The sequence below is a fragment of the Streptomyces sp. L500 genome (genome assembly GCF_054551825.1).
This window is the reverse complement of sequence record NZ_JBTOLC010000003.1, coordinates 111450-169120: the sequence shown is the minus strand read 5'-3', so window position 1 is coordinate 169120 and position 57671 is coordinate 111450. Positions and strand designations below refer to the sequence as shown.

Below are 57671 nucleotides of genomic sequence, written 5' to 3'. Positions count from 1 at the left end.
TGGCGCGCTTGAGGTTCTTCTCCGGCGTCGCCGCCGGGCCCTGGCCTCCGTACGGGTCGTAGAGGTTCGGGCCGTTCAGCGTGGCGGAGAGGAACGCGCTCTCGCTGGGCGTCAGGTCCGCGCAGTCCTTGTCGAAGTACGCCCGCGCCGCGGCCTGGATGCCGTAGGCGCCACGCCCGTAGTAGGCCGTGTTGAGGTAGCCGGCCAGGATGTCCTTCTTGTCCTGGGTGGCTCCGACCTTGACCGAGATGAGCAGCTCGGTGATCTTGCGCTTGAGCGTCTGCTCCTGGCTCAGATAGGTGTTCTTCACGAACTGCTGCGTGATGGTCGAGCCACTCTGCGTCTCACCGCCCTGCGCCATCTTCACGACGGCTCGGGCGATACCCATGGGGTCGACGCCCATGTCCTGCTCGAAGCTGGCGTTCTCCGCGGAGATCACCGCGTTCTGCATGGCGAGGGGGATCTGGGAGATCGGCACGATCTGGCGGTTGAGACTGCCGCCGCCCGCGACGACCATCTGTTTGCCGTCGGCCCAGTAATAAACGTTCTTCTGGACCACGGCGGCCTTCTGCGCGCTCGGCACCTGCACCACCGCGAGCGCGATCCCGACGCTGCCGAGGATCAGGCCCACGAACGAGACGATCAGGCCCGCGGTGAGCTTCCAGGAAGGCAGCCAGCGCCGGAACCCGGTCTTGCCCGCACGGGGATAGTCGATGAGCCGCTTGGCGCCGGACCGGCCGCCGTCCCGGCGTCCGCGCCCCGCGGGCCCCTGCTCGGGGGAGCGTCTGCGCCCGCCCGGCCCGCCGGCGCCGCCGGGCGGGGCACCGCGACGGGCCCCCGGCCGACTGCCGTACGGAGGCTCACCGCGGCCGGAGCCGGGCGGGGCCGAGTGGGTGGATGGTGCTGCGCGACGGCCTGGCGTCGGCTGCTGGGCCGCGCGACGGGCCGCGGTTCGTCCGCCGCCCTGAGGCTGCGGCGGCTTGCGGCGGTGCTCGCTCATCGAACGAATACTCCTCGGGCAGGCGCTATCGCCTGACAGCGGCAGGGTGGCTTGCGTTCCCCCCGACGTGCGACCTCCATGCCCCCCTGACCGGTGGGCCGCACTGCGTACAGGTCCAGGACGTCTGTGGGCGTCACCCGGTTCCCTGTGGTCTGCATGGCGCACAGACTACGCACGGCCAAATCCAGCCCACTGCGGATGTTCACTCCAAATCAGGCCGCTTGTGTCCCACGAATCAGTGATGTGACCTCGTTCACCGTGCCCCCTCTTGTCGTTGGTGATCGCCCGTTCTATCGTCTGGATGTATCGAGTCGATACATCAGCTCGCCATAAGGGACCAATAAGGATTTAGGGATCACAAGGAACTAGGCTGTGGGCGACAAGGAGGCGACATATGAGCAGACGCTCCGGCATCCTCGAGTTCGCCGTCCTCGGCCTGCTCCGCGAAGCCCCGATGCACGGCTACGAGCTGCGCAAGAGGCTCAACACCTCGCTCGGGGTGTTCCGCGCGTTCAGCTACGGCTCCCTGTATCCCTGCCTGAAGTCCCTCGTGGCGAACGGCTGGCTGATCGAGGAACCCGGAAGCTCCCCGGAGGACGCCCGCGCGGCGTCACTGGCCGGACGACGGGCGAAGATCGTCTACCGCCTCACGGCGGAGGGCAAGGAGCACTTCGAGGAGCTCCTCGCCCATACCGGCCCGGACGCGTGGGAGGACGAGCACTTCGCCGCCCGCTTCGCGTTCTTCGGGCAGACCTCGCGGGATGTACGGATGCGGGTGCTGGAAGGCCGCCGCAGCCGGCTGGAGGAGCGTCTCGAGAAGATGCGCGCCTCCCTGGCCCGTACGCGGGAACGGCTGGACGACTACACCCTCGAGCTGCAGCGCCACGGCATGGAGTCCGTGGAGCGCGAGGTTCGCTGGCTGAACGAGCTGATCGAGAGCGAGCGGGCCGGGCGTGACAAACGCCCCGGCCCGGATCAGTGAGCTCTGCACCCGCAGAGCTACGTCGAGTACAAACAGGGAGCAACCGGAATGGGTTCGGTTCGCGTAGCGATCGTCGGTGTGGGCAACTGCGCCGCCTCGCTGGTGCAGGGCGTCGAGTACTACAAGGACGCCGACCCGAACGGCCGCGTGCCGGGTCTGATGCACGTGCAGTTCGGCGACTACCACGTGCGTGACGTCGAGTTCGTGGCCGCTTTCGATGTCGACGCGAAGAAGGTCGGGCTGGACCTCGCCGACGCCATCGGCGCCAGCGAGAACAACACCATCAAGATCTGCGACGTGCCGCCCACCGGCGTCACCGTCCAGCGCGGCCACACCCTCGACGGCCTGGGCAAGTACTACCGCCAGACCATCGAGGAGTCCGCCGAGGCCCCCGTCGACGTCGTCCAGGTCCTCAAGGACAAGCAGGTCGACGTCCTGGTCTGCTACCTGCCGGTCGGCTCCGAGGACGCCGCCAAGTTCTACGCCCAGTGCGCCATCGACGCCAAGGTCGGCTTCGTCAACGCCCTCCCGGTCTTCATCGCCGGCACCAAGGAGTGGGCGGACAAGTTCACCGAGGCGGGCGTCCCGATCGTCGGCGACGACATCAAGTCCCAGGTCGGCGCCACCATCACCCACCGCGTGATGGCCAAGCTGTTCGAGGACCGCGGCGTCATCCTCGACCGCACGATGCAGCTGAACGTCGGCGGCAACATGGACTTCAAGAACATGCTCGAGCGCGAGCGCCTGGAGTCCAAGAAGATCTCCAAGACGCAGGCCGTCACCTCCCAGATCCCCGACCGCGACCTGGGCGAGAAGAACGTCCACATCGGCCCCTCGGACTACGTGGCCTGGCTGGACGACCGCAAGTGGGCCTATGTGCGCCTCGAGGGCCGCGCCTTCGGTGACGTCCCGCTGAACCTGGAGTACAAGCTCGAGGTCTGGGACTCCCCGAACTCCGCCGGTGTCATCATCGACGCCCTGCGCGCCGCGAAGATCGCCATGGACCGGGGCATCGGCGGCCCGATCCTCTCCGCCTCCTCGTACTTCATGAAGTCGCCGCCGGTGCAGTACTTCGACGACGAGGCCCGCGAGAACGTCGAGAAGTTCATCAAGGGCGAGGTCGAGCGCTAAAGGCGCCGACCGGGCACCGCACACGGGCCCGCTCCGCTCGACCACAGGTCCCCGGGTAATCCGCCCGGGGACCTGTGCGTTGTGTGAGGCTGTTGACCATGCCCGTTGTGCGTGATCTTCGCGTCCTGCTCCAGTTGGGCGATTTCCGCCGGCTGTTGGCAGTACGGCTGCTCTCCCAGGCGGCCGACGGCGTCTACCAGGTCGCGCTCGCCGCGTACGTCGTCTTCTCCCCCGAGAAGCAGACCTCCCCCGCCGCCATCGCCTCGGCCATGGCCGTGCTCCTCCTGCCCTATTCGCTGCTGGGCCCCTTCGCCGGCGTCCTGCTCGACCGCTGGAGCCGCCGGCAGGTACTGCTCCACGGCAATCTCCTCCGCGCCGCGCTGGCCACGGTGACCGCCCTGCTCATCGTCGGCGGGGTGCCCGACCGGCTCTTCTACGCCTCCGCGCTCTCGGTCACCGCCGTCAACCGCTTCGTTCTCGCCGGCCTCTCGGCGTCCCTGCCACGCGTCGTCGACTCCCCCGAGCGCCTGGTGATGGCCAACGCCCTCGCCCCGACCGCCGGTACGCTCGCGGCGACCGCGGGCGGCGGCCTCGCCTTCGCCGTCCGGCTCGCCCCTCCGGAGGGCACCGCCGACGACGCGTCGGTCGTCCTCCTCGGCGCCGTTCTCTATCTCTGCGCCGCGCTCTGCTCGCTGCGCATGCCCATCGGCCTGCTGGGGCCGGACGCCTCGGCGCCCCGGGTCCGGCTGCGCACGGCACTGGCCGTCTCCGCCCGGGGCCTGGTCGACGGGCTCCGCCATCTGAACGAGCGACGCGTGGCAGCCCGGGCCCTGGCGGCGATGACGCTGCTGCGCTTCTGCTACGGCGCGCTGACGGTGATGCTGCTGATGCTCTGCCGGTACGCCTGGTCCGGGGGCGGTCCCGGCGGTCTGGTCCTGCTCGGCTACGCCGTGGTCGCCTCGGGGGCCGGCTTCTTCGCCGCGGCCGCCATCACCCCATGGGCGGTCGGCCGGGTGGGGCGGCTGGGCTGGCTGGTGAGCTGCTCCGCGGCCGCGGCGGTCCTGGAACCCGCGCTCGGCCTGCCCTTCGAGCTCGTTCCCATGCTGATCGCCGCCTTCGTCCTGGGGCTCACCACCCAGAGCGCCAAGATCGTCACGGACACGGTGGTCCAGGCGTCGGTCGACGACGCCTTCCGGGGGAGGGTCTTCTCCCTCTACGACGTCCTCTTCAACGTCGCCTTCGTGGGCGCGGCGGCGGTGGCCTCGCTGGTGCTCCCACCGGACGGGCGGTCGCCCGCACTGGTGATCGGAGTGGCCCTCATCTATGCGGCGATTGCTTCTGCTATGGCTGGATTTCGTCGCAGCTAACTATTACATCAAGGCCACAGCATGCCGCTGAACTGCGGGAATGTCATGGACACGGGATAACTTACGGGCGGCGTCCGCCGACCGAAAACCACCGTCCCCGAAGGGGTCTCCGTGACCACTCCGCCGCCCCACCAGAACCCGTACGGCCCGCAGGGCGGTGCCCCCTACGGCCAGCAGCCGCCCGCGCCCTATGGCCAGCCGGGCCCGTACGGCCAGCAGCCCGGCCAGCCGGCTCCCCCGCCGTACGGTCAGCAGCCGGGCGGCTGGGGCGGCGCGCCGACGCCTCCGCCGGCCCCCTCCACGGGCAAGAAGATCGGCAAGAAGATCGGGAGCATCGTTCTCAGCGTCCTGGTCCTCACGGGCATCTACATCGCCAAGGACATGATCACGAGCGACGACACCACCGTGCTGGAGGTCGGCGACTGCCTCCAGAACAAGGGCACGAACTCCAAGCCGGACATCAAGAAGGTCGACTGCACCGACAGCAAGGCGAGCCACAAGGTGCTCAAGAAGGTCGACGGCTCCACGCTGTACACCCTCGCCTGCAACAACGTCGAGGGCACCACGGCGGCGCTCACCTGGGAAGAGCGCGCCAACAAGTTCACGCTCTGCCTGGGCGACAACAAGAAGTAACCGGCGGCCGAACCCGGAAAGGGCCAGGGGCGGTGTTTCACGTGAAACACCGCCCCTGGCCCTCTTCACTTGTCCGTACCGCGGTGGCGTTTCACGTGAAACATCACCGCGCGCGGCATCAGCCCTGCTGCTCGGCCCACCACTCCTTGAGCGCGGCCACGGCGGCCTCCCGCTCCATGGGGCCGTGCTCCAGGCGCAGCTCCAGCAGGTGCTTGTAGGCCTGGCCGATCTGCGGGCCGGGACCGATGGACAGGATCTCCATGATCTCGTTGCCATCGAGGTCCGGCCGGATCGCGTCCAGTTCCTCCTGCTCCTGGAGCCGGGCGATGCGCTCCTCGAGCCCGTCGTAGGCGCGCGAGAGGGCGTTGGCCTTTCGCTTGTTGCGGGTGGTGCAGTCGGACCGCGTCAGCTTGTGGAGGCGGTCCAGCAGCGGCCCGGCGTCACGGACATAGCGGCGGACGGCCGAGTCGGTCCATTCCCCGGTGCCGTAGCCGTGGAAGCGCAGGTGGAGCTCGACCAGCTTCGAGACGTCCTTGACCAGGTCGTTGGAGTACTTGAGCTTGGTCATCCGGGCCTTGGTCATCTTCGCGCCCACCATCTCGTGGTGGTGGAAGGAGACCCGGCCGTCCTTCTCGAAGCGACGCGTCTTCGGCTTGCCGATGTCGTGGAGCAGCGCCGCCAGGCGCAGGACCAGGTCGGGGCCGCCCCCCGGCTGGTCACGAGGCGCCTCCAGGGCCATGGCCTGCTCCAGGACGATGAGCGTGTGCTCGTAGACGTCCTTGTGGCGGTGGTGCTCGTCGCGTTCCAGGCGCAGCGCCGGGAGCTCGGGGAGGACCAGGGCGGCGAGCCCGGTCTCCGTGAGCAGGGTGAGGCCCTTGCGGGGGTGGCTGGAAAGGATCAGCTTGTTCAGCTCGTCCCGGATCCGCTCGGCCGAGACGATCTCCAGGCGGTCCGCCATCCCGGTCATGGCTGCCACCACCTCGGGCGCGACCTCGAAGTCCAGCTGGGCGGCGAAGCGAGCGGCCCGCATCATGCGCAGCGGGTCGTCGGAGAAGGACTCCTCGGGGGTCCCGGGGGTGCGCAGAACGCGCGCGGCCAGGTCCTCCAGGCCGTTGTGCGGGTCGATGAACTCCTTCTCCGGCAGCGCCACGGCCATGGCGTTGACGGTGAAGTCGCGGCGGACCAGGTCCTCCTCGATGGAGTCGCCGTAGGAGACCTCGGGCTTCCGGGAGGTCCGGTCGTACGCTTCCGACCGGTATGTGGTGACCTCAATGTCGAAGTCCGACTTGCGGCAGCCCACGGTGCCGAAGGCGATGCCGACCTCCCAGACCGCGTCGGCCCACGGCCGGACGATCTTCAGCACGTCCTGGGGACGGGCGTCGGTGGTGAAGTCCAGGTCGTTGCCGAGACGGCCGAGCAACGCGTCCCGTACCGATCCGCCGACCAGGGCGAGCGTGAAGCCTGCCTCCTTGAAGCGGCGGGCGAGATCGTCGGCTACGGGGGAGACCCGCAGGAGCTCGCTCACGGCACGGCGCTGCGCCTGGCTGAGCTCGGTCGTCGACGGCGGGGTGTGGCTGTCATTGTTGGCGTTCGGCACAACAGAAGAGGGTACGTGTCCGGGCGCGCCGAAGCCTCCCGGTTGTCGGACGCACTATGACACCTCTCACAAAGCAGGCGGAGCCTGGACAACGGGCCCCGTGGCGATCTTGTAGTACGGTCCGCAGCACTTCGTCACAGCGGGCCTCGTTACCATTCGTGGACGCACCATCCGACGACCACCGACGATGACGAGGGACGGGCGAGCGCGTGGCCGAGGCGGCAGAGGTCCAAGGGGCCTTCGAGGGGACATCGCCCGCTCCTGCCTGCCGGTGGTTCCGGCGCACCGCTCTGCTGCTGGCCGGCGTGTTGCTGGTCGTGGGGCTGGGGCAGCTGCCGCAGGCTCCGGCGGCGCGGGCCGAATCGGCGAGCTCGGCGAGCGCCCGGTCCGTCGACGTCTCTCTCGACACCGTGACGCCCGTCGCGCCCAAGCAGGACGACACGCTCACCGTCTCGGGCCGGGTCACCAACAACACGAAGTCGACGATCACCGGTGCCCATGTGGCGCTGCGGGTGGGCCCGCAGATCACCACGCGCAGCGACATCGACGACATCGGCGTCCGGGCGCCCTTCTCGGCGGGCTCCGACGGCCCGGAGGTGGGCGGCAACCACGCCCAGAAGATCGACAGCCTGCCGCCGGGCGTCAGCCGCGACTTCACCATGACCGTTCCGGTGAAGGACATGGAGCTGGGCAAGGACGGCGTCTACCAGCTCGGCGTCACCCTCTCGGGGCAGTCCGGCGGACAGTCCGAGCAGGTCCTGGGCATCCAGCGCACCCTGCTGCCCTGGCAGCCCTCGACGACCGACGCGAAGAAGACCCGGCTGACCTTCCTGTGGCCGCTGGTCTCCGCGACGCATCTCACCGCCCGGACGGTCTCCGACCAGCAGCAGACGCCGGTCTTCCCCAATGACGACCTGGCCGCCGAGCTGGCGCCGGGGGGACGGCTCCAGCAGCTCGTGGCGCTGGGCAAGAGCCTGCCGGTCACCTGGGTGATCGACCCGGATCTGCTCGCCACGGTCGAGGCGATGACGAAGAGCTACCGGATCGGCGGGCCGGGCGACCAGAACCCCGCGCCCGGCCGGGGCCAGGCGGTGGCCAAGCAGTGGCTCAACCAGCTCCAGGAGGCCGTCGCGGACCACCAGGTGGTGGCGCTGCCGTTCGGCGACCCCGACCTCGCCTCGCTCGCCCACCGGGGGAAGGACGTCCCCGGGGCGCTCAGCCACCTCCAGTCGGCCACGGAGCTCGCCTCGACGACCGTGGAGACGATCCTCGGGGTGAAGCCGCGCACCGACTTCGCCTGGCCCGTCGACGGCGCCGTCGACTCCTCCATCGTGGACGTGGCCACCTCGGCCGGCGCCCACAATGTGATCGCCCGCAGCGACAGCGTCCGCGAGCCCGGCGGCTCCTCGTACGCGCCCACCGCGGCCCGGCAGATCGGCGGCGGCAACACGGCGATCGTGGCGGATGCCCGGCTCTCGACCGTCTTCGACGGCGAGATGATCAAGGCCAATGACTCCTCGCTGGCCGTGCAGCGCTTCCTCGCCCAGAGCCTCATGGTGAACAAGCAGGCTCCCGAGAACGAGCGCAGCATCGTGGTCGCGCCGCAGCGCATGCCCACGACGAGCCAGGCCCAGGCGATGGCGACGGCGCTCAAGGGCCTGACGGACGGCCGCTGGACCCAGCCGGCCGACCTCGGGGACGCGGCCAAGGCCCAGCCCGACCCGGCGGCCAACCAGCACATCCCCGGCTCGGGCTCGTATCCGGACTCGCTGCGCGCGCGGGAGCTGCCCACCGAGGCGTTCGAGGCGATCCAGCGGACCCAGAGCTCCCTGGACAGCTTCAAGGTCATCCTGACCTCCCAGGACCGCGTGGTCACCCCGTTCGGCAGCGCGATCATGCGGGAGATGTCCACCTCGTGGCGGGGCGACCCCAAGGGCGGGGAGACGTTCCGGGACGCGGTGCAGTCGTATCTGGACCAGCTCATCCGGCAGGTCCATCTGATCGCGAAGTCCGACGCGACCCTCTCCGGGCGCAGCGCCACCATCCCGGTGACCGTGCAGAACGGCCTGCTCCAGGGGGTGCGGGGACTCAAGCTCGTCCTCACTTCCAGCCAGCCCAACCGCCTCAAGATCGACGCTCCCCAGCCGGTCGAGGTGGGGGGCGGGCGCCAGCAGTCCGTGAAGTTCGAGACGCGGGCCAACGCCAACGGTCCGGTGAAGGTGAAGGCCCAGCTCTACGCCGAGGACGGTCAGACGTACGGCGATCCGATCTACTTCACTGTGCATGTCACGTCCATCACCCCTATGGTTCTGCTCGTCATCGCCGGTGGGGTCCTCCTCCTGGTCCTCGCGGGACTGCGTATCTACCTCCAGCGCAAGCGGGCCGCCGCCCGTAAGGCCGCGGGGGGCGGGCCCGACGGGGCGGGCGGCGGAGACCCGGGCGACAGTGGTGGCCCCGGAGACGACAAGCCGGAGCAGCCGGGTGATCCGGCGGCGGAAACCGGAGCGCGGAGCGGTGACCCGTCCGGCTCAGGTGAGAAAGTGGAACGTTGACGTTTTATGGGGCCGGCAGGCCGCGGACGATGAGGTGGGGTAGCGATGAGCGCGCCGTACGACGGTGACCGCGGTCAGGGCACCGGGGGCGAGCAGCGGGGCCAGTACCCGCCGCCCCCGCCTGCCCCGGCCCCTGCCGCCGCGGACCAGCCGCATCAGGGCCCGTACGCCCGGGACCCGTACCTCCGGGACGCCTACGCGTCGGACCCGTACGCCGCGCCGCAGTCCGGCGGCTACCAGCAGCCCCCGGCGCCGCCGCGCGGGCCCGACACCCATGCGTGGGCCCCGGCCCAGGCGCAGCAGCCCCCGGCGGCGGCCGGCCCGTACGAGGAGCAGGACGCGACCCAGGTCATCGGCGTGGGCGGCTTCGGCGAGCAGCCGCAGCGGGACGCCTTCGCGCACCTCTACCGCGATCAGCAGCAGCCGTACGAGCCCCAGCGCCCGGACGGCCGCCCGATCCCGGCTCCCGGCCAGTACGGATCGACTCCCGGGCAGTTCGGCTCGGCCCCCGGCCAGTACGGCTCCCCCGTGCCGCCGCCCCCGCAGCCTCCGGTGGTCCCGCCCGCGGCCGAGCCCGAGCCGACGGACGCGGCGCCCGCGGCCAAGGGCGGCGGAAAGGCGTCCGGCCTGCTGAAGTCCAGCGCGCTGATGGCGGCGGGGACGATGGTCTCCCGCCTCCTCGGCTTCGGCCGGAACCTCGTCATGGCGGCGGCGATCGGCGTCAGCACGCTCAACGATGGCTACCAGGTCGCCAACACCCTGCCCACGATGATCTACATCCTGGTCGGCGGTGGCGCCCTCAACGCGGTCTTCATCCCGCAGCTGGTGCGCGCGATGAAGAACGACGAGGACGGCGGCGAGGCCTACGCCAACCGGCTGCTGACCCTCGTCGTCGTACTTCTGGCGGGCGTGACCACCGTCTGTGTGCTGGGAGCGCCACTCTTCATCCAGATGATGTCGCCGACGATCGCCGGCGACCCCACCCGCATGGACGTGGCTGTGGCGTTCGCCCGCTACTGCCTGCCGACCATGTTCTTCATGGGCGTGCACGTCGTCATGGGGCAGATCCTCAACGCGCGCGGCAGGTTCGGCGCGATGATGTGGACCCCGGTCCTCAACAACATCATCATCATCGCCACCTTCGGCTCCTTCATCTGGGCCTTCGGCCCCGCCTCCAGCAGCGACGTCAGCTCGGCCACGATCACGCCCGAGGGCATCCGGCTGCTCGGCATCGGCACCCTGCTGGGTCTCGTGGTTCAGGCGCTGGCGATGCTCCCCTACTTGCGGGACGCCGGCTTCCGCATCCGTCCCCGCTTCGACTGGCGCGGGCAGGGCCTCGGCAAGGCCGCGGGCCTGGCCAAGTGGACGTTCTTCTTCGTCCTCGCCAACCAGCTCGGCCTGGTCGTCGTCACTCAGCTCGCCACCAAGGCCGGAACGCTGGCCGAGAAGGCCGGCTACAAGGGCTCGGGCTTCGCCGCCTACCAGTACGCCCTCCAGCTGTGGCAGATGCCGCAGGCCATCATCACCGTCTCGGTGATGACTGCCGTACTGCCCCGGATCTCCCGCGCCGCCCACGACGGCGACGTCTCGGCGGTCCGCGACGACCTCTCCCACGGCCTGCGGACGTCCGCCGTCGCGATCGTGCCGTGCGCCTTCGCCTTCCTCGCGCTCGGCGTCCCCACGTCGACGCTGATGTTCGGCGGGGGCTCCGGCAGCGCGGCCGCCACCAACATCGGCTACATCCTCATGGCCTTCGGCCTCGGCCTCATCCCGTACTCCGCCCAGTACGTCATCCTGCGCGGCTTCTACGCCTATGAGGACACCCGCACCCCCTTCTACAACACGGTGATCGTCGCCGCCGTCAACGCCGCTTTCTCCGGGCTGAGCTTCCTGCTCCTGCCGTCCCGCTGGGCCGTCGCCGGCATGGCCTTCTCCTACGGCCTGGGCTACGCCGTCGGTGTCGGGGTCGCCTGGCGCCGTCTGCGCACCCGCCTCGGCGGCGACCTCGACGGCGCGCACGTCGTCCGCACCTACGCCAGACTGATCGGCGCCTGTGTCCCGGCGGCTCTGGTCGGTGGCGCCGCCGCGTACGGAATCGGTCAGGTTCTGGGCAACGGTGTTCCCGGTTCGCTCGGCTCCCTGGTCGGCGGCGGACTGGTACTGATCGCCGTCTTCTACATCGCGGCGAAGCGGATGCGCATCGAGGAGCTGACCGCCATGGTCGGTATGGTTCGCGGCCGGCTCGGTCGCTGACCGGAGCACAACCATCGCCCGCCGCCGCGTGTCGTGCATAGCGCCGGACTGTGGGCACAATTGTCTTGGCTGTGGACAGCGTCCAACGGATGGGGAGGCAGGAGCGACGGTGGCGGAACGGAGCACGGCTGCCGTCGACGTGGCTGACAACGGCGACCAGCCGCTGACCGCCCAGGCGGACCAGGCCACGACCGACGGGGCGAAGACCGCGAAGAAGGTCGGCACCCACAAGGACATCCAGCGCGCGGAGAGCGAAAGCCCCGCGCGCGACGCGCAACCGCCCGAGCTGCACAGCGGCCACAAGCTCGCCAGAAGGTACCGCCTGGAGGAGTGCGTCACCCGTCTGGAGGGATTCAGCAGCTGGCGTGCCGTCGACGAGAAGCTCCGCCGCGCGGTGGGCGTCCACCTCCTGCCCGCCGACCACCCCCGCGCCCGTCCCGTCCTGGCCGCCGCCCGCTCCGCGGCCCTCCTCGGCGACCCGCGCTTCGTCCAGGTCCTCGACGCCGTCGAGGAGAACGACCTCGTCTACGTGGTCCACGAGTGGCTGCCCGACGCGACCGAGCTGACCCCCGTCCTCACCTCCGGCCCGCTCGAGCCGCACGACGCGTACCAGCTCGTCAGCCAGGTCTCCCAGGCCATGGCCGCCGCCCACCGCGAGGGCCTGGCCCATCTGCGCCTCAACCCCGGCTCGGTGCTGCGCACCGAGACCGGCCAGTACCGCATCCGCGGGCTCGCCGTCATGGCGGCTCTGCGGGGGATCACCTCCGAGCACCCCCAGCGCACGGACACCGAGGCCATCGGCGCCCTGCTGTACGCGGCCCTCACCCAGCGCTGGCCGTACGAGACAAACGCCCACGGCCTCTCGGGGCTGCCCAAGGGCGTCGGCCTGATCGCCCCCGACCAGGTCCGGGCCGGGGTCCACCGCGGCCTCTCCGAGCTGGCCATGCGCGCGCTCGTCAACGATGGGGCGACCGCCTCCCGGCAGGAGCAGCCCTGCACCACCCCGGAGGAGCTGGCCAAGGCCGTCGCCGCGATGCCGCGCATCCGGCCGCCGGAGCCGGCGTACCCCACGCCGGTGGCCTACTCCCGCCCGCACCCGGCATCGCGCAACGGCGGCCCCGTCCAGCCCGTTCCGGTGCCCCCGCCGGCTCCGCTCGAGGGGCGCACCGGCCGGGCCCTGAAGTGGACGGTCTCGGCGCTGCTGATCGCCGCGCTGGGCCTCGGCAGCTGGCAGCTCGCCGACACCCTGCTCAAGGACGGCGAGACGGACACCCCGCGCTCCCAGTCCTCGGGGGACGACCTCCCCAAGAACACGCCCCAGCCGATCCGGATCGCGGACGCCAAGGAGTACGCGCCGGACGGCAGCCCCCAGGCCGGCGACGTGCACAGCACCTACAACGGGGACAAGGGCTCCCCGTGGCATTCCAGTTCGTTCAAGGACGGGCCGAAGCTCCAGATCAAGCCCGGCATCGGGATCGTCTACGACCTCGGGTCCAGCCAGAAACTCAGCACCGCTTCGGTGGAGATGCGCTACGGCGGCGACCACACCACCCTGTCCTTCTACGCGACCGACTCGCTGTCGCCCTCGGTCCCACCGAGCTCCATGAAGGCGTTGTCGACGACGAAGACCTCCGGGAAGGCGGTCCACGTCTCCTTCAAGGACGCCCCGGAGACCCGCTACATCCTGTTGTGGATCACTGCGGTGCCTTATTCCCCGTACGACTCCACGACCTTCAGCAGCGCCGGCTACAAGCAGGCCATCAACGAGGTGAAGTTCACCGGCTGAGGCGGTATCGCACCGCTCAAGGGGAGGGCTCGACGGTGGACGACGTCACACATGGCGGCGCGAGCGATGCCGAGCTGCTCGCCCTCCACATCGACGGCGACCCCGACGCCTTCGGGGAGATAGTGCGGCGCCACCGCGACCGGCTCTGGGCGGTGGCGCTCCGGACGCTCGGCGACAGGGAAGAGGCCGCGGACGCCGTGCAGGACGCGCTGGTCTCCGCCTACCGGGCGGCCCATACCTTCCGCGGCCAGTCGGCCGTCACCACTTGGCTCCACCGCATCACCGTGAACGCCTGTCTGGACCGGGCCCGCAAGGCCGCCTCCCGGCGCACCGACCCGCTCGCGGAGACCGAGCGCCTCGAGCAGCTCCTCGAACCCCATGAGTCCGCCGCCGCGCCGGCCGAGCGCGGGGATCTCCACCGGGAGCTGATCCGGGCCCTGGCCAAACTACCCCCGGACCAGCGGGCCGCCCTGGTCCTCGTCGACATGCAGGGCTATCCGGTCGCCGAGGCGGCCAGGGTCCTGGACGTTCCCGCCGGCACGGTGAAGAGCAGATGTGCCCGGGGACGGGCACGACTGCTGCCGATGCTCACCCATCTGCGCCCGGACGGCAGGGGTAGCCCCGCCTCCGACCGGGAAAGGAACCGGTCGCAGGGCACGTCCGTCCCACCACCGGCGGGACAGAGCGACACAGATCCAGTGAAGGGCGGAGGTGGGCGAGCGTGACTTCGAGGACCGGCACGGATGGGCACCCGGAGGTCGCGGAGATCTCCGCACTCACCGAAGGTGTGCTCTCTCCCGCACGAACGACGGACATCCGGGAGCATCTCGCGGACTGCGCGCTGTGCGAGGACGTACGGAGCTCCCTGGACGAGATCCGTGGGCTGCTCGGCACTCTGCCCGGCCCCACGCGCATGCCGGTGGATGTCGCCGAGCGCATCGACGCCGCGCTCGCGGCCGAGGCCCTGCTGAGCGCCACCGCCCCCGAGACGGGTGCCGGCGTCTCCCGGGAAAGCGGTGTTTCACGTGAAACGGGGACCGGGAAGCCGACCATGGAGTCCCCGGCACTCGCCGACACCGCTGTTTCACGTGAAACCGGTGTCGCCGACCGTCCTGCGGGCCGTCCCCATGCCACAACGGGTCCCAAGCGGCGCGACCCCGCGTCGGGCCCAGGCACCCGGCGCGTCCGACGCTGGCCCCGGGCACTGCTCGGCACCGCCTGTGCCGCCGCCGTCATCGGGGTGGGCAGCTTCCTCCTCCAGTCCGGTGGCAGCGGCGACACCCACGCCGACGGTCCCCGGACGGAGGGGATCTCTCCCTCGGACCGGGCGACCGGAGATCTCACGGCACGGGTCCAGGCCCTGCTGAAGTCCGCGAAGGGGCCCGAGGTCCAGGGCATGACCCCGCGGACCGCTCCCGAGAAGACGCTGAGCGACTCGGGCGTCACCGCCCCCGCTTGTGTACGGGCGGGCATCAAGCGCCCGGAGCAGGCGCTGGCCACCCGCCAGGACACCTTCGGCGGCGAGGACGCCTATCTGATCGTCCTGCCGCATCCCGGCGACGCCGCCCGCGTCGACGCGTACATGGTCTCCGCCACCTGTGGCTCGGCCACGGCCCCCGCCCCCGGGAAGGTGCTGAGCACCCAGACCGTGACGCGTGGCTGAGCCGCCGCGCCCGCGCTGTCGTACCTGCCGGGAATGCTCGCCCCGTAGGATCCGTTGGGTGGGGTGAGACCCAGCAAGGTTCCAGACAGCTGTCGGCAGACAAGGAAGACACCCGTGAGCGACGTCCGCAACGTGATCATCATTGGCTCCGGGCCCGCGGGCTATACGGCCGCGCTCTACACCGCCCGTGCCTCCCTGAAGCCGCTGGTCTTCGAGGGCGCGGTGACCGCCGGTGGTGCGCTGATGAACACCACCGACGTGGAGAACTTCCCCGGCTTCCGCGAGGGGATCATGGGCCCCGACCTGATGGACAACATGCGGGCCCAGGCCGAGCGCTTCGGCGCCGAGCTCATCCCGGACGACGTCGTGGCCGTCGACCTCAGCGACGAGATCAAGACCGTCACGGACTCCGCCGGTACCGTCCACCGCGCCAAGGCCGTGATCGTCACCACCGGCTCCCAGCACCGCAAGCTCGGCCTGCCCCGTGAGGACGAGCTCTCCGGCCGCGGTGTCTCCTGGTGCGCCACCTGTGACGGCTTCTTCTTCAAGGACCAGGACATCGCCGTCATCGGCGGCGGCGACACCGCGATGGAGGAGGCCACCTTCCTCTCGCGCTTCGCCAAGTCCGTCACCGTCGTCCACCGCCGTGACGCCCTGCGCGCCAGCAAGGCGATGCAGGAGCGGGCCTTCGCCGACCCGAAGATCTCCTTCGTCTGGGACAGCGAGGTCGCCGAGATCCACGGCGACAACAAGCTCTCCGGCCTCACCCTCCGCAACGTCCAGACCGGTGAGACCTCCGAGCTGCCCGTGACCGGCCTGTTCATCGCCATCGGTCACGACCCGCGCACCGAGCTGTTCAAGGGCCAGCTGGAGCTGGACGACGAGGGCTACCTCAAGGTCGCCGCCCCCTCCACCCGCACCAGCGCCACCGGTGTCTTCGGCGCCGGCGACGTCGTCGACCACACCTACCGCCAGGCGATCACCGCCGCCGGCACGGGCTGCTCCGCCGCCCTCGACGCCGAGCGCTACCTGGCCGCGCTCGGCGACGGCGAGAACGTCCGCGAGCCCGAGCAGTCCGCCGCCGTCTGACCTTCACCTCCTTCCCCCACGCACAGAAGACTCAAGGAGACATCTCAATGGCTCTCAAGGCCGTCACCGACGCGTCCTTCGACGAGGACGTCATCAAGAGCGACAAGCCCGTCCTGGTGGACTTCTGGGCCGAGTGGTGCGGCCCGTGCCGCCAGATCGCCCCGGCCCTGGAGGCGATCGCCGCCGAGCACGGCGAGAAGATCGAGATCGTCAAGCTGAACATCGACGAGAACCCGACCACGGCCGCCAAGTACGGCGTGATGTCCATCCCGACGCTCAACGTCTACAAGGGCGGCGAGGTCGTCCAGACGATCGTCGGCGCCAAGCCGAAGGCCGCTCTGGAGCGCGAGCTCACGGACTTCATCCACGCGTAAGCGAAGCCGAAAGAAGCGGCGCGCGGTTTCACGTTTCACGTGAAACCGCGCGCCGCTTCTTCGTTCACAACGGCCGTAGCGCGGGTTCCTTCTGGACGGCTCCGAGGAGCCGGTCCAGGGCCAGCTCGACGTCCTCCTTCCAGGAGAGCGCCGAACGCAGCTCCAGCCGCAGCCGGGGGTAGCGGGGGTGCGGGCGTACGGTCTTGAAGCCGACGGCCAGCAGATGGTCGGCGGGCAGCACACACGCCGGCTCCTGCCACCGGGCGTCGCCGAAGGCCTCGATCGCCTTGAAGCCCCTCCGCAGGACGTCCTTGGCGACGGTCTGCACCATGACCCGTCCCAGCCCCTGCCCCTGGTAGGCGGGCATCAGCCAAGCCGTCATCAGCTGGACGGCATCCGCGGCGACCGGGCTGGTGGGGAAAGCGGTCGAGCGAGGGACATAGGCGGGGGGAGCGTAGAGCACAAAGCCCACCGGGATCTCGTCGACATAGACCACCCGGCCGCAGGATCCCCACTCCAGCAGCACGGCGGAGATCCAGGCCTCCTTCTCCAGCTCGGGGCGCCCGGCCCTCAGCGCGGCTTCACCACTGACGGGGTCCAGCTCCCAAAAGACACAGGCGCGGCAGCGCTTGGGCAGGTCCGGGAGGTTGTCCAGCGTGAGCGGTACGAGCCGACGCCCCATGCGGTCAGTTCCTCACTTCCGTCGCGTACCACGCTCCGGGCTGTGGCCAGAACGCTCCGCTCCCGAAGCAGACCGCCGACGAATCCGCCGACTGCCCCCAGGCCCAAGCCCGCTGCCACCAGTCCGGTCCGGCTCACCGTTCGCATGGCCCCGCCCCTCCGTGAACCGTGTCCAACGTGGATGTGCCACACCTCAACGCATCGTATCCACAGGCCGATTGTGCCGATAGCTTGACATGGCAAAGGGCGGGTCGTGTTCCACGCAAATGAGTTCCACGTGAAACACGACCCGCCCTCAAGGTGAGCGCCAGAGAAACCCGACGGAAGCGATGTCGTCCAGGGGGCTACGCGTCGGCGTTCCGCTCCTCGTCGGTGGCGAGCGGCTGCTCCAGCACCCGGCCCTCGCCGGGAGCGAGCGTGCCCAGGATCCGCTCAAGGTCCTCCATCGAGGCGAACTCGACGACGATCTTGCCCTTCTTCTGGCCGAGATCGACCTTCACCCTCGTCTCGAAGCGGTCCGACAGCCGCGAGGCCAGATCGGTCAGCGCCGGGGCGACACGGGCGCCGGCCCGGGGGCCCTTGCCCTTCACCGGCTTCTTCGACCGCGACTTCATCAGCGTCACGATCTCCTCGACCGAACGCACCGACAGCCCCTCGGCCACGATGCGATAGGCGAGCTTCTCCTGCTCCTCCGCGTCGTCGACGGAGAGCAGGGCCCGGGCATGGCCGGCGGAGAGCACACCGGCGGCGACCCGCTTCTGCACGGTCGGCGACAGCTTCAGCAGCCGCAGGGTATTGGAGACCTGGGGGCGCGAGCGCCCGATGCGGTCCGCCAGCTCGTCATGGGTGCAGCTGAAGTCCTTGAGCAGCTGGTCGTAGGCCGCCGCCTCCTCCAGCGGGTTCAGCTGAGCCCGGTGAAGGTTCTCCAGGAGCGCGTCCAGCAGCAGCTTCTCGTCATCGGTGGCCCGGACGATGGCGGGGATCCGCTCCAGCCCGGCCTCCCGGCACGCCCGCCAGCGCCGCTCGCCCATGATGAGCTCGAAGCGCTCCGGGCCCAGCTGCCGCACCACGACGGGCTGGAGCAGCCCGACCTCACGGATGGAGGTCACCAGCTCGGCGAGGGCGTCCTCGTCGAACACCTCCCTGGGCTGCCGGGGGTTGGGCGTGATGGCATCCAGCGGAAGCTCGGCGAAGTGGGCGCCAGCCACCTGGCCGTCTTCACCCTCGGCAGCCGGACCGGCTACGGGCGCGGCCTCGGTTTCACGTGAAACGGAGTCCGCCGAGCCGAAATCGCGCCGGGAGTCCCGGGGCGTGCCGATCTCTTCCAGGGGAAGGGCGGCGACCTTCGCCGCAGCGACCCCCCGCTCAGCCGTCAGCACCGGCACCGCGGTCGGGGACGTCGCGCCGGGGCCGACCGCCGGTCCGCTCTGGTCCGCTGCCTTCGGCGCCGGCGGGATCAGCGCACCGAGCCCCCGGCCCAGTCCTCTACGTCGCTCACTCACTGAAGCCCCTCCGACATGCTGTGCTGATCTTGCTGTTGCTGACGGCCCACGATATGAGCCCTGCTGCCGTCGTACCGCACCCCGATCCCCCGTAGCGCGATCTCCCGGGCCGCCTCCAGATACGACAGCGCGCCACTGGAGCCCGGGTCGTAGGTGAGGACCGTCTGCCCATAGCTGGGCGCCTCGGAGATCCGCACCGAGCGCGGAATGCTGGTCCGCAGCACCTCATGCCCGAAGTGGCTGCGCACTTCCTCCGCCACCTGGGAGGCGAGCCGGGTCCGGCCGTCGTACATCGTCAGCAGGATCGTCGACACATGGAGCTTGGGGTTCAGATGCCCCCGCACCAGCTCCACATTGCGCAGCAGCTGCCCCAGACCCTCCAGCGCGTAGTACTCGCACTGGATGGGGATCAGCACCTCCGCGCCCGCGACCAGGGCGTTGACCGTCAGCAGACCGAGCGACGGCGGGCAGTCGATGAGGATGTAGTCCAGCGGCTGCTCATAGGACTTGATCGCCCGGTCCAGCCGGCTCTCCCGGGCCACCAGGGAGACCAGCTCGATCTCGGCGCCGGCCAGATCGATCGTGGCGGGGGCGCAGAAGAGGCCCTCCACATCCACGACCGGCTGGACGACCTCGGAGAGCTGCCTGTTGTCCACGAGGACGTCATAGATCGACGGGACCTCGGCATGGTGGTCGATGCCCAGCGCGGTCGAGGCGTTCCCCTGCGGGTCGAGGTCGATGACCAGCACCCGGTTGCCATGGAGCGCCAGCGAGGCCGCCAGGTTCACGGTGGTCGTGGTCTTGCCGACCCCGCCCTTCTGGTTGGCCACCACCATCACTCGGGTCTGCTCCGGCCTCGGCATGGGAGGCGGCGGCGTTTCCCGTGAAACAAGCTCACCCATGGGCAGGGGGCCGGGAGCGGCCATCGATTCGGAGTCGGAGGGGCGGGGGCCGGGGACCGGGTCGGCCATCGGCCCCGCGATATTGGCGTCGGACCGCAAGGATTCACTCTCCTCGACATCGGGCTCGCGATGGACAGAGCCTGCCATGCTTTCGGTGTCGTGAACCAGCGAGGCCCGTTCTCCTGTGGATGAATCCCATGGACCTGTGGACGAAGCCATGTCCTTGACCGCTCGGCGGTCACGCGGCGCGGAGGCCGCGCGGGCGCGGCCGATGATTCCATGCAGCAGGGAGCGATGTTTCACGTGAAACACGATGCATGGCACTCACCGTCGCCGCGCCGCGACACTCCGCTACGGGTAGTTTTGCCAGCTTGTATGGAGCATCAGCGACGGCGCGCCCGGGTGGCCCGGGCCGCCTTCGCCCGCTTGGCGGCGAAGCGCACCCCACCGGGGCTCTCCCCGACCTCGACCCGCACCAGCGTCGACAGCGGGTCGACCACTCCCTCGCCGACATGGAGCACCGAGGTCTTGACGACGCCCAGCTTGCCCAGCGCGGCACGGGCGGCCTTGAGCTCTTCCTCGGCCGTGTCGCCCTTGAGCGCCAGCATCTCGCCGTAGGGACGCAGCAGCGGCACGCCCCAGCCCGCGAGCCGGTCCAGCGGGGCCACGGCCCGCGCGGTGACGACATGCACGGGGTCGATCTTCCCGAGCATCTCCTCGGCGCGTCCGCGGACCACCGTGACGTGGTCCAGGCCCAGCAGCTCCACGACCTCCTGGAGGAACGTGGTGCGGCGCAGCAGCGGCTCCAGCAGGGTGATCTGGAGGTCCGGCCGGACCAGGGCCAGGGGGATGCCGGGCAGCCCGGCACCCGAGCCGACGTCGCACACGGAGACGCCGTCCGGCACGGCCTCGGCCAGCACCGCGCAGTTCAGCAGATGGCGTTCCCACAGTCGCGGGACCTCACGGGGACCGATCAGCCCGCGCTTGACGCCCGCGTCCGCGAGCAGCTCCGCGTAGCGGACGGCCTCCGGAAAGCGGTCACCGAAAACAGCCCGCGCCGCCGCGGGCGCCGGGGGGAGCTCCGCTGCCTCTTCCACGGGGAACCGTCCTTCCGTACAAACGTCGACGAACGTTGATGGTGAATATTCGGAGTCTGAATATCAGGCTGACAAGGATCGGCCCCGTCTGCGAGCAGACGGGGCCGTACACACCTGGACGTGGGACAGGTCAGGCGGGCAGAACGACCACGCGACGCTGGGGCTCCTCGCCCTCGGACTCGCTGCGGAGACCGGCGGCGGCGACGGCGTCGTGGACGACCTTGCGCTCGAAGGGGGTCATCGGGTCCAGCTTGACCGGCTGACCGGTGCTCTTGGCCTCCTGGGCGGCCTGGGCGCCCAGCCCGGACAGCTCCTCGCGCTTGCGGGCCCGGAAGCCGGCGATGTCGAGCATCAGCCGGCTGCGGTCACCGGTCTCCCGGTTGACCGCGAGACGGGTGAGCTCCTGGAGGGCCTCCAGGACCTCGCCGTCCCGGCCGACCAGCTTCTGGAGGTCACGGCTGGTGGAGTCGCTGATGATCGAAACCGAGGCGCGGTCGGCCTCGACGTCCATGTCGATGTCGCCGTCCAGGTCGGCGATGTCGAGCAGACCCTCGAGGTAGTCGGCCGCGATCTCGCCCTCCTGCTCAAGGCGGGACAGGGTGTCGGTGCCCTCGGCGGTCTGGCGCTCCGTGTCCGTCACGGGGGACTCCTTCGTCACTTCTTGGTCGGGTGCTTGGGGCGCTGCGGGCCGCCCTTGCGCTGTCCGGACTTGGCACCGCGGGCGGCACCGCCGGCCTGCTTGGCCTTGGTCTCGCCGGACTCCTGGTCCTGATTCTCCAGCGTCGTCTTGCCGGAGGAGGCGACGGAGTGGCCCGCGCCGCCGGTCTGGCGCTTGGCCTTCGTCTGGCGCTTCGGCTGCTGGCGGGCCGCACGGGCGGACTCGGCCGCCTCACGGGCCTCGACCTGCGCCGGGTCCTCCTTCAGCTTGCCCTTGGCCCGCAGGCGCTCCTGGCGCTGCTGGAAGGCGAGGCTGCCGGGGGTGGGGTTGCGCCGGATGACGAACATCTGCTGACCCAGGGTCCACACGTTGGTGGTCAGCCAGTAGACGAGGACACCGACCGGGAAGTTGATGCCGAAGACGGCGAACATGATCGGGAAGACGTACATCAGCATCTTCTGCTGCTGCATGAACGGCGTCTTCACCGTGAGGTCGACGTTCTTCGTCATCAGCTGGCGCTGCGTGTAGAACTGCGACAGCGACATCAGGACGATCATGATGACCGTGACGACCCGGACGTCCGTCAGGCTGGCGCCCAGGGACTCGACCTTGGCCGCGGAGTCCATGAACTTCACCGACAGCGGGGCACCGAAGATGTGCGCCTGCCGGGCGCTCTCCAGCAGCGACTGGTCGATGACGCCGACGACCTTGCCCTGCGCGATGTGGTTCAGGACCTGGTACAGCGAGATGAAGAAGGGCGACTGGGCCAGGATCGGGAGACAGCTCGAGAGCGGGTTGGTGCCCGTCTCCTTGTAGAGCTTCATCATCTCTTCGGACTGGCGCTGCTTGTCGCTCTTGTAGCGCTCCTGGATCGCCTTCATCTTCGGCTGGAGCGCCTGCATGTTCCGCGTGGCCTTGATCTGCTTCACGAAGAGCGGGATCAGGCAGATGCGGATCAGCACCACCAGCGAGACGATCGACAGACCCCACGCCCAGCCGCTGTCCTTGTTGAAGATCAAGCTGTAGAACGCGTGGAACTGGACGATGATCCAGGAGACAACGTAATAGAGGGGACCGAGGATCGTGTCCACGAATCAGGCTCCTTGGGCGTTGGACTGGGTCTCGGGCTGTGCGGTGGGCCCCGTGGTGGGGTGCCCGCCCAGTCGGCTCCTCAGCCGCTGGTGCCAGACCGGACGCTTCCGGGGAGGGACGTGGTCGACGCCACCGAGCGACCACGGGTTGCAGCGCAGGATGCGCCAGGCCGTCAGCACCGTTCCTTTGACCGCACCGTGCCTGTCGATCGCGGTGTAGCCGTAGTGCGAGCAAGACGGGTAGTACTTGCAGACCGGGCCCAGCAGGGGGCTGATGGTCCACTGGTAGATCTTGATCAACCAGAGCAGCGGGTACTTCACTGTGCGCTCCCTCCCGGGTGACCGGGACTCCGGGGGTCACCCCCCGGGGGATTGCTTCGCGGCGCCCCTCCCAGGAGCCGCTCCAGCGCGGCGTCGAGATCACGGGCCAATTGATCGTGACCCGCCTCGCCCGCGCCGGGCAGGGCTCGCACCACCACCAGGCTACCGGCGGGGAGCCGATCCAGCCGGTCCCGCACGAGGTGGCGCAATCGCCGCTTGACCAGATTGCGGACGACGGCCCCGCCCACGGCCTTGCTCACGACGAAACCCGCACGTGCCGAGGGGGCGATCCCCCCGGGCACGTGCGGGTCCGTGTTACCGCTGCGTAGGTGGACGACGAGGAGCGGGCGGCCTGCCCTGCGTCCTCGACGAACCGCGGCCGCGAAGTCCTCGCGCCGCCTCAGCCGAGACTCGGAAGGCAGCACGTCAGGACCTCGACGTCAGGCTGGTCAGGCCGACAGGCGAGCGCGACCCTTGCCACGGCGGGACGCGAGGATCGCGCGGCCGGCACGGGTGCGCATGCGCAGGCGGAAGCCGTGGGTCTTCGCGCGGCGGCGGTTGTTCGGCTGGAAGGTGCGCTTGCTCACTCGGGGACTCCAGAAATGAATTGATGGCGGGACATCGCCTGGCTGTCACCGTGCGCCCACGAGGAGACTCGCAATACGCCCAAGTGCACCGCTTCATAATCCCGGACTCGAAGTCCGTGATCTTTGCCCATCGGAGGCAGGCGGCAGCAGCCATCGACAACTCGACCTGGTCACGGTACGCGTGGTTACGCCATCCGGTCAAACCGGCAGCGTACCCGGGTACCACCGTAGCCTCCCCGAAGGCGGGAAGACGACAGGCGACACCTCATGGCACATTTGTACACACCCTGTGGACAACGACTTGAACCACGCGCCTCGCCCTGACTACCGTGGCTGAACTCCGAATCCTTCCCGCCCGTCCCGAGAACCACACATTCGTGGGACTCCGGGGCACCCCCCGTGACTGAGAGAGCGTGCCCTGTGGCTGACCTGCCCGCCGATCTTGCCGCAGTGTGGCCGCGCGTGCTCGAACAGCTCCTCGGTGAGGGGCGTGGTCAGGGCGTGGAAAGCAAGGACGAGCACTGGATCAAGCGCTGCCAGCCGCTGGCGCTGGTGGCCGACACCGCCCTGCTGGCGGTGCCCAACGAGTTCGCCAAGGGCGTCCTCGAGGGCCGGCTCGCCCCGATCGTCAGCGAGACCCTGAGCCGTGAGTGCGGCCGCCCCATCCGGATCGCGATCACCGTCGACGACTCCGCCGGCGAGCCCCCGGCCCAGGCCCCCCAGCAGCCCGAGCGCCACCAGCAGGCCGAGCGTCCCCGGCCGCACGGCCCGGGCCAGGGCCGTGACACGTTCGAGGGCTATGAGGGCCACGGTGGCTACGGCGCCCGTCCGGGCGACGACCTGCCGACCGTGCGCCCCGCCTACCCGGACTACCAGCAGCCCCGCAGCGAGCCCCCGGGCGCCTGGCCGCGCCACTCGGCGCCGTCCGGGCCCCACGGCGGCGACCGGGGCGACCGCGGCGACTACGGCTGGCAGCAGCCCCGGCTCGGTTCGTACACCGAGAGTGACCGGGACCCCTACGCCTCGCAGTACGAGCAGCAGCCCGAGTACCGCTCCCCGGAGCGGCCCGAGCGCGCGCCGTACGAGCCGCAGCGCCGTGAGCTGCCCGACACGGGCGCCGTCGGCCGTCCCGCCGACCGGCCGTCGCCGTCGGCCGTCCCGGCGCCCTCCGGGTCCGGCTCGGGGTCCTCCTCGTCGTCCTCGGCGGGCACGGGAGCGGCCGAGCCGACGGCGCGGCTGAACCCGAAGTACCTCTTCGACACGTTCGTCATCGGCGCGTCCAACCGGTTCGCCCACGCGGCCGCCGTGGCGGTGGCCGAGGCGCCGGCCAAGGCGTACAACCCCCTGTTCATCTACGGGGAGTCCGGGCTCGGCAAGACCCATCTGCTGCACGCCATCGGGCACTACGCGCGCAGCCTCTACCCGGGCACGCGGGTGCGCTACGTGAGCTCCGAGGAGTTCACCAACGAGTTCATCAACTCCATCCGCGACGGCAAGGCGGACGCGTTCCGCAAGCGCTATCGCGACATGGACATCCTGCTGGTCGACGACATCCAGTTCCTCGCGAGCAAGGAGTCGACGCAGGAGGAGTTCTTCCACACGTTCAACACGCTCCACAACGCGAACAAGCAGATCGTCCTGTCCTCGGACCGGCCGCCCAAGCAGCTGGTGACCCTGGAGGACCGGCTGCGGAACCGCTTCGAGTGGGGCCTGATCACGGACGTCCAGCCGCCGGAGCTGGAGACGCGCATCGCGATCCTCCGGAAGAAGGCGGTCCAGGAGCAGCTGAACGCCCCGCCGGAGGTGCTGGAGTTCATCGCGTCCCGGATCTCGCGGAACATCCGTGAGCTGGAGGGCGCGCTGATCCGGGTGACGGCCTTCGCCAGCCTGAACCGGCAGCCGGTGGACCTGGGCCTGACCGAGATCGTCCTCAAGGACCTGATCCCGGGGGGCGAGGACGCCTCTCCGGAGATCACCGCGCCGGCCATCATGGCGGCGACCGCCGACTACTTCGGGCACACCGTGGAGGACCTGTGCGGGGCCTCGCGCAGCCGGGTGCTGGTGACGGCCCGGCAGATCGCCATGTACCTGTGCCGGGAGCTCACGGACCTCTCGCTGCCGAAGATCGGCGCGCAGTTCGGCGGCCGTGACCACACGACCGTGATGCACGCGGACCGGAAGATCCGCGCGCTGATGGCCGAGCGGCGCTCGATCTACAACCAGGTGACCGAGCTGACGAACCGCATCAAGAACGGCTGAGACCGCCCGCGAGGGCGGTTCTAGGGCGCTCCGGGACGCTTCCCGGGGCGCCCTTCGGCGTTCCCGGGGCCGGCGAAGTTGGCGCCCACCGTCCCCAGCATGTTCGAATCCTGCCTCTGACCTGCCGGTTCTCCACAGATTCGGGCTCTGTCCACGATCCACACCCTGGGGACCGCGAAGTTATCCATACGGTGTCCACAGACCGGGCTGTTGATATGCCATCAGGCGAGGTCAGCCGGGTGTGGATTTGTGGCAAACCACGTTCCACAGCCTGTGGACAGCCGGAGCGTCCACAGCGGCCCTCGAAGTTGTCCACCGGCAACCCACAGGTGGACCGGTGTTATACACAGCCTTTCCACACCGCTGTCCACTGTTCGGCAACGAAACGCCCGGTCTCACCGCACCGAGTGAAAGCCATCACACCCAGGTGCCGGGTTGGGCTGTGGGCAACCGGGGTAAAGCTGGGGACAGCCCTGGGGAGAAGTGCGCCCCGCCTGTGCACCGGGTGTGCAGAACTTTTCGCGTTCCACAGACCACCCCGGTTTTCCACCCCCGCCACCCACAGGCCCGGTGGACAAAAAATCGGTCCTGACCTGGGCAAAGGAAGTTTTCCACGGTTTCCACAGCCCCTACTACTACGACCACAGAGATCTAGCGGGGAACTCGTTTCGAAGTGGGTGCTGTGGATGACTCGGCCTCGCGCCGCGCCACGCCCCGGATCTCGATTTGACCGGCAGCAGCGCCGACTGTCAGCGACGTACGTCAGACTGTTCTCCGGCGCCAGTCGCCGAGGAAGAAGCCAGCAGGGCGAGCCAGCAACAAGCAGGAGGCGGTTCCGGTGAAGATCCGGGTGGAGCGCGATGTACTCGCGGAGGCAGTGGCCTGGGCGGCCCGCAGCCTCCCGGCCCGTCCGCCGGTGCCGGTCCTCGCGGGCCTGCTGCTGAAGGCCGAGGACGGTTCGCTGAGCCTCTCCGGCTTCGACTACGAGGTCTCGGCCCGCGTTTCGGTCGAGGCGGATGTGGAGGAGGACGGCACCGTCCTCGTCTCCGGCCGACTGCTCGCCGACATCTGCCGCGCACTTCCCAACAGGCCTGTGGAAATCTCCACCGACGGTGTGCGCGTGACCGTGGTCTGCGGCTCCTCGCGATTCACACTCCACACCCTGCCTGTGGAGGAATACCCGGCGCTGCCGCAGATGCCGACGGCCACGGGCACCGTCCCGGCGGAGGTCTTCGCCTCGGCCGCCGCCCAGGTCGCCATCGCCGCCGGCCGTGACGACACGCTGCCGGTGCTCACCGGTGTGCGCATCGAGATCGAGGGCGACACGGTCACCCTGGCCTCCACCGACCGCTACCGCTTCGCGGTCCGCGAGTTCATGTGGAAGCCAGAGACCCCGGACATCTCCGCGGTCGCCCTGGTGCCCGCCAAGACCCTGCTGGACACCGCGAAGTCCCTCAGCGGCGGCGACACGGTCTCGATCGCGCTCAGCGGCTCCGGCGCCGGTGAGGGCCTCATCGGCTTCGAGGGCGCCGGCCGCCGTACGACCACGCGGCTGCTCGAGGGCGACCTGCCGAAGTACCGCACGCTCTTCCCGACCGAGTTCAACTCGGTCGCCGTGATCGAGACGGCGCCGTTCGTCGAGGCCGTCAAGCGCGTGGCCCTGGTCGCCGAGCGGAACACCCCGGTGCGGCTCAGCTTCGAGCAGGGCGTGCTCATCCTGGAGGCCGGTTCCAGCGACGACGCACAGGCTGTGGAAAGGGTCGACGCCCAGCTCGACGGCGACGACATCTCGATCGCCTTCAACCCCGGCTTCCTGCTGGAGGGTCTCTCGGCGATCGACTCGCCGGTGGCGCAGCTGTCCTTCACCACGTCCACCAAGCCGGCGCTGCTCAGCGGCAAGCCGGCGATGGACGCGGAGGCGGACGAGGCCTACAAGTACCTGATCATGCCGGTTCGCCTGTCCGGCTGAGGGTGAGCGGCGGGCTCGCGGCCGGTTTCTCGGCCGCGAGCCGGTCGTGGCCGAGCGCGCGGTTCCCCGCGCCCCTGCGGGACGCGAGGACGACCCGTTTGAGCGTCCTGACCCCACAGGTGTGCGTCCGTCCCCAGGCGTAGGCTCGAAGCACGTACCCCTGGTACGACACGCACGACTACGGCAAAGAGGATCACCCATGGAGCTCGGTCTCGTCGGTCTCGGAAAGATGGGCGGCAACATGCGCGAGCGCATCCGCCGCGCGGGCCACACCGTCATCGGATACGACCGCAACCCGGACCTGGCGGATGTCCACAGCCTGAAGGAGCTTGTGGATTCCCTCCAGGGCCCGCGCGTCGTGTGGGTCATGGTCCCGGCCGGTGCCGCGACGCAGTCCACGATCGACGAGCTCGCCGAGCTGCTCTCCCCCGGCGACATCGTCGTCGACGGCGGCAACTCCCGCTGGACCGACGACGAGAAGCACGCCGAGGAGCTGGCGGCCAAGGGCATCGGCTTCGTCGACTGCGGTGTCTCCGGCGGCGTCTGGGGCCTGGAGAACGGCTACGCGCTGATGTACGGCGGTTCCGCCGAGGACGTCGCGAAGGTCCAGCCGGTCTTCGACGCGCTCAAGCCCGAGGGCGACTTCGGCTCGGTCCACGCGGGCAAGGTCGGCGCCGGCCACTTCGCCAAGATGGTCCACAACGGCATCGAGTACGCGATGATGCAGGCCTACGCCGAGGGCTGGGAGCTCCTGGAGAAGGTCGACTCCGTCACCGACGTGCGCGAGGTCTTCCGCAGCTGGCAGGAGGGCACGGTCATCCGTTCCTGGCTGCTGGACCTGGCGGTCAACGCCCTCGACCAGGACGAGCACCTCGAGAAGCTGCGCGGCTACGCGGCCGATTCCGGCGAGGGCCGCTGGACGGTCGAGGCCGCCATCGACAACGCCGTGCCGCTGCCCGCGATCACGGCCTCCCTCTTCGCGCGCTTCGCCTCGCGCCAGGAGGACTCCCCGCAGATGAAGATGATCGCCGCGCTGCGCAACCAGTTCGGTGGCCACGCGGTCGAGACCAAGAAGTAGAACCGAGAAGCAACACCCAGCAGCCGGGGGAGGTCGGCACGCAACCATGCACGTCTCGCATCTGTCGCTGGCCGACTTCCGCTCGTACGCCCGGGCCGAGGTCCCGCTCGAACCGGGCGTCACGGCCTTCGTGGGCCCCAACGGCCAGGGCAAGACCAACCTCGTCGAGGCCGTCGGCTATCTGGCCACCCTCGGCAGCCACCGGGTCTCCTCGGATGCGCCGCTGGTGCGGATGGGCGCCGACCGGGCGATCATCCGCGCCGCCGTCGTCCAGGGCGAGCGGCAGCAGCTCGTCGAGCTGGAGCTCAACCCGGGCAAGGCCAACCGGGCCCGGATCAATCGTTCCTCCCAGGTCAGACCGCGCGACGTGCTCGGCATCGTGCGCACCGTGCTGTTCGCCCCCGAGGACCTGGCCCTCGTCAAGGGCGACCCCGGCGAGCGCCGCCGCTTCCTCGACGAGCTGATCACCGCGCGCTCCCCCCGGATGGCGGGCGTGCGCTCCGACTACGAGCGCGTCCTCAAGCAGCGCAACACCCTCCTGAAGTCCGCCGCGATGGCCCGCCGCCACGGCGGCCGCCAGATGGACCTCTCCACCCTCGACATCTGGGACCAGCACCTGGCCCGCGCCGGCGCGGAGCTGCTCGCCCGGCGGCTCGACCTGATAGCCACCCTGCGCCCGCTGGCCGACAAGGCCTACGAGCAGCTGGCGCCCGGCGGCGGCCCCGTCTCCTTCGACTACCGAGGCCCGGCCGGCATCGAGGGCGCCCACACCCGCGAGGAGCTCTACGAGGCGCTGCTCGCCGCCCTCGCCGAGGCCCGCAAGCAGGAGATCGAGCGCGGCGTGACGCTCGTCGGCCCCCACCGCGACGAGCTGCTGCTGCGCCTGGGCGAGCTGCCCGCCAAGGGGTACGCGAGCCACGGCGAGTCCTGGTCGTACGCGCTGGCGCTGCGCCTGGCCTCGTACGAGCTGCTGCGCGCGGAGGGCGACGAGCCGGTGCTCGTGCTCGACGACGTCTTCGCCGAGCTGGACGCCAGACGGCGGGAACGGCTGGCGGAGCTGGTCGCTCCGGGCGAGCAGGTCCTGGTGACGGCGGCCGTGGACGACGATGTGCCCGGTGTCCTCACCGGTGCCCGCTTCGCGGTCGAGCGAGGCGGGGTCGAGCGCGTATGAGCACGCCGGCCGGTCACCGGGACCACGGCCCGGGGGACCGGGGGAAGACCCCGGAGCCCTCCGGTGTGGATCTGGCGCGCGTGGCGCTGCGGGCGGCCAAGGAGCAGGCCCGGGCGCGGGGCGCGGCGGCGCAGCAGAAGAAGCAGGCCCGCCGTGGCGGTGGGCTGCGCTCCGGGGCGCGCGCCGACGGGCGCGATCCGCTGCCGCTGGGCGCCGCGATCAACCGGCTGATCACCGAGCGGGGCTGGGAGACGCCCGCGGCGGTCGGCGGGGTGATGGGCCGCTGGCCGCAGATCGTGGGGGAGCAGCTGGCGCTGCACTGCGAGCCGCAGAAGTACGACGAGGACGCGCGGGTGCTCACGGTGCAGTGCGACTCGACGGCCTGGGCGACCCAGCTGCGGATGCTCGCGCCCACGCTGGTGGCCCGGCTCAACGACGACCTGGGCCAGGGCACGGTGAAGACGATCAAGGTGCTGGGGCCGGGCGGCCCCGGGCGCCGGTACGGGCCGCTGCGCGCGCCGGGGAGCACGGGCCCCGGCGACACCTACGGATGATCCGCGGCATCCACGGCTGATCCCCGGGTCATGGTTGGTCAAAGGTTCTCCCAGGTCGGGAGCACCTTTGACGGCCGCGTGGAAGCCGGGCCGGGACGGGTGACGGGCCCACGTGACGCCCGGGACCGGTGGGCACTCGGCGCACGGTAACGGGCGGTTGACAGCGCGAAGCCGGGTCGAAGCGCTGAGTGCCCCTGTGAGCCTCTTGGAGGCCGGGGCCGCATATGGGGAGTCGGCTGATGCCGGTTCAGGGCGCCACAAGAGGACTCAGGCACCGGCAAACCCCCATTCATGTCAGCGCCACCGGTACACTGGTAGTAATCCCGCCGGATCGCGGGGATCGCCGACTCATACTGACCGACACTGAACGACGCAGCCGCTCCTGCCTTGCCCCGGGAACCCCCGCCGCGGCAGGGGATGGCTTGTGCTGTGCCAGAAAGGGCGCTTCGTGGCCGATTCCGGCAACCCCAACGAGAACACCACCCCCTCCGAGGCCGTGGGCGCCGGGTCCGGCGCCCCTGGCGGTGGCGGTGAGACGTCGTACGACGCCAGTGCGATCACCGTGCTGGAGGGCCTGGACGCGGTCCGCAAGCGGCCCGGCATGTACATCGGTTCCACCGGCGAGCGCGGTCTCCACCACCTCGTCTACGAGGTCGTCGACAACTCCGTCGACGAGGCCCTCGCCGGTCACGCGGACACCATCGACGTGACGATCCTGTCCGACGGCGGCGTCCGCGTCGTCGACAACGGCCGTGGCATCCCGGTCGGCATCGTCCCCTCCGAGGGCAAGCCCGCCGTCGAGGTCGTCCTGACCGTGCTGCACGCGGGCGGCAAGTTCGGCGGCGGCGGCTACGCCGTCTCCGGCGGTCTCCACGGCGTCGGCGTCTCCGTCGTCAACGCCCTGTCCACGCGCGTCGCGGTCGAGGTCAAGACCGACGGCTACCACTGGACGCAGGACTACAAGCTCGGCGTTCCGACCGCCCCGCTGCAGAAGAACGAGCCGACCGACGAGACCGGCACGTCCGTCACCTTCTGGGCCGACGGCGACATCTTCGAGACCACCGAGTACTCCTTCGAGACGCTCTCGCGGCGCTTCCAGGAGATGGCCTTCCTCAACAAGGGCCTGACCATCTCGCTGACCGACGAGCGCCCGGCCCACGTGGACGAGGAGGGCAAGCCCCTCGCCGTCCGCTACCACTACGAGGGCGGCATCTCCGACTTCGTCCGCTACCTCAACTCCCGCAAGGGCGAGGTCGTTCACCCCTCGGTGATCGCCTTCGAGGCCGAGGACAAGGAGCGGATGCTCTCCCTCGAGGTGTCGATGCAGTGGAACACCCAGTACAGCGAGGGTGTCTACAGCTTCGCCAACACCATCCACACCCATGAGGGCGGCACCCACGAGGAGGGCTTCCGCGCGGCGCTCACCGGTCTGATCAACCGCTACGCGCGCGACAAGAAGCTGCTCCGCGAGAAGGACGACAACCTCACGGGCGACGACATCCGCGAGGGCCTGACGGCGATCATCTCCGTCAAGCTCGGCGAGCCGCAGTTCGAGGGCCAGACCAAGACCAAGCTGGGCAACACCGAGGCCAAGACCTTCGTCCAGAAGGTCGTCCACGAGCAGCTCACGGACTGGCTGGACCGAAACCCCAACGAGGCCTCGGACATCATCCGCAAGTCCATCCAGGCGGCCACCGCCCGGGTGGCGGCCCGCAAGGCTCGCGACCTGACCCGCCGCAAGGGCCTGCTGGAGACCGCGTCGCTGCCGGGCAAGCTCTCCGACTGCCAGTCGAACGAGCCGGCCAAGTGCGAGATCTTCATCGTCGAGGGTGACTCCGCCGGCGGCTCGGCCAAGTCCGGCCGCAACCCGCAGTACCAGGCGATCCTCCCGATCCGAGGCAAGATCCTCAACGTCGAGAAGGCGCGGATCGACAAGATCCTGCAGAACACCGAGATCCAGGCGCTGATCTCCGCCTTCGGCACCGGTGTGCACGAGGACTTCGACATCTCGAAGCTCCGCTATCACAAGATCATCCTGATGGCGGACGCCGACGTCGACGGCCAGCACATCAACACCCTGCTGCTCACCTTCCTCTTCCGCTTTATGCGTCCGCTGGTCGAGGCCGGGCACGTCTACCTCTCCCGTCCCCCGCTGTACAAGATCAAGTGGAGCAGGGACGACTTCGAGTACGCGTACTCCGACCGTGAGCGCGACGCCCTGATCCAGCTGGGCCGGGAGAACGGCAAGCGGATCAAGGACGACTCGGTCCAGCGCTTCAAGGGTCTCGGCGAGATGAACGCCGAGGAGCTGCGCGTCACCACCATGGACGTCGACCACCGGGTGCTCGGCCAGGTCACGCTGGACGACGCCGCGCAGGCGGACGACCTGTTCTCGGTGCTCATGGGCGAGGACGTCGAGGCACGGCGTTCCTTCATCCAGCGCAACGCCAAGGACGTCCGCTTCCTCGACATCTGAGCCTGTCGGCCACTCGAAACAGCCCGCAGCGCGAAAGGACTTTGAACAGCAATGGCCGACGAGACCCCTGAGACTCCCACCGCTCCCGTCCCCGAGGTCACGCCCGAGGGTGCCCCGGCGCCCCTGGAGGGCGTGGGCATGCGCGTCGAGCCCGTCGGGCTCGAGACGGAGATGCAGCGCTCGTACCTCGACTACGCGATGAGCGTCATCGTCTCGCGTGCGCTCCCCGACGTCCGCGACGGCCTCAAGCCGGTGCACCGCCGCGTGCTCTACGCGATGTACGACGGCGGCTACCGGCCCGAGAAGGGCTTCTACAAGTGCGCCCGTGTCGTCGGTGACGTCATGGGTACGTACCACCCGCACGGCGACGCCTCCATCTACGACGCGCTCGTCCGCCTCGCCCAGCCCTGGGCCATGCGGATGCCGCTCGTCGACTCCAACGGCAACTTCGGCTCCCCGGGCAACGACCCGGCCGCCGCCATGCGCTACACCGAGTGCAAGATGGCGCCGCTGTCGATGGAGATGGTCCGGGACATCGACGAGGAGACCGTCGACTTCCAGGACAACTACGACGGCCGCAACCAGGAGCCGACGGTCCTGCCGTCGCGCATCCCCAACCTGCTGGTGAACGGTTCCGCCGGTATCGCCGTCGGCATGGCCACCAACATCCCGCCGCACAACCTGCGCGAGGTGGCCGAGGGCGCCCAGTGGTTCCTGGCCAACCCCGAGGCCTCCGCCGAGGAGCTGCTCGACGCGCTCGTCGAGCGGATCAAGGGCCCCGACTTCCCGACCGGCGCCCTCGTGGTGGGCCGCAAGGGCATCGAGGAGGCCTACCGCACCGGCCGCGGCTCGATCACCATGCGCGCCGTCGTCGAGGTCGAGGAGATCCAGAACCGCCAGTGCCTGGTGGTCACCGAGCTGCCCTACCAGGTCAACCCGGACAACCTCGCCCAGAAGATCGCCGACCTGGTGAAGGACGGGAAGATCGGCGGCATCGCCGACGTCCGTGACGAGACCTCCTCGCGCACGGGCCAGCGCCTGGTGATCGTCCTCAAGCGGGACGCGGTCGCCAAGGTCGTCCTCAACAACCTCTACAAGCACACCGACCTCCAGACCAACTTCGGCGCGAACATGCTGGCGCTGGTCGACGGTGTGCCGCGCACCCTCTCGCTGGACGCGTTCATCCGCAACTGGGTGACGCACCAGATCGAGGTCATCGTCCGGCGCACCCGCTTCCGTCTGCGCAAGGCGGAGGAGCGCGCCCACATCCTGCGCGGCCTGCTCAAGGCCCTGGACGCCATCGACGAGGTCATCGCGCTCATCCGGCGCAGCGACACCGTCGACGTCGCCCGCACGGGCCTGATGGACCTGCTGCGGATCGACGAGATCCAGGCCAACGCCATCCTCGAGATGCAGCTGCGCCGACTGGCCGCCCTGGAGCGCCAGAAGATCACCGCCGAGCACGACGACCTCCAGGCGAAGATCAACGAGTACAACGCCATCCTGGCCTCGCCGGAGCGGCAGCGCGGCATCATCAGCGACGAACTGACGGCGATCGTCGAGAAGTTCGGCGAGGACCGGCGCAGCAAGCTGGTGCCCTTCGAAGGCGACATGTCCATCGAGGACCTGATCGCCGAGGAGGACATCGTCGTCACCATCACGCGTGGCGGCTACGTCAAGCGCACCAAGACCGACGACTACCGCTCGCAGAAGCGCGGCGGCAAGGGCGTGCGCGGTACGAAGCTGAAGGAAGACGACATCGTCGACCACTTCTTCGTCTCCACCACCCACCACTGGCTGCTCTTCTTCACCAACAAGGGCCGGGTCTACCGGGCCAAGGCGTACGAGCTGCCGGACGCCGGCCGGGACGCGCGCGGTCAGCACGTGGCCAACCTGCTGGCCTTCCAGCCGGACGAGAAGATCGCCCAGATCCTCGCCGTCCGCGACTACGAGGCCGCGCCCTACCTGGTGCTGGCCACCAAGTCGGGCCTGGTGAAGAAGACCTCGCTGAAGGACTACGACTCGCCGCGCTCCGGCGGTGTCATCGCCATCAACCTCCGCGAGACGGACGGTGGCGTCGAGGACGAGCTGATCGGCGCCGAGCTGGTCTCCGCCACGGACGACCTGCTGCTGATCAGCAAGAAGGCGCAGTCCATCCGCTTCACCGCTTCGGACGACACCCTCCGTCCGATGGGCCGTGCCACCTCCGGTGTCAAGGGCATGAGCTTCCGCGAGGGTGACGAGCTCCTCTCGATGAATGTGGTCCGTCCCGGTACGTTCGTCTTCACCGCCACCGACGGCGGGTACGCCAAGCGCACCAACGTCGACGAGTACCGCGTCCAGGGTCGCGGCGGCCTCGGCATCAAGGCCGCCAAGATCGTGGAGGACCGCGGTTCCCTGGTCGGCGCCCTGGTGGTCGAGGAGGGCGACGAGATTCTGGCCATCACGCTGGGCGGCGGTGTGATCCGCACCCGGGTCGCCGAAGTCCGGGAGACGGGCCGTGACACCATGGGCGTCCAACTGATCAACCTGGGCAAGCGCGATGCCGTCGTGGGCATCGCCCGGAACGCCGAGGCCGGTCGCGAGGCTGAGGGTGTCGACGAGGTGACCGACGCGGCCGAGGGCGGGTCCGAGGCGGCCGAGGGCACCACGCCTGAGCACACCGAGGAGTAATACGTGAGTCGAGCCACGGGCACCGCCAAGAGCGGTGCGGGCGCCGAGCGGCAGGAAGCCGCCCCACCCGTCCCCTCCGACACGGAGGCCCGTGGCTCGGCCGCGGACGGCACGGCCGGTGAAGACGGCGCTGCCGACAAGGTCGGCGCTGCCGACAAGGACGGCGCGGGCTCCCGGGCCGGTGGCACCAGGACCGCAGTCAAGGGGGAGACCATGACGGAGACCCGAGGTCCACAGCCGTACCACCCGCCGAAGGCGTACGAGCCTCCGGCCGAACGCTCCGATTCCGATTCCGCCTCCGAGCCCGCCGCCGAGGCCGCCAAGGCCTCCGGCGGGGCCGCCAAGGGGGCCAAGAACGGCAAGGGCGCCAAGGACGGGAAGCCTTCCCAGGCCGCCCGGTCCGCCCAGGCCGGTCCTGCGGCCAAGTCCGGCCCGGCCGGTCAGGACGCGAAGGCGGGCAAGGACGCGAAGGCCGCCAAGGTGCCCGGGCCCGCCCGGTCGCCCGAGGGCGCCGCCGGCCAGGACCCGGCCTCCGCGCAGCGCCCGGCGGCCCGTACGGCCCCCACGGGCCCGCGTACGCGCAAGGCCAGGCTGCGGGTGGCGAAGGCCGACCCGTGGTCGGTGATGAAGGTCAGCTTCCTGCTGTCGGTCGCCCTCGGCGTCTGCACGATCGTGGCCGCGGCCGTCCTGTGGTCGGTCATGGACGCGATGGGCGTCTTCCAGGCCGTCGGCGGCACGGTCAGCGACGCCACGGCCTCCGGCGAGGGCGGCGGCTTCGACCTGGAGTCGTTCCTTTCGCTGCCACACGTGCTGCTCTTCACGACCGTCATCGCGGTGGTCGACGTCGTGCTGGCGACCGCCCTGGCCACGCTGGCCGCCTTTGTCTACAACCTCGCCGCCGGTTTCGTGGGCGGTGTTGAGCTGACGCTCGCCGAGGACGAATAGCGCCGCCCGGGGCACGGGGCCCGGGCGATTTTGGGACTGGGCCCCAAGTGCGCTAATCTTTCGGTGTCGCAAGGCGCGGGGCTATAGCTCAGACGGTTAGAGCGCTTCCCTGATAAGGAAGAGGCCACAGGTTCAAGTCCTGTTAGCCCCACAGTACGATCGGCCCGGACGGAATTCTCCGTCCGGCCCGATCGCTTTTGGGAGTTCATGCCGCCCCGTACGGCCGCCGGTGGACCCGGGCGCCGGGCGCGCGCCGGAGCGGCCCCGGCAAGGGAGCGGGCACAGGTCACCGATCGGTATCGGCCGGTGTGTATCATCGGCCACCAGAGGCTCCCTTACGTCAAGGAAAGACGAGGTCGCGCGGTGAAGAAGCTGCTCCTGGTCGCACTGGCCGCCATCGGCGGGCTCCTCGTGTACCGGCAGATCCAGGCGGATCGCGCCGAGCAGGACCTGTGGACGGAGGCGACCGACTCCGTTCCCTCGGGTTCGGGTGTGTGAGTCGCCGGTTCCGCGACACGAACTGAACTGAAGCAGGGCCCCGGCCGCGGAAGCGGCCGGGGCCCTGTTCGTGCGTTCGGGCCCGGACCGTTTGCGCGGCCGTTTGCACCGAGGATTTGGTTGCGTACGCAAATAAAATGATTGCGAACGTAAAGATCATCCGCCCTGTCCGGCGACGAGCGCCCACACCCCGATCGCGAGGCTGAGCAGGGCCACGAGCAGCACCGGCACGACCACCTTCGACGGTGGCCCGGAGGGCCGTCGCGGGCTCCGCGAGGACGCCGCGGAGGGCTCCTGTGCGGGCGGTGGAGGCAGGGGCGGAGGAACGGGCGGGGCAAGCGGTCGCGGGGCGGTGTAGGGGCGCGTGGGCGGGTAGGCGGGACGCGGCGGTTGCGGCGCCGGCCGGCGCTCCGGCCCGTCCGGGCCGAAGCCCGGCGGCAGCGGGCCCAACTGGTCGAAGACCTCGATCCGCTCCTCGTCGGCGTCGGGCGGATCCAGCAGCTCCACGGCCGCCGCGAGGGCCTTGCGCGCCCCCGTGGCCGTGCGGAAGCGGGCGTACGGATCGGGGTGGAGGAGATTCGCGACGACCTCCCAGAGCGGCTCCGGCACCTCCTGGGGAGCGCTCGGCACCCCCTGCTCGGGGAACAGCTCGACCAGCGCCTCGGCGTCCGGCTTCCGGCCCGTGAGGAGATAGAGCGCCACCAGCCCGACGGCGAAGAGGTCGGCGGGAAAGTCCGGTTCCTCGCCCAGCATTTGCTCCGGCGCGAAGTAACCCGGCGTCCCCATGACGAAGTTGGTGTCCGTGAGCCTCGGCTCGCCCTTGCGCATGGCGATCCCGAAATCGGAGAGCCGTAAATGCGGGCGGCCCGTACCGGTCGCTTCCAAAAGGAGGTTGGCCGGTTTGATGTCCCGGTGCACGACGCCTTCCGCGTGCACCGCGCCGAGCCCGGACAGCAGCTGATCCAGTAATACGCAGACGAAATGCGCCGGCAACGGCCCGTAGTCGCCGATGAGATGGGCGAGCGAGCCGCCGCCCACCATCTCCATGGTGAACAGCACCTTGTCGTCGTCGGCCGCCCAGCTCATCGGCGCCAGCACATGGGGATGATCGATGCGCAGCGCCTGCTCGCGGACGAACCTCAGCAGCGTGTGGGCGTCGCTCTGCTGAAGCACCTTCGCCGCCACATAGCGCTTCCGTCGCTGGTCCCAGGCCCGCCAGACGGCGCCCGCCCCGCCCCGCCCGATCGGGTCCACCAGCTCGTACCGCCCAGCGAAGAGCTCACCCATGTCGTGCGCGTCACCCCCGCCCCCGCCGTGCGCCGGCGCCCCCCGGCACGGTCAGCTCTGGTGCGCCTCGTAGTGGGCGACCGCCTCGGCGGTCCGCCCGGCGCCGTACACCCGGAGGAACTCGGCGAGTTCGGGATGGGCGGGGCCGAGGGTCTCGGCGGCGTCGATGATGTCCCCCGCGCCCGCCACCGACCGCAGCAGCGACTGGATCTCGCGCACCACCCGGCGCACGGTCGGCGCCCCGCTGCTGGCCGTGGTCTGGGTGGAGTTGAGGACGGAGCCGCCCGAGCTCTTCTTGACCTCCTCCATCCGCTCCGCGGCCTCCGCCGCGCTCACGGTGCCGTCCGCGACCTGGCTGGAGAGCTCCTGGAGCGCCTGCACCCGCTGGACCACGGCGGGATTGCCGATCTTGGCGCGCTGACCGCTCATCAGCTGGGAGAGCATGGGGGCGGAAAGGCCCAGAACGGACGCGAGGCGGGCCTGGTTGAGGCCGAGGTCGTCGATGAGACGGCGGAAGAGCGCCCCCAACGGCTCCCCGTACCAGCTGCGCTGTAGCTCCCGTGCGCGGGCGGTGGCTTCCTGCTGTGCTGCGTCCATCACGCTCTCCCCTTCGCTTCGCTGCCGCGAATCTTGCGGTGCATCCTACGGAGAGTGGTGGGTCGCGGCGATACCCGGTCGGGAAAGAGCGCCGACACCGGGTAGTCTGGTCCCCGACGGGGCCTTAGCTCAGTTGGTAGAGCGCTGTCTTTGCATGGCAGATGTCAGGGGTTCGACTCCCCTAGGCTCCACATGGAAAACCCCTCCGACCTGCGGAAACGTGGTCGGAGGGGTTTTGTCGTCCCCGGGGGCCGGGCGGTGCGGCCGGGGTGTGTGCCGAGTGTGTGCGGGCCGTGTGGAGGGCCTGTGCCGCCGCCCGTTTCGCCGCCCCTCGGCCGCAGTCGTCAGGGACGGTCGCCGGGCGCGGTCGTCAGGGACGGTCGGTGTCGTCCTCGGTGGACGACTCCGTGTCGGCCCGGTCCTGCTTGGCCTGGACCTCCGGGTCGAGGGCGGAACGGCCACCGCTGCCGTCGACGGAGGACAGGTGCGCGCGGTCGGCGGGCTCGGTGGCCTCCGGGGGCTCGACGAGCCAGTCGGGGTTGGCCTGCCGGTCCCACCACTTCCAGGCGACGACGGCGCCGGCCGTGAGGAGGCCGAACACGACGAGCCGCCTGGCCACGCGTCCGGTGCGGCAGCGGCGGTTCCGGCGGCGGGTCAGTTTCTCCACGTCGTCGGCGGACACCTGGCCGCGCAGCGCGGCGATGGCGGCCGTGCCCCGGGAGAGGGCCTCGTCCCGCACGGGCTCGGCGACGGCGCGGGCCTTCGTCGCGACCTGGTCGACCTTGGGCGGCAGGGCACCGCGCGCGTGCTCGATGCGCGGCTGGAGGTGGGCGTCGTACTGTGAACGGGCCTGGTGGGCGGCCTCGGCGACCTTGGGCGCGAGCCGGGTGCGGGCCTCGTGGGCGTAGTGCACGGCGGCGTCCTTGGCCGTGCCGGCGTAGGGCGCCACCACTTCCGCGGCGTGGCGCACGCTGTCCTTGGCGGTGCTGGTCGCGGCGCGCACGCTGTCCTTGCGGGTCACGGGATCCTCCTCCTCGGTGGCGTATGGTTTGTCGCCTTTCCACCCAGTGGAAAAATCATGCCTGCCGATGGGCGGTCCGGCATGTGCGATCGGGCATCCGGGTCATCAGGGGAGCTCCGGTCGACAATGCCACGGTTCGCCGTCGCGCGCCGGGCTTTGTCGGCTACTCGCCGCGAAGCCGCCGTGCGAGGATCGGTGGCTGTCAGTGAACACTATGGAAGGTAGATCGTGGCCGAGCAGCTTTACGCCACCCTGAAGACCAACCAGGGCGACATCGAGATCCGGCTTCTGCCGAACCACGCCCCCACCACGGTGAAGAACTTCGTCGAGCTGGCGAAGGGCGAGCGCGAGTGGGTGAACCCGGAGACGGGCGCCAAGACGACGGACAAGCTGTACGACGGCACGATCTTCCACCGTGTCATCAGTGGCTTCATGATCCAGGGTGGTGACCCGCTGGGCAACGGCACCGGCGGCCCGGGCTACCAGTTCAAGGACGAGTTCCACCCGGACCTCGCCTTCACCAAGCCGTACCTGCTGGCCATGGCCAACGCCGGTCCGGGCACCAACGGCTCGCAGTTCTTCATCACCGTGTCGCCCACCACCTGGCTGACCGGCAAGCACACCATCTTCGGCGAGGTCACGAACGACGCGTCGAAGAAGGTCGTGGACGCCATCGCCGCCACCGCCACCAACCCGCGCACCGACCGTCCGGTCAACGACGTGGTCATCGAGTCGGTCGTCGTCGAGACCCGCGAGGGCTGACGACCGCTCCGCACACCCCGCGAGGATCCGCCGTGGGGCCCCCGGGCCCCGGCGTCCCATGGGAACCTGGCGCCCCGCCCGTCCGTATGACGGGCGGGGCCGTGCGTTGTGCGGTGGGCACACCGGCCCGGCACAGGGGCGAGGGCCCGACACAGGGGCGAGGGAGAGCATGAACGAGCAGGCCGTCCGCTGCTACCGGCATCCGGACCGGGAGACAGGCATCCGCTGCGCCCGCTGCGAGCGCCCCATCTGCCCGGAGTGCATGGTGAGCGCGTCCGTGGGATTCCAGTGCCCGGAGTGCGTGAGCAGCGGTTCCGGCACGGGCCACGACCCCCGGGCGACCGCGGCGCGCACGGTCGCCGGCGCGGTGCACACGACCGATCCGCGGCTGGTCACCAAGGTCCTGCTGGGGATCAACATCGCGGTGTGGATCGCGGTGATGGCCACCGGGGACCGGCTGGTGGACGCCCTGGAACTGTTCGGGCGGGCGACGCTGTCGGACTTCGGCCCGCTGGAGGGCGTCGCCGAGGGGCAGTGGTACCGGTTGCTGACCGCGATGTTCCTGCATCAGCAAGTCATGCACATCGCCTTCAACATGCTCTCGCTGTGGTGGCTGGGCCCGGCGCTGGAGGCGGCGCTGGGCCGTGCCCGCTATCTGGCCCTGTATCTGCTGGCCGGTCTCGGCGGCAGCGCGCTCACCTATCTCGTCGCCGCGCCCAACCAGCCGTCGCTCGGCGCCTCGGGCGCGATCTTCGGTCTGCTGGGTGCCACGGCGGTGCTGATGCGGCGTCTGAAGTACGACATGCGGCCGGTCGTCGCGCTGCTCGTGCTCAACCTGATCTTCACCTTCACCTGGAGCAACATCGCCTGGGAGGCGCACGTCGGCGGCCTGGTGGTGGGCACGGCGGTGGCCTACGGGATGGTGCACGCCCCGCGCGGCAAGCGGCTGCTGGTCCAGCGGCTGACCTGTGCGGCGGCCCTGCTGGTGATCGCCGCCATGGTGGTCGTCCGGACGGCGCAGCTCACCTGATCCCGGCCCGCCGTTCCGCCCGGTCCGGCCGGGGGCCGTGCCGAGGGGCGCGGGTCACCCACATCGGTGGACGCACAGGTTGTCCACAACGACGGGGGATCGTGGACCCCATCCTGTGGGAACGGGTGTTCTAGGTCCGCGCACCCCTGCCGAGCTGCGTTTTCGCTGGAAGGCGCCGGTGTGACCATGGATACACAGCGCTTGCGATCAGTCACACCGGCGTCAATGCCAGGGAAGTTATCCACAGATCTTCTGAGTTTTCCCCACTGTGGACGAGGGTGTGGATAACTCGCGCTACTTCCACTGGGTGGAGACGACGAACCCCGCCGCGATGAAGCCGAAGCCGACCACGATGTTCCAGTTCTTCAGGGACTCCACCGGCATGTCGCCGCTCGTCACGTAGAAGATCACGATCCAGGCCAGGCCGATCAGGAACAGCGCCAGCATCAGTGGCGCCACCCAGCGACGCCCCGTCGCCAGCTTGATGCTCTGCTGCTTCACCTGCGGCGGCGTGAAGTCGTCTTTCTTGCGGATCCGTGACTTCGGCACGAGGAAACTCTCCTGTCGATGCGCTGCGTGACCGCGCTGGGGTTCACATGGGGCTGGGTATCACATGGGCTGTCCGCCGGGGCGGGAGCGACGGGAGCGCTTCGTTCCCCCGGGCGTCCGTTAGCGTAGTGCTTCCGCGGCGTCGGAGAGGATAAGGGTACGGTGAGTAATTCTGCGGACTCCACCAGCGGGCCCATCCGGCGCTTCCGTCCGGTGCGGCTGCTGACCGGCGGTGTCTTCGCCCTCGCGGGCCTCATCTTCTGGATGAGCTTCAACACCGCCCAGGGCACCAACATCCGCACCGACGACTCCATGCTCCGCCTTTCGGACCTCATCCGGGAACGCAGCCGCAAGAACGGCGACCTCGAGGACAGCGCCGCGGCGGCCCGCGCCCAGGTCGACGCCCTCGCCCGGCGTGACAACGGTGGCACGGCGGCCGAACAGCGCAAGCTCGCCGACCTGGAGGACTCCGCCGGCACCCGCAAGCTCGCCGGCCAGGGCATGACCGTCACCCTCACCGACGCCCCGCCCAACGCCACCGCGAAGATCCCCGGGGTGCCCCAGCCCCAGCCCAACGACCTCGTCATCCACCAGCAGGACCTCCAGGCCGTCGTCAACGCCCTCTGGCAGGGCGGCGCCCGGGGCATCCAGGTGATGGACCAGCGGCTGATCTCCACCAGCGCGGTCCGCTGCGTGGGCAACACCCTCATCCTCCAGGGCCGCGTCTACTCGCCGCCGTACAAGATCACCGCAGTCGGTGACCGGGGCGCCCTCCGCAAGGCCCTGGACGCCTCCCCCGCGATCCAGAACTACCTCCAGTACGTCGCCGCCTACGGCCTCGGCTGGAAAGTCGACCAGCACGAGGCGGTGACTCTCCCCGGCTACTCGGGCACAGTGGATCTCCACTACGCCAAGCCCATGGGATGACCCCCGGGAGGTGTCCGGCCGGTGCGCTCACGCCTCGTCGTACGGACGCTCAGCGAACTGTGCCTGACCGTCGGCACGCTGATCGTGCTCTTCGTCGTCTACCTCCTCTACTGGACCGGCGTCCGCGCCGACAGCGCCATGGACGACGAGATCGGCCGGCTCCGGGAGCGCTGGGCCGCCGGCCCGCCCGCCGCCGCACCACCCTCCACGCCGGCTCCTGACGCCCCCTCAGCGCCCGTCGACGGCCCCCGGACCGCCTCCCCGGCACCGCCGGTACCCCCGGCGCCCCGCGCCGGTGACGCGCCCTCTGTCGCGGGCAGCGGCGCGCAGGCATCACCCGCGCGCCCCGCCGGGCAGCGCCCCGGAGCGGCCTTCGCCGTGATGTACGTCCCCCGGCTGGGCTCCGGCTGGGCCAAGCCCGTCCTGGAGGGCACCGGCACCGAGCTGCTGAAACGGGGCCTCGGCCACTACGCGGGCACCGCGCCCCCCGGCGGCACCGGCAACTTCGCCGTCGCCGGCCACCGCCGCACCTACGGCGACCCCTTCAAGGACCTCGACGAGCTGCGGCCCGGCGACGCGGTGGTGATCAACGACGGGACGACCTGGTTCACCTACCGCGTCGACACCCCACCCCACCGGACGCTGCCCACCGACGTCGCCGTGATCGACCCCGTGCCCGCCGGGTCCGGCTACCGGGAGCCCGGCCGCTATCTGACCCTGACCACCTGCGATCCGGAGTGGGGACACAGCCACCGGCTCATCGTCTGGGGCCATCTGGCCGAGACCCGTCCGGTCTCCGGCGGCAGGCCCGCGGCTTTGTCCGGCTGACCCCCGCGGGCGGGGCGCCGACCCTTAGTCTGGTGCCCAAACATCCAATCATCGGCGAGTGGGTAGAGCATGTACGTCTGGATCTGGCGTCATCTGCCGGGCAACGCGTGGGTGAAGGCGCTGATCTCCCTGCTGCTCGTGCTGGCGGCCGTCTACGTCCTCTTCCAGTACGTCTTCCCCTGGGCGGAACCGCTGCTGCCGTTCAACGACGTCACGGTCGACAACGGCATGCCGGTGAGCAACGGAACGGTGGCGGTGGTCCGGTGAGCGCACGCATCCTCGTCGTGGACAACTACGACAGCTTCGTCTTCAACCTCGTCCAGTACCTCTACCAGCTCGGCGCCGAATGCGAGGTGCGCCGCAACGACGAGGTCGAGCCCGCGCACGCCCAGGACGGCTTCGACGGTGTCCTCCTCTCGCCCGGCCCGGGCGCGCCCGAGGAGGCGGGGGTCTGCATCGACATGGTGCGCCACTGCGCCGCCACGGGCGTGCCGGTCTTCGGCGTCTGCCTGGGCATGCAGTCGATGGCCGTCGCCTACGGCGGCGTCGTCGACCGGGCGCCCGAGCTGCTGCACGGCAAGACCTCCCCCGTGACGCACGAGGGCAAGGGCGTCTTCCACGGCCTCCCGTCGCCCTTCACGGCCACCCGCTACCACTCGCTGGCCGCCGAGCGCGACAGCTGGCCGGACGAGCTGGAGATCACCGCCTGGACGACCCCTTCCGATTCCTCACAAGGCGGGGTGATCATGGGCCTGCGCCACCGCGACCTGCCGGTCGAGGGCGTGCAGTTCCACCCGGAGTCCGTGCTCACCGAGTGGGGCCACCGCATGCTGGCCAACTGGCTGGTCGCCTGTGGCGACATGGGGGCGGTGGAACGGTCGGCAGGGCTCGCCCCGGTGGTGGGCAAGGCCGGGGCGTGACCGCGGCGTACGACTCCGGGGCCTACGCCCCCGGGGCCGTGGCCCAGCCGCTGCCGCCCGAGGACGAGGCGACGATGACGCTCCGGCGCGTCGAGCCGGAGGGGCCGGCGCGGTCCGAGCGGCCGGAGCGCCCGGTGGTGACCGGCGGGCGCGCGGAGCGCCGCCGCGCCGCCCAACGGGCCGCGCGCGCCCGCAGGGACAGCCCCGGGGTGATAGCCAGCCGGGTCGTGGGCGAGCTGTTCATCACCCTGGGCGTGGTCATGCTGCTGTTCGTCGCCTACCAGCTGTGGTGGACGAACGTCATCGCCCATCGCCAGGCGGGCGGTACGGCCGACAGCCTGCGGCACAGTTGGGACAAGGGCGGCGCCCAGGGCGCCGCCCGGGACGCGGGGGAGTTCTCGCCGGGCCAGGGCTTCGCGATCATCTACATCCCCAAGCTGGACGTGAAGGCCCCCATCGCCGAGGGCGTCGGCAAGCACCAGGTGCTGGACCGCGGCATGGTCGGCCACTACGCCACCGGAAGCCTCAAGACCGCGATGCCCTGGGACAAGCAGGGCAACTTCGCGCTCGCGGGCCACCGCAACACCCATGGCGAACCGTTCCGCTACGTCAACAGGCTGCAGCCCGGCGACAAGGTCGTCGTCGAGACGCAGAGCACCTTCTACACCTATGAGATGACAAGCCGTCTGGATCAGACGTCCCCGGCGAACACCAAGGTCATCGACCCCGTTCCGGCCGGCTCCGGCTTCACCGGGCCCGGCCGCTACATCACGCTGACCACCTGCACCCCCGAGTTCACCAGTACGTACCGCATGGTGGTGTGGGGCAAGATGGTCGACGAGCGGCCCCGGAGCAAGGGAAAACCGGACGCGCTCGTGGAGTGACGGCACAGCGGAGAACGGGGTACGGGCGCGGTGGCACGGACCGACGGCGACGAGCCACGGCGACAGGACCTCGCACGGAGGCGGCTCGCCGCCGTCGTCGGCGTCATAGGCGAGCTGCTGATCACCGCCGGTGTGATCATGGCGCTCTTCGTGGCCTACTCGCTGTGGTGGACGAACGTCCTCGCCGACCGCGAGGCCAAGCGCCAGGGCAGCCACGTACGCGACAACTGGGCCAAGGCCCCGGCCACGGCCACCGGACCGGGCGCGCTGGACACCAAGGACGGCATCGGCTTCCTCCACGTACCGGCCATGCGGAACGGCGAGGTGCTGGTCAAGCCCGGCACCGGCGGCAAGGTCCTCAACGAGGGCGTCGCCGGCTTCTACCGCGAGCCCGTCAAGGCGGGCATGCCCTGGGACCGGCAGGGCAACTTCACCCTCGCCGCCCACCGCGACGGGCACGGCGCCAAGTTCCACAACATCGACAAGATCAAGACCGGTGACCCGGTCGTCTTCGAGACCCGCGACACCTGGTACGTCTACAAGGTCTACGCCGACCTCAAGGAGACCTCCCGCTTCAACGTCGACGTCCTCGACTCCGTGCCGAAGGAGTCCGGGAAGACCCGGCCGGGCCGCTACCTCACCCTGACGACCTGCACGCCGGTCTACACCTCCGACTACCGCTACATCGTCTGGGCCGAGCTGGAGCGCACGGAGAAGGTCGACGCCAAGCGCACCCCGCCCAAGGAGCTGCGCTGAGCGGCGGCTGACAGCGAGACAGCGAAAAGCCCCGGCATCCTTCGCGGATGCCGGGGCTTTTCGCTGTCCTACGGGCGTCAGTGACGACGGCCGCCGATGATGCCGCCGAAGAAGCCGGTGTCCTGGTCGGTGCCGCCGGGCTGGCCGCCCTGCTGACCGCCGGGGTTGCCGCCCGGGTTCGGGGCGCCGGCGATGGTCGTCAGGTTCACCGGGGTGTCCTTGGGCACCTGGGCGCCCGCGGCCGGGTCGGACACCAGCACCAGGGCGTTGTCGTCCTGCGGGCCGGTGATGTTGCCGACCTTCAGGCCCGCGCCCGTCAGCGCGTTCCTGGCGTCCTTGAGCTTCTGGTTGACCACGGCGGGGACGCCGACCTTCTGCTGGGCCGCGCCCTTGGAGACGAACAGGGTGACCGTCGAGCCGGGCCGCGCGGAGGTGTTGCCGTCGGGGCTCTGCCGGGTGACCGTATTGGCGGGCTGAGTGGAGTCCTCGTCCTCGCGGGTCACCTGGAAGCCCAGGTCCTTGAGCTGCTTCTGCGCCGCGTCGAAGGGCTGACCGGTCACGGACGGCACCGTCTTGCTCGCCGCCTGGGTGGCCACCGTGAGGGTGATCTCCGCACCCTTCTCGGCCTTCTCACCGGCGTCAGGGTCCTGCTTGGTGACCTGGCCGGCGGGCTGGCTGGACTCCTCCTGCTTCTGCGTCACCGTGAAGCCCAGGGACTCCAGCTGTGCCTTGGCCTGGTCGAACGACTGGCCGGTCACCTTCGGGACCTCGATCTGGACCGGGCCCTTGGACAGCGAGACCTTGACCTCGGTGTCTCGCTCGACCTTGGTGCCCGCCTTGGGGTCCTGGTCGCAGACCTTGCCCTTGGGCTGGTCGCAGTTCTTCTGCTCGCCCTCGACGACCTTGAAGCCGCCGTTGTCGCCGGAGCGCTTGGCCTCGGCGAGGGTCTGGCCGGTGAGGGGCGGGATGGTCACCTTGGAGTTGTTGCCGCCGCCGCTGAAGAGCGACTTGCCGATGAAGATCGCGCCGACGAGCACCAGCACGCCCGCGACGACCAGCAGGATCGTCGAGAGGTTGCTCTTGCGGCCGTTCCCGCCGCCGCGCCGGCCGCCGTGCGAGCCGTTGTCGTAGCCGCCGTAGCCCCCGCCGTCCGCCACCGGCGGCATCATCGACGTCTGGGCCATGTGCCCCTGGTCCTGGGACCGGAGCATGGTGGTCGGCTGGTCCGCCATGCCGTAGCCGCCCCCGCCCATGGCGCCGAGCGCGGCCGCCGCGGCCACCGGACGGCCCTCCAGGGACGCCTCGATGTCGGCGCGCATCTCGTCGGCCGACTGGTAGCGGTAGTCCGGATCCTTGGTCAGCGCCTTGAGGACGATGGCGTCGATCTCGGGCGCCACGTCGGGGTCGTACGTGCTCGGCGGGTTCGGCTCCTCCCGCACGTGCTGATAGGCGACGGCCACCGGCGAGTCGCCGATGAACGGGGGCCGGACCGCCAGCAGCTCGTAGAGCAGACAGCCGGTGGAGTAGAGGTCGGAGCGCGCGTCGACCTGCTCGCCCTTGGCCTGCTCGGGCGAGAGGTACTGGGCGGTGCCGATGACGGCCGCCGTCTGCGTCATGGTCATGCCGGCGTCGCCCATGGCCCGGGCGATGCCGAAGTCCATGACCTTGACCTGGCCCGTGCGGGTGAGCATGACGTTGGCGGGCTTGATGTCCCGGTGGACGATGCCGGCCCGGTGGGAGTACTCCAGCGCCTGGAGCACCCCGATGGTCATCTCCAGGGTGCGCTCGGGCAGCAGCTTCCGGCCGGAGTGCAGCAGCTCGCGCAGCGTCGACCCGTCGACGTACTCCATGACGATGTACGGGATCGAGACCCCGTCCACGTAGTCCTCGCCGGTGTCGTACACGGCGACGATCGACGGGTGGTTGAGCGAGGCGGCCGACTGGGCCTCACGACGGAACCGGGCCTGGAAGGACGGATCGCGGGCGAGGTCCACCCGCAGCGTCTTCACGGCGACGGTGCGGCCGAGCCGGGTGTCGTGCGCGAGGTAGACCTCCGCCATGCCACCGCGGCCGAGCACCGAGCCCAGCTCGTACCGGCCGCCGAGGCGACGCGGCTCTTCCATAGCTCCAGCCCTTCCGTGTTCCTGACCTCACCGGCGTGGGTCCGGCGGTGTGCTGTCCGGCATACCGTACCCGGCGCGCCGGGTGCCTTCGGGGCGCCACCGGCACCCGATATACGACCGGTACAGACGGAGGAGTGGTTCGGCCGTGGCGAGTGAGCCGGATCACTTCTCCGAGTTGATGACCGCCTCCATGACGTTCTTCGCGATGGGGGCGGCGAGCTCGCCACCGGCGATGTCGTCGCGGACGGTGTCCGAGCCCTCGATGACGACGGCGACGGCGACCGGCGAGCCCTTGTCGGTCTTCGCGTAGGAGATGAACCACGCGTACGGGTTGCCGCTGTTGTCGACGCCGTGCTGGGCGGTACCCGTCTTGCCACCGACCTTGACGCCGCTGATCTGGCCCTTCTTACCGGTGCCCTGCTCGACGACCGTCTCCATGATGCTCTGCAGCTTCTGGGCGGTCTCGGCCGACATCGGCTGGCTCATCTGCTTGGGCTGGTGGTGCTCGATGACGTTCAGGTTCGGCGCGCGCAGCTTGTCGACCATGTACGGCTCCATGAGCTTGCCGTTGTTGGCGACGGCCGAGGCCACCATGGCCATCTGCAGCGGGGTCACCCGGTTGGACGCCTGGCCGATGCCGGCCATCGCGTTCTGCGGGCGGTTGTCCTTGGGGAAGATGCTGGGCACGGCGCGGACGGGCGTGTCGACCGGCTTGTTGAAGCCGAACTTGTTCGCCTCGTCGATCATCTTCTTGTTGCCGAGGTCGGCGCTGATCTTGCCGAAGACGGTGTTGCAGGACCACTGCAGGGCGACCCGCAGCGAGGCGTCCTTGCAGGGGATGTTGCCCTCGTTCTGCAGCTCCACACGCGTGTCCGGCAGGATCCACGGCAGCGGCGAGTCCGTCTTGGCGTCGACGTCCTTGTAGAGGCCGTTCTCCAGCGCCGCGGCGGCGGTGACGACCTTGAAGGTCGAGCCCGGCGGGTAGGTCTGCTTCAGCGCCCGGTTGAGCATGGGCTGGTTCTTGTCGGCCGTGAGCGCGTTCCACGCCTTGCTGTCCTGCGCCCCCGCGATCGTCGACGGGTCGTACGACGGGGTGGAGGCCAGCGCGAGGATCTTGCCCGTGCGCGGGTCGAGGGCGGCGACCGCGCCCTTCTTGTCGCCGAGGCCCTTGAAGGCGGCTTCCTGGGCCTTGCTGTTCAGGGTGGTGATCACGTCACCGCCCTTCTTGCCCTTGCCGGTGATCATGTCGACCGTGCGGTTGAAGAACAGCCGGTCGTCGTCGCCGGTGAGGACCTTGTCCTCGAGCTTCTCGATCTGGTTGGCGTCGAACACCTGTGAGCTGTAGCCCGTGACCGGAGCCCACATCTCACCGTTCTTGTAGGTGCGCTTGTACTTGAAGTCGATGCCGCCGGTCTCCTGGGAGCCGGTGATCGCCTGGCCGTCGACGATGATGTTGCCGCGCGGCTGGCTGTAGCGGGCGATCGTGACGCGACGGTTGTGCTTGTTCGTCTTGAGCTCGTCGGCCTGGACGAACTGGATCCAGTTGTCCCTGATCATCAGGGCGAGGACGAGGAGACCGCAGAAGATGGCGATCCGGCGCACGGGCTTGTTCACGGGCGGACCACCTGGGTCATCTCGGCGTCGGGGTTCGGGGCGGGCGCCGGCGCGGGGCGCCGCGCGGTGTCGCTGATCTTGATGAGCACGGCGATCAGCGCCCAGTTGGCGATGACGGAGGAACCGCCCTGAGCCATGAACGGCATCGTCATACCGGTCAGCGGGATGAGGCCCATGACACCGCCGGCGACCACGAAGACCTGGATGGCGAAGGCGCCGGACAGGCCCGTGGCGAGGAGCTTGCCGAAGGGGTCGCGGGCCGCGAGGGCGGTGCGCACGCCGCGCTCCACGATCAGGCCGTAGATCAGGAGTATCGCCATGACGCCGGCCAGGCCGAGCTCCTCGCCGACCGTGGCCAGGATGAAGTCGGAGTTGGCGGCGAAGCCGATGAGGTCGGAGTGGCCCTGGCCCCAGCCCGTGCCGAAGACGCCGCCGGAGCCGAAGGCCATCAGGGCCTGGGCGATCTGGTCGGAGCTGCCGTCCTTGAAGGCGTCGAAGGGGTGCTGCCAGGCGTCGACACGCTGCTGGACGTGGTGCTCGAAGCTGGCCACGGCGACGGCGCCGACGGCGGACATCAGCAGACCGAAGACGATCCAGCTGGTGCGCTCGGTCGCGACGTAGAGCATCACGACGAACATGCCGAAGAACAGCAGCGACGTACCGAGGTCGGTCTCGAAGACGAGGATCAGGATCGAGAACGCCCAGACCGCCAGGATCGGGCCGAGGTCACGGCCGCGCGGCAGGTACAGGCCCATGAAGCGGCGGCTGGCCAGGGCCAGCGCGTCGCGTTTCACCATCAGATAGCCCGCGAAGAAGATCGATAGGACGATCTTGGCGAACTCACCCGGCTGGATCGAGCCCAGGCCGGGGATCGTGATCCAGATGCGGGCGCCGTAGACGGCGGGGAAGAACATCGGGGCGACCAGCAGGGCGAGCGCGACCGCCATCGAGATGTAGGTGTAGCGCTGGAGGATCCGGTGGTCCTTCAGGAAGATCAGGACGGCCACGAACAGGGCGATGCCCAGGGCCGAGAACAGCAGCTGGTTGGTCGCGGCGGGGGCGAACGCCTTGCGGGCCATCAGTCGCGGCGACTGGTCCAGCCGCCAGATGATGACCAGGCCGATGCCGTTGAGCAGCGTCGCCAGGGGCAGCAGCAGCGGGTCGGCGTACTTGGCGAACTTGCGGACGACCAGGTGACCGACGCCCGCCATCAGGCCGAGGCCGATGCCGTAGCCGAGCATGCCGGAGGGCATCTCGCCGTCGAGGGCCAGACCCACGTTGGCGTAGGCGAAGCACGGCAGGATGACGGCGAAGGCCAGCAGCGCGAGCTCGGTGTTGCGCCGGCTCGGCGCGCCCACGGTGCTGATGGTCGTCGTGTTGCTGCCGGAGTTGGGAATGGGTGAAATCGCTGACATGGCGGTGGTGGCCCCCTACGGCTTCACTGCTGAGCGCTGCTGCACTGCGGGACCAACTTCTGCTCTTCCTCACTGAGGGTGGGGCCCGGGGTGGGGGCCGGGGTGGCCTGGGCGGCGTGGGAGCGGGTCTCGCCGGATTCCTTCGCCGTGTCCTTCGGGGCGCCGCTCGCGGTGCCGCCGGTGCGGTCGGTGTTCTGCTTCTCGCTCTCGCGCTGCTGCTGCTCGGCCTTGTGCCGCTCGGCTTCCTTCTTGCAGGCGCCGGCGAGCGTGCCGAGCTCCTTGGCCTTCTGCACGGCCTGGTCCCGGCTGCCGACGGTGATCGTGTCGACGACACGGCTGCGCTGGTCGACCGGGAGGTACTTGAGTTCGATCTCGGGGTGGTCCTTGTACAGCCTGCTCAGGCTCACCCACGCCAGGTCCTGGTTGATGCCCTGGTAGACCGCCACGTGGTCGTTGTCCTTCGCGCCCACGTAGTACTGCGTCTGCGTCCACTGGTAGCCGCCGTACAGACCGCCGCCGACCACGCCCAGCGCCAGGGCGAGGATCAGGGAGCGCTTGAGCCAGCGGCCCTTGCGCCGGGGCTTGACGAAGTCCTCGTCCGTGAACGGGCCGAAGGCGCCGTCCGGCATGCCGCCCATCCCGGCGTCGCCGCTGCCGGGCGGGCCGAAGCCGCCGGGCGCGCCCTCCTGCGGGGGCACGGGCCGGCCCAGCTCGGCGGCGCGGCCGGCCGGGGTCTGCATGGCCCGCTTGTCGATGATGTGCAGCTGGTTCTCGGCGACCGCGCCGACGATCACCGGCGTGTCGTTGAACTCGGCGGTGAGGGTGTCCCCGCCGTCGACGTCGAGGACGTCGGCCACGATGCAGGTGATGTTGTCCGGGCCGCCGCCGCGCAGGGCGAGCTGGATCAGCTCCTGGATCGTCTCGTGCGGACCCTGGTAGCTGGCGAGCGTCTCCTCCATCGTCTGGTGGCTGACGACACCGGAGAGCCCGTCGGAGCAGATCAGATAGCGGTCGCCGGCCCGCACCTCGCGGATCGACAGGTCCGGCTCGACGTGGTCGCCACTGCCCAGCGCGCGCATCAGCAGGGAGCGCTGCGGGTGGGTGGTGGCCTCCTCCTCGGTGATCCGGCCCTCGTCGACCAGCCGCTGCACCCAGGTGTGGTCCTGGGTGATCTGCGTGAGCACCCCGTCGCGCAGGAGGTACGCGCGGGAGTCGCCGACGTGGACGAGACCGAGCCGCTGACCGGTCCACAGCAGGGCCGTGAGCGTGGTGCCCATGCCCTCCAGCTGGGGGTCCTCCTCGACCATGACGCGCAGCTGGTCGTTGGCGCGCTGCACGGCGGTACCGAGGGAGGTGAGGATGTCGGAGCCCGGGACGTCGTCGTCGAGCCCGACCAGCTGGGAGATCACCTCGGAGGAGGCGACCTCGCCGGCCGCCTGGCCGCCCATGCCGTCGGCGATGGCGAGCAGCCGGGGGCCGGCGTAACCGGAATCCTCGTTGCCCTCCCGGATCATGCCCTTGTGCGATCCGGCGGCGAAGCGCAGTGACAGACTCATGCGCACCTCGCCCGTCGGCTCCGGGTACAGCCCCTTCCCAGCCACGCTGCCCACCCTCCGGTCGTCATGGTCCTACTACTTCCGCAGCTCGATGACGGTCTTGCCGATACGGATCGGCGCGCCGAGCGGAATCGGGGTCGGGGTGGTCAGCCGGGTCCGGTCGAGGTAGGTGCCGTTGGTCGACCCGAGGTCCTCGACGATCCACTGGCCGTCGCGGTCGGGATAGATCCTGGCATGCCGGCTGGAGGCGTAGTCGTCGTCCAGCACGATCGTCGAGTCGTGGGCGCGACCGAGGGAGATCGTCTGGCCCTGGAGAGCCACCGTGGTGCCGGTCAGGCTGCCTTCGGAGACCACCAGCTTGGTGGGCGCGCCGCGACGGCCGCGGTCGGCACGACGGCCGCCGGGCTGCTGCTGCTGGCGCTGCTGCGGCGGCGCGGCCGGGGCCTGCGCGCGCTGCGGGCGGGTGTCCCCGCCGCGGCGGGAGCCGCGCTGGGTCACGCGGGTGCCGAACAGATCGCTGCGAATGACCTGGACGGCCACGATGACGAACAGCCACAGTACGGCGAGGAAACCCAACCGCATGACCGTGAGGGTCAGCTCTGACATTGCCCCCGCTTCACCCTTCGGCTTGCCGATAAACGATGGTGGTACTGCCCACGACGATCCGTGAGCCGTCGCGGAGCGTAGCGCGCGTGGTGTGCTGTCCGTCCACCACGATGCCGTTGGTCGACCCCAGGTCCTGGACGGTCGCGGGGGTGCCGACCCGGATTTCGCAGTGCCGGCGGGAGACGCCGGGGTCGTCGATGCGTACGTCCGCTTCGGTGCTGCGGCCCAGCACGAGCGTGGACCGCGAGATCTGATGACGGGTGCCGTTGATCTCGATCCAGCGGCGCGTCTGGGCCCCGGGCACCGCGCCGGGCCCCGGACCGCCGGCGCGCGGCGGCAGGGGACGGACCCCGGGCGGCGGCGACGCGGGCATGGGCGGGACGCCGGAGGGCTGCGGCGGATAGCCGGCGCCCTGGGTGGCGGCGGCCGGTCCGGGGCGCGCGGCCTGCTGCCGGGCGTTCGGGTCCTGCGACTCGCTGGAGGCGAGGGTGCGGCTGCGCACCCGGTACAGGCCGGTGTCGAGGTCGTCGGCCTTCTCCAGGTGGACCTTGATGGACCCCATGAAGGTGTACCGCTGCTGCTTGGCGTAGTCGCGGACCATGCCGGACAGCTCGTCGCCGAGCTGGCCGGAGTAGGGGCTCAGGCGCTCGAAGTCCGGCGCGCTCAGCTCCACGATGAAATCGTTCGGGACGACGGTGCGGTCACGGTTCCAGATGGTGGCGTTGTTGTCGCACTCCCGCTGGAGTGCTCCCGCGATCTCGACCGGCTGCACCTCGGACTTGAACACCTTGGCGAAGGTGCCGTTCACGAGACCCTCGAGTCGCTGCTCGAAGCGCTTCAGTACTCCCACGGGGCACCTCCTTCCCTCAGTGACGTCTCTGATGCTCAGTGTCGTTCCTGATACTGCTTACTGATCGTATCCACGCGTCGGGAAAACGGCTGGTTCCCCTTCGACGCCAGGAGTGACGAGTGTCGCCTCCACGCGGATCGTAGAGGTGCCCCGAAGCCAGTGTCCCGCAACCGGAGCCCTCACCGGGCCCTCCCCCGGGGACGGGGTGGAGGCAATGGGTGTGAAGGCACCCGCGAGGGCGTGCTAATGTTCTCGATGTCGGAAGGCGAACGGACAAGAACCGGGCGGAAACGCCGGGGGAACGGTCCGGGAAGCGGAAGACACACCCAATGCGCGGGTGGCGGAATAGGCAGACGCGCTGGATTCAGGTTCCAGTGCCCGAAAGGGCGTGGGGGTTCAACTCCCCCCTCGCGCACAGACGAGACGGTCGGCATCGTGATCACGATGCCGACCGTCTTGCTATGTCCTCGTCCGGTGTGTGGGAGTGCTCACACCTACCGGTCCGGCCGGAGCGGGTGTGCTCCGGCCGGACCGGATGATCGGACGGTCAGGCCGTCAGCTTCGCGACCGCGTCCGTCAGCGGCAGCTCCTCGCTCTCACCACCGCGGCGGTCCTTGAGCTCCACCACGCCCTCGGCGGCCCGGCGGCCGACGATCAGGATCCTCGGGACGCCGATCAGCTCCGCGTCCGTGAACTTCACCCCGGGGGAGACCCCGGCCCGGTCGTCGACCAGCACCCGCAGGCCCGCCGCCCGCAGCCGCTCGGCGGCGTCCAGGGCGAGCTCGATCTGCGCCGCCTTGCCGGCCGCGACCACGTGGACGTCGGCCGGGGCGACCTCGGCGGGCCAGCACAGGCCCTTGGCGTCGGCGGTCTGCTCCGCCAGCGCCGCCACCGCCCGCGAGACGCCGATGCCGTACGAACCCATGGTCACCCGCACCGGCTTGCCCTGCGGGCCCAGCACGTCCAGCTGGAAGGTGTCGGCGTACTTGCGGCCGAGCTGGAAGATGTGCCCGATCTCGATCGCCCGGCCGAGCCGCAGGCCCGCGCCGCAGGACGGGCAGGGGTCGCCCTCCTCGACCACGACGACGTCCAGGTAGTCGTCGACCTCGAAGTCCCGGCCGCAGACGACGTCGCGCGCGTGGGTGTCCGGCTTGTTGGCGCCCGTCACCCAGGCGGTGCCGGGGGCGACGCGCGGGTCGGCGATGTAGCGGACCTTCGCCAGGCCCTGCGGGCCCACGTAGCCGCGCACCAGGTCCGGGCGGCCGGCGAAGTCCTCGGCGGTGACGAGCTCCACGACCGCCGGGGCCAGGTGCTCGCCCAGCTTGCCGAGGTCGACCTCGCGGTCGCCGGGCACGCCCACGGCCACGATCTCCCCGTCCACCTTCACCAGGAGGTTCTTCAGGGTCGCGGAGGCCGGGACGTCCAGCTGCCGGGCGAGGGACTCGATCGTCGGGGTGTCCGGGGTGTCCAGCTCCTCCATCGGGCCCACCGAGGACGCGTCCACCGGCTCCGCGCGGTCCGCCGGGAAGGTCACCGCCTCCGTGTTCGCCGCGTACCCGCACGCCGGGCAGTCGACGAAGGTGTCCTCGCCGGCCGCGGCGGGGGCCAGGAACTCCTCCGACGCCGAGCCGCCCATCGCCCCCGACACCGCCGAGACGATCCGGTGGTCCAGCCCCAGCCGGGTGAAGATCCGCTGGTAGGCGGCCCGGTGGAGGGCGTACGACTCGGCCAGCCCCTCGTCCGTGATGTCGAAGGAGTACGAGTCCTTCATCTGGAACTCGCGCCCGCGCAGCACCCCCGAGCGCGGCCTGGCCTCGTCCCGGTACTTCGTCTGGATCTGGTAGAGCATCACCGGCAGGTCCTTGTAGGACACGCACTGGTCCTTGACCGTCTGCGTGAAGATCTCCTCGTGCGTGGGGCCCAGGAGATAGTCGGCGCCCTTGCGGTCCTTCAGCCGGAACAGCAGCTCGCCGTACTCCTCCCAGCGGCCGCTCGCCTCGTAGGGCTCCTTGGGCAGCAGCGCGGGCAGCAGCACCTCCTGGGCGCCGATGGCGTCCATCTCCTCGCGGACGACGGCCGAGACGTTGTCCAGGACCTTCTTGCCCAGCGGCAGCCAGGTCCAGACGCCGGCCGCGTTGCGGCGCACGTATCCGGCCCGGACCAGCAGCTTGTGGCTGATCGTCTCGGCGTCCGCCGGATCGTCGCGCAGAGTCTTCACCATCAGCCGGGACATGCGCTGGACCTGGGACACGATGACTCCTTGCGAGGGGGAGAACGACGCGATGTGCGATGGGTGTGCAGGGTATCCAGCGCGTCCCTTCACGCAGAAGCGGATTTCGTGGGAGAAGGTCTGGTATGTGTGGCGGCCAATGGTCTTGCGGGCAAGGGGATTTGCCGCGTGCCGCCGCATGGCCGTCCTGCCGGACACGGGCCCCGGCGGGGCGGTACCGTCGGGGAAGATCGACACCGATGGGCGGTTGACGCCGATGGGGAGGTGGCGCCGCGATGACGCGACTGCCGTACGTACCGGGTTTCGCCCAGGGATTCACTTCGGGTTCCGTCTCGGGTCTGGCCTCGGATTCCGTCTCGGGTTCCGCCGAGCGGACGGCCGGGGAGCCGGCCGGGGCCGCGCGCCGGGCCGACAGAGTCGGCAGGGCCGCCAAGGTGGCGGGCAAGGCGCTGCGCGACGAGGTGCCCCGCGCCGCGCACGCCCGCTGGCGGCCCGCCGCCGGGCGCCCCGGCATGGTCGAGAGCCTGGAGAAGTCCAACGCCGGGCGGCTGCCCGAGCTCGTGCCGATCCGCGTGGGCCGCATGGTGGCCTCCCCCTTCGCCTTCCTGCGCGGCTCGGCCGGGCTGATGGGGTACGACCTGACGGGCACGGCCGTCACGGGCGTGGGCGCGCAGTTGTGCGGGGACGCGCACGCCGCGAACTTCGGGCTCTACGGCGACGCGCGCGGCGAGATAGTGATGGACCTCAACGACTTCGACGAGACCCTCCACGGGCCGTGGGAGTGGGACGTCAAGCGCCTCGCCGCCTCCCTGGTGCTGGCCGGGCGC

The 57671-nt window shown here is 70.1% G+C and carries 50 protein-coding genes, 3 tRNA genes and 1 pseudogene (2 of these 54 cut by a window edge); 32 read left to right on the top strand and 22 right to left on the bottom strand.

What is annotated here, in order from left to right; genetic code table 11:
- A protein-coding gene (locus ACX9I7_RS05995) for a transglycosylase domain-containing protein (RefSeq protein ID WP_387577280.1) crosses the window boundary here: on the bottom strand, positions 1-1000 show its 5' portion. 1658 nt of this gene lie to the left of the window's left edge; only the first 1000 of its 2658 coding nucleotides appear in the window; its start codon is at positions 998-1000; its stop codon lies beyond the left edge, outside the window.
- Positions 1001-1394: 394 nt separating this feature from the next.
- Here ACX9I7_RS05995 and ACX9I7_RS05990 point away from each other — a divergent pair, with 394 nt between their 5' ends.
- The 4 genes from ACX9I7_RS05990 (at position 1395) to ACX9I7_RS05975 (ending at position 5113) form a co-directional block, all read left to right on the top strand.
- On the top strand, positions 1395-1982 hold the full coding sequence (locus ACX9I7_RS05990; protein ID WP_126915051.1) for a PadR family transcriptional regulator: 588 nt from the start codon (positions 1395-1397) through the stop codon (positions 1980-1982).
- 48 nt (positions 1983-2030) lie between these two features.
- Complete coding sequence (locus ACX9I7_RS05985; RefSeq protein WP_387577283.1) at positions 2031-3113, top strand: inositol-3-phosphate synthase; 1083 nt, start codon at positions 2031-2033, stop codon at positions 3111-3113.
- Positions 3114-3211: 98 nt separating this feature from the next.
- Positions 3212-4480, top strand: coding sequence for an MFS transporter (locus ACX9I7_RS05980; RefSeq protein ID WP_459386704.1), 1269 nt, complete (start codon positions 3212-3214; stop codon positions 4478-4480).
- Between the two features lie 111 nt (positions 4481-4591).
- On the top strand, positions 4592-5113 hold the full coding sequence (locus tag ACX9I7_RS05975) for an LppU/SCO3897 family protein (RefSeq protein WP_459386703.1): 522 nt from the start codon (positions 4592-4594) through the stop codon (positions 5111-5113).
- 118 nt (positions 5114-5231) lie between these two features.
- On the opposite strand, the gene ACX9I7_RS05970 is transcribed toward ACX9I7_RS05975, so the two are convergent.
- Positions 5232-6710 (bottom strand): CCA tRNA nucleotidyltransferase, encoded by a 1479-nt coding sequence (locus ACX9I7_RS05970; protein ID WP_387577289.1) that lies wholly within the window; start codon positions 6708-6710, stop codon positions 5232-5234.
- 209 nt (positions 6711-6919) lie between these two features.
- Between ACX9I7_RS05970 and ACX9I7_RS05965 the strand changes: the two genes are divergently transcribed.
- From ACX9I7_RS05965 to trxA, 7 genes are all read left to right on the top strand, one after another.
- Positions 6920-9262 carry a DUF6049 family protein gene (locus tag ACX9I7_RS05965; RefSeq protein WP_387577291.1) on the top strand — a complete coding sequence of 781 codons (2343 nt, stop codon included), beginning with the start codon at positions 6920-6922 and terminating at the stop codon, positions 9260-9262.
- Positions 9263-9307: 45 nt separating this feature from the next.
- Positions 9308-11515 carry a murein biosynthesis integral membrane protein MurJ gene (gene murJ / locus ACX9I7_RS05960; RefSeq protein ID WP_459386702.1) on the top strand — a complete coding sequence of 736 codons (2208 nt, stop codon included), beginning with the start codon at positions 9308-9310 and terminating at the stop codon, positions 11513-11515.
- A gap of 109 nt (positions 11516-11624) precedes the next feature.
- Positions 11625-13301: a protein kinase family protein gene (locus tag ACX9I7_RS05955; protein ID WP_459386701.1), complete on the top strand. Its 1677-nt coding sequence runs from the start codon at positions 11625-11627 to the stop codon at positions 13299-13301.
- 35 nt (positions 13302-13336) lie between these two features.
- A complete protein-coding gene (sigM, locus tag ACX9I7_RS05950; RefSeq protein WP_387577297.1) occupies positions 13337-14026 on the top strand; it encodes an RNA polymerase sigma factor SigM in 690 nt (229 codons plus the stop codon).
- A complete protein-coding gene (locus tag ACX9I7_RS05945; protein WP_459386700.1) occupies positions 14023-14964 on the top strand; it encodes a hypothetical protein in 942 nt (313 codons plus the stop codon). Before sigM ends, ACX9I7_RS05945 begins: the two co-directional genes overlap by 4 nt.
- Before the next feature lie 114 nt (positions 14965-15078).
- The gene (gene trxB / locus ACX9I7_RS05940; protein WP_358216027.1) at positions 15079-16053 is read left to right on the top strand and encodes a thioredoxin-disulfide reductase; all 975 of its coding nucleotides are present in this window, start codon (positions 15079-15081) and stop codon (positions 16051-16053) included.
- A 47-nt stretch (positions 16054-16100) separates the two neighbouring features.
- Positions 16101-16427: a thioredoxin gene (gene trxA / locus ACX9I7_RS05935; protein ID WP_189455524.1), complete on the top strand. Its 327-nt coding sequence runs from the start codon at positions 16101-16103 to the stop codon at positions 16425-16427.
- Between the two features lie 64 nt (positions 16428-16491).
- Here the strand turns inward: trxA and ACX9I7_RS05930 are convergent, their stop codons facing one another.
- From ACX9I7_RS05930 to rpmH, 9 genes and pseudogenes are all read right to left on the bottom strand, one after another.
- The gene (locus ACX9I7_RS05930; RefSeq protein ID WP_189455526.1) at positions 16492-17109 is read right to left on the bottom strand and encodes a GNAT family N-acetyltransferase; all 618 of its coding nucleotides are present in this window, start codon (positions 17107-17109) and stop codon (positions 16492-16494) included.
- 343 nt (positions 17110-17452) lie between these two features.
- Positions 17453-18610, bottom strand: a complete 1158-nt coding sequence (locus ACX9I7_RS05925; RefSeq protein ID WP_387577302.1) for a ParB/RepB/Spo0J family partition protein — start codon at positions 18608-18610, stop codon at positions 17453-17455.
- Complete coding sequence (locus tag ACX9I7_RS05920; protein WP_387577304.1) at positions 18607-19659, bottom strand: ParA family protein; 1053 nt, start codon at positions 19657-19659, stop codon at positions 18607-18609. Before ACX9I7_RS05920 ends, ACX9I7_RS05925 begins: the two co-directional genes overlap by 4 nt.
- Before the next feature lie 236 nt (positions 19660-19895).
- Positions 19896-20609, bottom strand: coding sequence for a 16S rRNA (guanine(527)-N(7))-methyltransferase RsmG (rsmG, locus tag ACX9I7_RS05915; RefSeq protein WP_189455532.1), 714 nt, complete (start codon positions 20607-20609; stop codon positions 19896-19898).
- Between the two features lie 130 nt (positions 20610-20739).
- A complete protein-coding gene (locus ACX9I7_RS05910) occupies positions 20740-21249 on the bottom strand; it encodes a Jag family protein (RefSeq protein ID WP_387577307.1) in 510 nt (169 codons plus the stop codon).
- 14 nt (positions 21250-21263) lie between these two features.
- On the bottom strand, positions 21264-22358 hold the full coding sequence (yidC, locus tag ACX9I7_RS05905; protein ID WP_358623591.1) for a membrane protein insertase YidC: 1095 nt from the start codon (positions 22356-22358) through the stop codon (positions 21264-21266).
- A 3-nt stretch (positions 22359-22361) separates the two neighbouring features.
- The gene (gene yidD / locus ACX9I7_RS05900; RefSeq protein WP_126915033.1) at positions 22362-22679 is read right to left on the bottom strand and encodes a membrane protein insertion efficiency factor YidD; all 318 of its coding nucleotides are present in this window, start codon (positions 22677-22679) and stop codon (positions 22362-22364) included.
- 56 nt (positions 22680-22735) lie between these two features.
- A pseudogene (gene rnpA, locus ACX9I7_RS05895) lies at positions 22736-23104 on the bottom strand (ribonuclease P protein component); the annotation flags it as partial.
- Between the two features lie 24 nt (positions 23105-23128).
- Positions 23129-23266, bottom strand: a complete 138-nt coding sequence (rpmH, locus tag ACX9I7_RS05890) for a 50S ribosomal protein L34 (protein ID WP_003949374.1) — start codon at positions 23264-23266, stop codon at positions 23129-23131.
- 420 nt (positions 23267-23686) lie between these two features.
- Here rpmH and dnaA point away from each other — a divergent pair, with 420 nt between their 5' ends.
- The 10 genes from dnaA (at position 23687) to ACX9I7_RS05840 (ending at position 36889) form a co-directional block, all read left to right on the top strand.
- Positions 23687-25525 (top strand): chromosomal replication initiator protein DnaA, encoded by a 1839-nt coding sequence (gene dnaA / locus ACX9I7_RS05885; RefSeq protein WP_459386699.1) that lies wholly within the window; start codon positions 23687-23689, stop codon positions 25523-25525.
- Positions 25526-26363: 838 nt separating this feature from the next.
- Positions 26364-27494 (top strand): DNA polymerase III subunit beta, encoded by a 1131-nt coding sequence (dnaN, locus tag ACX9I7_RS05880; protein WP_189455543.1) that lies wholly within the window; start codon positions 26364-26366, stop codon positions 27492-27494.
- Positions 27495-27693: 199 nt separating this feature from the next.
- Complete coding sequence (gene gnd, locus ACX9I7_RS05875; RefSeq protein ID WP_189455545.1) at positions 27694-28572, top strand: phosphogluconate dehydrogenase (NAD(+)-dependent, decarboxylating); 879 nt, start codon at positions 27694-27696, stop codon at positions 28570-28572.
- Positions 28573-28618: 46 nt separating this feature from the next.
- Positions 28619-29743 (top strand): DNA replication/repair protein RecF, encoded by a 1125-nt coding sequence (recF, locus tag ACX9I7_RS05870; RefSeq protein ID WP_387577313.1) that lies wholly within the window; start codon positions 28619-28621, stop codon positions 29741-29743.
- Positions 29740-30297, top strand: coding sequence for a DciA family protein (locus ACX9I7_RS05865; RefSeq protein ID WP_189455548.1), 558 nt, complete (start codon positions 29740-29742; stop codon positions 30295-30297). The genes recF and ACX9I7_RS05865 overlap by 4 nt, the downstream gene beginning before the upstream one ends.
- A 424-nt stretch (positions 30298-30721) precedes the next feature.
- Entirely contained in the window at positions 30722-32773 is a 2052-nt protein-coding gene (gene gyrB, locus ACX9I7_RS05860; protein ID WP_459386698.1) for a DNA topoisomerase (ATP-hydrolyzing) subunit B, read from the top strand.
- A gap of 51 nt (positions 32774-32824) precedes the next feature.
- Complete coding sequence (gyrA, locus tag ACX9I7_RS05855; protein ID WP_387577317.1) at positions 32825-35446, top strand: DNA gyrase subunit A; 2622 nt, start codon at positions 32825-32827, stop codon at positions 35444-35446.
- Positions 35447-35659: 213 nt separating this feature from the next.
- Positions 35660-36391: a DUF3566 domain-containing protein gene (locus tag ACX9I7_RS05850; protein ID WP_452672846.1), complete on the top strand. Its 732-nt coding sequence runs from the start codon at positions 35660-35662 to the stop codon at positions 36389-36391.
- Positions 36392-36468: 77 nt separating this feature from the next.
- Positions 36469-36542, top strand: a tRNA-Ile gene (locus tag ACX9I7_RS05845).
- Positions 36543-36754: 212 nt separating this feature from the next.
- The gene (locus tag ACX9I7_RS05840) at positions 36755-36889 is read left to right on the top strand and encodes a DLW-39 family protein (protein ID WP_208809277.1); all 135 of its coding nucleotides are present in this window, start codon (positions 36755-36757) and stop codon (positions 36887-36889) included.
- Between the two features lie 156 nt (positions 36890-37045).
- On the opposite strand, the gene ACX9I7_RS05835 is transcribed toward ACX9I7_RS05840, so the two are convergent.
- Entirely contained in the window at positions 37046-38176 is a 1131-nt protein-coding gene (locus tag ACX9I7_RS05835; protein ID WP_459386697.1) for a serine/threonine-protein kinase, read from the bottom strand.
- Between the two features lie 51 nt (positions 38177-38227).
- Positions 38228-38773 (bottom strand): helix-turn-helix domain-containing protein, encoded by a 546-nt coding sequence (locus ACX9I7_RS05830; RefSeq protein ID WP_126915022.1) that lies wholly within the window; start codon positions 38771-38773, stop codon positions 38228-38230.
- Positions 38774-38891: 118 nt separating this feature from the next.
- Here ACX9I7_RS05830 and ACX9I7_RS05825 point away from each other — a divergent pair.
- Positions 38892-38964: transfer RNA gene (locus tag ACX9I7_RS05825), tRNA-Ala, on the top strand.
- A gap of 179 nt (positions 38965-39143) precedes the next feature.
- Here the strand turns inward: ACX9I7_RS05825 and ACX9I7_RS05820 are convergent.
- Complete coding sequence (locus tag ACX9I7_RS05820; protein ID WP_387577324.1) at positions 39144-39794, bottom strand: DUF5324 family protein; 651 nt, start codon at positions 39792-39794, stop codon at positions 39144-39146.
- A gap of 228 nt (positions 39795-40022) precedes the next feature.
- On the opposite strand from ACX9I7_RS05820, the gene ACX9I7_RS05815 reads away from it, so the two are divergent.
- Positions 40023-40556: a peptidylprolyl isomerase gene (locus tag ACX9I7_RS05815; RefSeq protein ID WP_387577326.1), complete on the top strand. Its 534-nt coding sequence runs from the start codon at positions 40023-40025 to the stop codon at positions 40554-40556.
- Between the two features lie 169 nt (positions 40557-40725).
- Positions 40726-41586, top strand: a complete 861-nt coding sequence (locus ACX9I7_RS05810) for a rhomboid family intramembrane serine protease (protein ID WP_387577328.1) — start codon at positions 40726-40728, stop codon at positions 41584-41586.
- 294 nt (positions 41587-41880) lie between these two features.
- Here the strand turns inward: ACX9I7_RS05810 and crgA are convergent, their stop codons facing one another.
- A complete protein-coding gene (gene crgA / locus ACX9I7_RS05805) occupies positions 41881-42135 on the bottom strand; it encodes a cell division protein CrgA (RefSeq protein ID WP_358623613.1) in 255 nt (84 codons plus the stop codon).
- Between the two features lie 162 nt (positions 42136-42297).
- On the opposite strand from crgA, the gene ACX9I7_RS05800 reads away from it, so the two are divergent.
- The 6 genes from ACX9I7_RS05800 to ACX9I7_RS05775 all read left to right on the top strand — a co-directional run bounded on the left by ACX9I7_RS05800 (position 42298) and on the right by ACX9I7_RS05775 (position 46450).
- Complete coding sequence (locus ACX9I7_RS05800) at positions 42298-43062, top strand: DUF881 domain-containing protein (protein ID WP_387577330.1); 765 nt, start codon at positions 42298-42300, stop codon at positions 43060-43062.
- A gap of 21 nt (positions 43063-43083) precedes the next feature.
- Complete coding sequence (locus tag ACX9I7_RS05795; protein WP_459386696.1) at positions 43084-43890, top strand: class E sortase; 807 nt, start codon at positions 43084-43086, stop codon at positions 43888-43890.
- Positions 43891-43959: 69 nt separating this feature from the next.
- On the top strand, positions 43960-44157 hold the full coding sequence (locus ACX9I7_RS05790; protein WP_189455566.1) for a hypothetical protein: 198 nt from the start codon (positions 43960-43962) through the stop codon (positions 44155-44157).
- Positions 44154-44810 carry an aminodeoxychorismate/anthranilate synthase component II gene (locus tag ACX9I7_RS05785; protein ID WP_358623623.1) on the top strand — a complete coding sequence of 219 codons (657 nt, stop codon included), beginning with the start codon at positions 44154-44156 and terminating at the stop codon, positions 44808-44810. Before ACX9I7_RS05790 ends, ACX9I7_RS05785 begins: the two co-directional genes overlap by 4 nt.
- Complete coding sequence (locus ACX9I7_RS05780) at positions 44807-45694, top strand: class E sortase (RefSeq protein ID WP_358216049.1); 888 nt, start codon at positions 44807-44809, stop codon at positions 45692-45694. Before ACX9I7_RS05785 ends, ACX9I7_RS05780 begins: the two co-directional genes overlap by 4 nt.
- 30 nt (positions 45695-45724) lie before the next feature.
- On the top strand, positions 45725-46450 hold the full coding sequence (locus tag ACX9I7_RS05775) for a class E sortase (RefSeq protein ID WP_387577335.1): 726 nt from the start codon (positions 45725-45727) through the stop codon (positions 46448-46450).
- Positions 46451-46527: 77 nt separating this feature from the next.
- Here ACX9I7_RS05775 and pknB read toward each other — a convergent pair whose 3' ends face one another.
- The 6 genes from pknB to ACX9I7_RS05745 form a co-directional block, all read right to left on the bottom strand.
- On the bottom strand, positions 46528-48573 hold the full coding sequence (gene pknB, locus ACX9I7_RS05770) for a Stk1 family PASTA domain-containing Ser/Thr kinase (protein ID WP_459386695.1): 2046 nt from the start codon (positions 48571-48573) through the stop codon (positions 46528-46530).
- A gap of 162 nt (positions 48574-48735) precedes the next feature.
- Positions 48736-50187 carry a peptidoglycan D,D-transpeptidase FtsI family protein gene (locus ACX9I7_RS05765; RefSeq protein WP_358623630.1) on the bottom strand — a complete coding sequence of 484 codons (1452 nt, stop codon included), beginning with the start codon at positions 50185-50187 and terminating at the stop codon, positions 48736-48738.
- Complete coding sequence (locus ACX9I7_RS05760) at positions 50184-51602, bottom strand: FtsW/RodA/SpoVE family cell cycle protein (protein ID WP_387577339.1); 1419 nt, start codon at positions 51600-51602, stop codon at positions 50184-50186. Before ACX9I7_RS05760 ends, ACX9I7_RS05765 begins: the two co-directional genes overlap by 4 nt.
- A gap of 23 nt (positions 51603-51625) precedes the next feature.
- Entirely contained in the window at positions 51626-53158 is a 1533-nt protein-coding gene (locus ACX9I7_RS05755; RefSeq protein WP_459386743.1) for a PP2C family protein-serine/threonine phosphatase, read from the bottom strand.
- Between the two features lie 75 nt (positions 53159-53233).
- On the bottom strand, positions 53234-53764 hold the full coding sequence (locus ACX9I7_RS05750; RefSeq protein ID WP_126915009.1) for an FHA domain-containing protein FhaB/FipA: 531 nt from the start codon (positions 53762-53764) through the stop codon (positions 53234-53236).
- A gap of 10 nt (positions 53765-53774) precedes the next feature.
- Positions 53775-54614 (bottom strand): DUF3662 and FHA domain-containing protein, encoded by an 840-nt coding sequence (locus tag ACX9I7_RS05745; protein ID WP_358623633.1) that lies wholly within the window; start codon positions 54612-54614, stop codon positions 53775-53777.
- Positions 54615-54945: 331 nt separating this feature from the next.
- On the opposite strand from ACX9I7_RS05745, the gene ACX9I7_RS05740 reads away from it, so the two are divergent.
- Positions 54946-55029, top strand: a tRNA-Leu gene (locus ACX9I7_RS05740).
- Positions 55030-55161: 132 nt separating this feature from the next.
- On the opposite strand, the gene ACX9I7_RS05735 is transcribed toward ACX9I7_RS05740, so the two are convergent.
- Complete coding sequence (locus ACX9I7_RS05735) at positions 55162-56865, bottom strand: proline--tRNA ligase (RefSeq protein ID WP_387577342.1); 1704 nt, start codon at positions 56863-56865, stop codon at positions 55162-55164.
- A 254-nt stretch (positions 56866-57119) separates the two neighbouring features.
- Here ACX9I7_RS05735 and ACX9I7_RS05730 point away from each other — a divergent pair, with 254 nt between their 5' ends.
- On the top strand, positions 57120-57671 hold the start of the coding sequence (locus tag ACX9I7_RS05730) for a DUF2252 domain-containing protein (RefSeq protein ID WP_459386694.1). It continues 933 nt past the right edge of the window; the window shows 552 of its 1485 coding nt (coding positions 1-552); the start codon lies at positions 57120-57122; its stop codon lies off the right edge, out of view.

Excerpts from the sequence above, each read along its gene's own strand:
- ACX9I7_RS05990 (WP_126915051.1), top strand. The coding sequence starts at position 1,395 with ATGAGCAGACGCTCCGGCATCCTCGAGTTCGCCGTCCTCGGCCTGCTC.
- ACX9I7_RS05760 (WP_387577339.1), bottom strand. The coding sequence starts at position 51,602 with ATGTCAGCGATTTCACCCATTCCCAACTCCGGCAGCAACACGACGACC.
- ACX9I7_RS05865 (WP_189455548.1), top strand. The coding sequence starts at position 29,740 with ATGAGCACGCCGGCCGGTCACCGGGACCACGGCCCGGGGGACCGGGGG.
- pknB (WP_459386695.1), bottom strand. The coding sequence starts at position 48,573 with ATGGAAGAGCCGCGTCGCCTCGGCGGCCGGTACGAGCTGGGCTCGGTG.
- ACX9I7_RS05810 (WP_387577328.1), top strand. The coding sequence starts at position 40,726 with ATGAACGAGCAGGCCGTCCGCTGCTACCGGCATCCGGACCGGGAGACA.
- ACX9I7_RS05750 (WP_126915009.1), bottom strand. The coding sequence starts at position 53,764 with ATGTCAGAGCTGACCCTCACGGTCATGCGGTTGGGTTTCCTCGCCGTA.
- ACX9I7_RS05830 (WP_126915022.1), bottom strand. The coding sequence starts at position 38,773 with ATGGACGCAGCACAGCAGGAAGCCACCGCCCGCGCACGGGAGCTACAG.
- ACX9I7_RS05920 (WP_387577304.1), bottom strand. The coding sequence starts at position 19,659 with ATGGCAGGCTCTGTCCATCGCGAGCCCGATGTCGAGGAGAGTGAATCC.
- gyrA (WP_387577317.1), top strand. The coding sequence starts at position 32,825 with ATGGCCGACGAGACCCCTGAGACTCCCACCGCTCCCGTCCCCGAGGTC.
- murJ (WP_459386702.1), top strand. The coding sequence starts at position 9,308 with ATGAGCGCGCCGTACGACGGTGACCGCGGTCAGGGCACCGGGGGCGAG.
- ACX9I7_RS05985 (WP_387577283.1), top strand. The coding sequence starts at position 2,031 with ATGGGTTCGGTTCGCGTAGCGATCGTCGGTGTGGGCAACTGCGCCGCC.
- ACX9I7_RS05980 (WP_459386704.1), top strand. The coding sequence starts at position 3,212 with ATGCCCGTTGTGCGTGATCTTCGCGTCCTGCTCCAGTTGGGCGATTTC.
- ACX9I7_RS05930 (WP_189455526.1), bottom strand. The coding sequence starts at position 17,109 with ATGGGGCGTCGGCTCGTACCGCTCACGCTGGACAACCTCCCGGACCTG.
- recF (WP_387577313.1), top strand. The coding sequence starts at position 28,619 with ATGCACGTCTCGCATCTGTCGCTGGCCGACTTCCGCTCGTACGCCCGG.
- ACX9I7_RS05755 (WP_459386743.1), bottom strand. The coding sequence starts at position 53,158 with ATGAGTCTGTCACTGCGCTTCGCCGCCGGATCGCACAAGGGCATGATC.
- trxA (WP_189455524.1), top strand. The coding sequence starts at position 16,101 with ATGGCTCTCAAGGCCGTCACCGACGCGTCCTTCGACGAGGACGTCATC.
- ACX9I7_RS05790 (WP_189455566.1), top strand. The coding sequence starts at position 43,960 with ATGTACGTCTGGATCTGGCGTCATCTGCCGGGCAACGCGTGGGTGAAG.
- ACX9I7_RS05850 (WP_452672846.1), top strand. The coding sequence starts at position 35,660 with ATGACGGAGACCCGAGGTCCACAGCCGTACCACCCGCCGAAGGCGTAC.
- ACX9I7_RS05835 (WP_459386697.1), bottom strand. The coding sequence starts at position 38,176 with ATGGGTGAGCTCTTCGCTGGGCGGTACGAGCTGGTGGACCCGATCGGG.
- gnd (WP_189455545.1), top strand. The coding sequence starts at position 27,694 with ATGGAGCTCGGTCTCGTCGGTCTCGGAAAGATGGGCGGCAACATGCGC.